This is a genomic window from Pantoea sp. GL120224-02, assembly GCF_900215395.1.
Classification (GTDB): Bacteria; Pseudomonadota; Gammaproteobacteria; order Enterobacterales; family Enterobacteriaceae; genus Pantoea; species Pantoea communis.
Genome location: NZ_OBEC01000014.1, coordinates 57,672 through 113,800 on the forward strand (window position 1 = coordinate 57,672; position 56,129 = coordinate 113,800).

The 56,129-nt window shown below is 54.9% G+C and carries 57 protein-coding genes and 1 other RNA gene (2 of these 58 cut by a window edge); 30 read left to right on the top strand and 28 right to left on the bottom strand.

The annotated features are described in order from the left end of the window. On the top strand, positions 1-384 hold the 3' portion of the coding sequence (gene fklB, locus CRO33_RS21350) for an FKBP-type peptidyl-prolyl cis-trans isomerase (protein ID WP_038644441.1). The gene continues 237 nt to the left of window position 1, outside the view; 384 of the gene's 621 nt are visible here — the last part of the coding sequence; the start codon falls outside the window, past its left edge; it ends in the stop codon at positions 382-384. Positions 385-442: 58 nt separating this feature from the next. On the opposite strand, the gene CRO33_RS21355 is transcribed toward fklB, so the two are convergent. Next, positions 443-2,389, bottom strand: a complete 1,947-nt coding sequence (locus tag CRO33_RS21355) for a bifunctional 2',3'-cyclic-nucleotide 2'-phosphodiesterase/3'-nucleotidase (RefSeq protein ID WP_097119497.1) — start codon at positions 2,387-2,389, stop codon at positions 443-445. Positions 2,390-2,682: 293 nt separating this feature from the next. Here CRO33_RS21355 and cysQ point away from each other — a divergent pair, with 293 nt between their 5' ends. Next, on the top strand, positions 2,683-3,429 hold the full coding sequence (gene cysQ / locus CRO33_RS21360; protein ID WP_097119498.1) for a 3'(2'),5'-bisphosphate nucleotidase CysQ: 747 nt from the start codon (positions 2,683-2,685) through the stop codon (positions 3,427-3,429). A 111-nt stretch (positions 3,430-3,540) separates the two neighbouring features. Here the strand turns inward: cysQ and CRO33_RS21365 are convergent, their stop codons facing one another. Next, on the bottom strand, positions 3,541-4,095 hold the full coding sequence (locus CRO33_RS21365; RefSeq protein ID WP_097119499.1) for a YtfJ family protein: 555 nt from the start codon (positions 4,093-4,095) through the stop codon (positions 3,541-3,543). A gap of 313 nt (positions 4,096-4,408) precedes the next feature. Here CRO33_RS21365 and CRO33_RS21370 point away from each other — a divergent pair, with 313 nt between their 5' ends. Then, complete coding sequence (locus tag CRO33_RS21370) at positions 4,409-4,615, top strand: DUF1107 domain-containing protein (protein WP_031280153.1); 207 nt, start codon at positions 4,409-4,411, stop codon at positions 4,613-4,615. An 87-nt stretch (positions 4,616-4,702) separates the two neighbouring features. Here the strand turns inward: CRO33_RS21370 and CRO33_RS21375 are convergent, their stop codons facing one another. Further along, entirely contained in the window at positions 4,703-6,040 is a 1,338-nt protein-coding gene (locus CRO33_RS21375; RefSeq protein WP_034829259.1) for a hemolysin family protein, read from the bottom strand. Between the two features lie 449 nt (positions 6,041-6,489). Between CRO33_RS21375 and tamA the strand changes: the two genes are divergently transcribed. From tamA to CRO33_RS21390, 3 genes are read left to right on the top strand one after another with little or no spacing between them, the layout of a single operon-like run. Then, a complete protein-coding gene (tamA, locus tag CRO33_RS21380) occupies positions 6,490-8,229 on the top strand; it encodes an autotransporter assembly complex protein TamA (protein WP_097119500.1) in 1,740 nt (579 codons plus the stop codon). Continuing rightward, positions 8,226-11,996, top strand: coding sequence for an autotransporter assembly complex protein TamB (gene tamB, locus CRO33_RS21385; protein ID WP_097119502.1), 3,771 nt, complete (start codon positions 8,226-8,228; stop codon positions 11,994-11,996). Before tamA ends, tamB begins: the two co-directional genes overlap by 4 nt. A gap of 2 nt (positions 11,997-11,998) precedes the next feature. Beyond that, entirely contained in the window at positions 11,999-12,352 is a 354-nt protein-coding gene (locus CRO33_RS21390) for a gamma-glutamylcyclotransferase family protein (RefSeq protein ID WP_034829253.1), read from the top strand. A gap of 54 nt (positions 12,353-12,406) precedes the next feature. Here CRO33_RS21390 and ppa read toward each other — a convergent pair whose 3' ends face one another. From ppa to CRO33_RS21405, 3 genes are all read right to left on the bottom strand, one after another. Continuing rightward, a complete protein-coding gene (ppa, locus tag CRO33_RS21395) occupies positions 12,407-12,937 on the bottom strand; it encodes an inorganic diphosphatase (RefSeq protein WP_034829250.1) in 531 nt (176 codons plus the stop codon). 100 nt (positions 12,938-13,037) lie between these two features. After that, positions 13,038-13,487: a DUF441 domain-containing protein gene (locus CRO33_RS21400; RefSeq protein ID WP_038644476.1), complete on the bottom strand. Its 450-nt coding sequence runs from the start codon at positions 13,485-13,487 to the stop codon at positions 13,038-13,040. Between the two features lie 71 nt (positions 13,488-13,558). After that, the gene (locus tag CRO33_RS21405; RefSeq protein WP_097119504.1) at positions 13,559-13,972 is read right to left on the bottom strand and encodes a lysozyme inhibitor LprI family protein; all 414 of its coding nucleotides are present in this window, start codon (positions 13,970-13,972) and stop codon (positions 13,559-13,561) included. 171 nt (positions 13,973-14,143) lie between these two features. Between CRO33_RS21405 and CRO33_RS21410 the strand changes: the two genes are divergently transcribed. After that, entirely contained in the window at positions 14,144-15,703 is a 1,560-nt protein-coding gene (locus CRO33_RS21410) for a methyl-accepting chemotaxis protein (protein ID WP_058959570.1), read from the top strand. A 17-nt stretch (positions 15,704-15,720) separates the two neighbouring features. Here the strand turns inward: CRO33_RS21410 and CRO33_RS21415 are convergent, their stop codons facing one another. Further along, on the bottom strand, positions 15,721-16,011 hold the full coding sequence (locus CRO33_RS21415) for a helix-turn-helix domain-containing protein (protein WP_097119505.1): 291 nt from the start codon (positions 16,009-16,011) through the stop codon (positions 15,721-15,723). Positions 16,012-16,103: 92 nt separating this feature from the next. On the opposite strand from CRO33_RS21415, the gene CRO33_RS21420 reads away from it, so the two are divergent. After that, positions 16,104-16,361, top strand: coding sequence for a helix-turn-helix domain-containing protein (locus CRO33_RS21420; protein ID WP_097119506.1), 258 nt, complete (start codon positions 16,104-16,106; stop codon positions 16,359-16,361). A gap of 51 nt (positions 16,362-16,412) precedes the next feature. Here CRO33_RS21420 and fbp read toward each other — a convergent pair whose 3' ends face one another. Continuing rightward, complete coding sequence (gene fbp / locus CRO33_RS21425; protein ID WP_034829242.1) at positions 16,413-17,417, bottom strand: class 1 fructose-bisphosphatase; 1,005 nt, start codon at positions 17,415-17,417, stop codon at positions 16,413-16,415. Positions 17,418-17,583: 166 nt separating this feature from the next. Here fbp and mpl point away from each other — a divergent pair, with 166 nt between their 5' ends. Continuing rightward, positions 17,584-18,939 carry a UDP-N-acetylmuramate:L-alanyl-gamma-D-glutamyl-meso-diaminopimelate ligase gene (mpl, locus tag CRO33_RS21430; RefSeq protein WP_045832883.1) on the top strand — a complete coding sequence of 452 codons (1,356 nt, stop codon included), beginning with the start codon at positions 17,584-17,586 and terminating at the stop codon, positions 18,937-18,939. 111 nt (positions 18,940-19,050) lie between these two features. Here the strand turns inward: mpl and yjgA are convergent, their stop codons facing one another. Continuing rightward, positions 19,051-19,599 carry a ribosome biogenesis factor YjgA gene (gene yjgA / locus CRO33_RS21435; protein WP_034829237.1) on the bottom strand — a complete coding sequence of 183 codons (549 nt, stop codon included), beginning with the start codon at positions 19,597-19,599 and terminating at the stop codon, positions 19,051-19,053. A gap of 116 nt (positions 19,600-19,715) precedes the next feature. Here yjgA and pmbA point away from each other — a divergent pair, with 116 nt between their 5' ends. The 11 genes from pmbA (at position 19,716) to CRO33_RS21490 (ending at position 29,436) form a co-directional block, all read left to right on the top strand. Next, positions 19,716-21,056, top strand: a complete 1,341-nt coding sequence (gene pmbA, locus CRO33_RS21440; RefSeq protein WP_097119507.1) for a metalloprotease PmbA — start codon at positions 19,716-19,718, stop codon at positions 21,054-21,056. Positions 21,057-21,250: 194 nt separating this feature from the next. Continuing rightward, complete coding sequence (cybC, locus tag CRO33_RS21445) at positions 21,251-21,637, top strand: cytochrome b562 (protein WP_038644492.1); 387 nt, start codon at positions 21,251-21,253, stop codon at positions 21,635-21,637. Positions 21,638-21,891: 254 nt separating this feature from the next. Beyond that, a complete protein-coding gene (locus tag CRO33_RS21450; RefSeq protein ID WP_034829231.1) occupies positions 21,892-22,230 on the top strand; it encodes a glycine dehydrogenase in 339 nt (112 codons plus the stop codon). 17 nt (positions 22,231-22,247) lie between these two features. Next, a complete protein-coding gene (locus CRO33_RS21455; protein ID WP_009087404.1) occupies positions 22,248-22,604 on the top strand; it encodes an SFCGS family glycine-rich protein in 357 nt (118 codons plus the stop codon). A gap of 2 nt (positions 22,605-22,606) precedes the next feature. After that, complete coding sequence (locus tag CRO33_RS21460) at positions 22,607-22,906, top strand: DUF4312 family protein (protein ID WP_097119508.1); 300 nt, start codon at positions 22,607-22,609, stop codon at positions 22,904-22,906. Positions 22,907-22,931: 25 nt separating this feature from the next. Next, complete coding sequence (locus CRO33_RS21465; protein WP_097119509.1) at positions 22,932-23,708, top strand: DUF4311 domain-containing protein; 777 nt, start codon at positions 22,932-22,934, stop codon at positions 23,706-23,708. Positions 23,709-23,720: 12 nt separating this feature from the next. Beyond that, a complete protein-coding gene (locus tag CRO33_RS21470; RefSeq protein ID WP_034829224.1) occupies positions 23,721-24,368 on the top strand; it encodes a DUF4310 family protein in 648 nt (215 codons plus the stop codon). A 160-nt stretch (positions 24,369-24,528) separates the two neighbouring features. Beyond that, entirely contained in the window at positions 24,529-25,662 is a 1,134-nt protein-coding gene (locus CRO33_RS21475; RefSeq protein WP_097119511.1) for an amidohydrolase/deacetylase family metallohydrolase, read from the top strand. Beyond that, positions 25,646-26,767, top strand: coding sequence for a DgaE family pyridoxal phosphate-dependent ammonia lyase (locus CRO33_RS21480; protein WP_097119512.1), 1,122 nt, complete (start codon positions 25,646-25,648; stop codon positions 26,765-26,767). The genes CRO33_RS21475 and CRO33_RS21480 overlap by 17 nt, the downstream gene beginning before the upstream one ends. Further along, the gene (dagF, locus tag CRO33_RS21485) at positions 26,764-27,501 is read left to right on the top strand and encodes a 2-dehydro-3-deoxy-phosphogluconate aldolase (protein ID WP_097119514.1); all 738 of its coding nucleotides are present in this window, start codon (positions 26,764-26,766) and stop codon (positions 27,499-27,501) included. Before CRO33_RS21480 ends, dagF begins: the two co-directional genes overlap by 4 nt. A gap of 24 nt (positions 27,502-27,525) precedes the next feature. Next, entirely contained in the window at positions 27,526-29,436 is a 1,911-nt protein-coding gene (locus CRO33_RS21490) for a BglG family transcription antiterminator (protein WP_097119515.1), read from the top strand. A gap of 127 nt (positions 29,437-29,563) precedes the next feature. On the opposite strand, the gene CRO33_RS21495 is transcribed toward CRO33_RS21490, so the two are convergent. Continuing rightward, positions 29,564-30,466, bottom strand: coding sequence for a LysR family transcriptional regulator (locus CRO33_RS21495; protein ID WP_038644506.1), 903 nt, complete (start codon positions 30,464-30,466; stop codon positions 29,564-29,566). Positions 30,467-30,595: 129 nt separating this feature from the next. On the opposite strand from CRO33_RS21495, the gene CRO33_RS21500 reads away from it, so the two are divergent. Next, positions 30,596-31,297, top strand: coding sequence for a pirin family protein (locus CRO33_RS21500; protein ID WP_097119517.1), 702 nt, complete (start codon positions 30,596-30,598; stop codon positions 31,295-31,297). A gap of 71 nt (positions 31,298-31,368) precedes the next feature. Here the strand turns inward: CRO33_RS21500 and dolP are convergent, their stop codons facing one another. From dolP to CRO33_RS21520, 4 genes are read right to left on the bottom strand one after another with little or no spacing between them, the layout of a single operon-like run. Beyond that, the gene (gene dolP, locus CRO33_RS21505; RefSeq protein ID WP_034829213.1) at positions 31,369-31,941 is read right to left on the bottom strand and encodes a division/outer membrane stress-associated lipid-binding lipoprotein; all 573 of its coding nucleotides are present in this window, start codon (positions 31,939-31,941) and stop codon (positions 31,369-31,371) included. 14 nt (positions 31,942-31,955) lie between these two features. Next, a complete protein-coding gene (gene diaA, locus CRO33_RS21510; RefSeq protein WP_034829211.1) occupies positions 31,956-32,543 on the bottom strand; it encodes a DnaA initiator-associating protein DiaA in 588 nt (195 codons plus the stop codon). A 14-nt stretch (positions 32,544-32,557) separates the two neighbouring features. Further along, a complete protein-coding gene (locus tag CRO33_RS21515) occupies positions 32,558-32,953 on the bottom strand; it encodes a YraN family protein (protein WP_097119518.1) in 396 nt (131 codons plus the stop codon). Then, a complete protein-coding gene (locus CRO33_RS21520; protein WP_097119519.1) occupies positions 32,911-34,986 on the bottom strand; it encodes a penicillin-binding protein activator in 2,076 nt (691 codons plus the stop codon). Before CRO33_RS21520 ends, CRO33_RS21515 begins: the two co-directional genes overlap by 43 nt. Positions 34,987-35,048: 62 nt before the next feature. Between CRO33_RS21520 and rsmI the strand changes: the two genes are divergently transcribed. The 4 genes from rsmI to mdtI all read left to right on the top strand — a co-directional run bounded on the left by rsmI (position 35,049) and on the right by mdtI (position 37,694). Continuing rightward, positions 35,049-35,912 carry a 16S rRNA (cytidine(1402)-2'-O)-methyltransferase gene (gene rsmI, locus CRO33_RS21525; protein WP_097119524.1) on the top strand — a complete coding sequence of 288 codons (864 nt, stop codon included), beginning with the start codon at positions 35,049-35,051 and terminating at the stop codon, positions 35,910-35,912. A gap of 33 nt (positions 35,913-35,945) precedes the next feature. Next, positions 35,946-36,322: RNase P RNA component class A (gene rnpB / locus CRO33_RS21530), an RNA gene on the top strand. 705 nt (positions 36,323-37,027) lie between these two features. Then, the gene (gene mdtJ / locus CRO33_RS21535; protein ID WP_034829204.1) at positions 37,028-37,378 is read left to right on the top strand and encodes a multidrug/spermidine efflux SMR transporter subunit MdtJ; all 351 of its coding nucleotides are present in this window, start codon (positions 37,028-37,030) and stop codon (positions 37,376-37,378) included. Next, positions 37,365-37,694 (top strand): multidrug/spermidine efflux SMR transporter subunit MdtI, encoded by a 330-nt coding sequence (gene mdtI, locus CRO33_RS21540; RefSeq protein ID WP_097119526.1) that lies wholly within the window; start codon positions 37,365-37,367, stop codon positions 37,692-37,694. Before mdtJ ends, mdtI begins: the two co-directional genes overlap by 14 nt. A 147-nt stretch (positions 37,695-37,841) precedes the next feature. Here the strand turns inward: mdtI and CRO33_RS21545 are convergent, their stop codons facing one another. The 10 genes from CRO33_RS21545 to CRO33_RS21590 form a co-directional block, all read right to left on the bottom strand. Then, on the bottom strand, positions 37,842-38,816 hold the full coding sequence (locus tag CRO33_RS21545) for a glutathione S-transferase family protein (RefSeq protein ID WP_097119528.1): 975 nt from the start codon (positions 38,814-38,816) through the stop codon (positions 37,842-37,844). Between the two features lie 80 nt (positions 38,817-38,896). Continuing rightward, positions 38,897-39,307, bottom strand: a complete 411-nt coding sequence (locus tag CRO33_RS21550) for a DoxX family protein (protein WP_034829198.1) — start codon at positions 39,305-39,307, stop codon at positions 38,897-38,899. Positions 39,308-39,513: 206 nt separating this feature from the next. After that, a complete protein-coding gene (locus CRO33_RS21555) occupies positions 39,514-39,798 on the bottom strand; it encodes a YqjK-like family protein (protein ID WP_038644523.1) in 285 nt (94 codons plus the stop codon). Further along, positions 39,795-40,190, bottom strand: coding sequence for a phage holin family protein (locus CRO33_RS21560; protein WP_045814842.1), 396 nt, complete (start codon positions 40,188-40,190; stop codon positions 39,795-39,797). Before CRO33_RS21560 ends, CRO33_RS21555 begins: the two co-directional genes overlap by 4 nt. A gap of 1 nt (position 40,191) precedes the next feature. Next, on the bottom strand, positions 40,192-40,497 hold the full coding sequence (locus tag CRO33_RS21565; protein ID WP_034829194.1) for a DUF883 family protein: 306 nt from the start codon (positions 40,495-40,497) through the stop codon (positions 40,192-40,194). A gap of 34 nt (positions 40,498-40,531) precedes the next feature. After that, positions 40,532-40,903, bottom strand: a complete 372-nt coding sequence (locus CRO33_RS21570; RefSeq protein ID WP_097119530.1) for a DUF1090 domain-containing protein — start codon at positions 40,901-40,903, stop codon at positions 40,532-40,534. Positions 40,904-41,075: 172 nt separating this feature from the next. After that, positions 41,076-41,444, bottom strand: a complete 369-nt coding sequence (mzrA, locus tag CRO33_RS21575; protein ID WP_097119531.1) for an EnvZ/OmpR regulon moderator MzrA — start codon at positions 41,442-41,444, stop codon at positions 41,076-41,078. Next, entirely contained in the window at positions 41,441-42,118 is a 678-nt protein-coding gene (locus CRO33_RS21580; RefSeq protein ID WP_034829190.1) for a DedA family protein, read from the bottom strand. The genes mzrA and CRO33_RS21580 overlap by 4 nt, the downstream gene beginning before the upstream one ends. A 321-nt stretch (positions 42,119-42,439) precedes the next feature. Continuing rightward, a complete protein-coding gene (gene exuR, locus CRO33_RS21585) occupies positions 42,440-43,213 on the bottom strand; it encodes a transcriptional regulator ExuR (RefSeq protein WP_034829188.1) in 774 nt (257 codons plus the stop codon). 95 nt (positions 43,214-43,308) lie between these two features. Continuing rightward, positions 43,309-44,610, bottom strand: a complete 1,302-nt coding sequence (locus tag CRO33_RS21590) for an MFS transporter (protein WP_097119559.1) — start codon at positions 44,608-44,610, stop codon at positions 43,309-43,311. 388 nt (positions 44,611-44,998) lie between these two features. On the opposite strand from CRO33_RS21590, the gene uxaC reads away from it, so the two are divergent. The 3 genes from uxaC to CRO33_RS21605 are packed head-to-tail and all read left to right on the top strand — an operon-like array spanning position 44,999 to position 49,360. Continuing rightward, positions 44,999-46,414, top strand: a complete 1,416-nt coding sequence (uxaC, locus tag CRO33_RS21595; protein ID WP_097119533.1) for a glucuronate isomerase — start codon at positions 44,999-45,001, stop codon at positions 46,412-46,414. A 2-nt stretch (positions 46,415-46,416) separates the two neighbouring features. Beyond that, the gene (locus tag CRO33_RS21600) at positions 46,417-47,865 is read left to right on the top strand and encodes a tagaturonate reductase (RefSeq protein WP_097119561.1); all 1,449 of its coding nucleotides are present in this window, start codon (positions 46,417-46,419) and stop codon (positions 47,863-47,865) included. Between the two features lie 4 nt (positions 47,866-47,869). Then, complete coding sequence (locus CRO33_RS21605) at positions 47,870-49,360, top strand: UxaA family hydrolase (protein ID WP_097119535.1); 1,491 nt, start codon at positions 47,870-47,872, stop codon at positions 49,358-49,360. 87 nt (positions 49,361-49,447) lie between these two features. Here CRO33_RS21605 and sstT read toward each other — a convergent pair whose 3' ends face one another. The 3 genes from sstT to CRO33_RS21620 form a co-directional block, all read right to left on the bottom strand. Then, on the bottom strand, positions 49,448-50,692 hold the full coding sequence (gene sstT, locus CRO33_RS21610; protein ID WP_058959524.1) for a serine/threonine transporter SstT: 1,245 nt from the start codon (positions 50,690-50,692) through the stop codon (positions 49,448-49,450). A gap of 228 nt (positions 50,693-50,920) precedes the next feature. Continuing rightward, positions 50,921-51,892 carry a TerC family protein gene (locus CRO33_RS21615; protein ID WP_097119537.1) on the bottom strand — a complete coding sequence of 324 codons (972 nt, stop codon included), beginning with the start codon at positions 51,890-51,892 and terminating at the stop codon, positions 50,921-50,923. Between the two features lie 263 nt (positions 51,893-52,155). Continuing rightward, the gene (locus CRO33_RS21620) at positions 52,156-53,136 is read right to left on the bottom strand and encodes a Gfo/Idh/MocA family protein (RefSeq protein ID WP_097119539.1); all 981 of its coding nucleotides are present in this window, start codon (positions 53,134-53,136) and stop codon (positions 52,156-52,158) included. Positions 53,137-53,275: 139 nt separating this feature from the next. On the opposite strand from CRO33_RS21620, the gene CRO33_RS21625 reads away from it, so the two are divergent. Next, the gene (locus tag CRO33_RS21625; RefSeq protein ID WP_097119541.1) at positions 53,276-54,955 is read left to right on the top strand and encodes a chloride channel protein; all 1,680 of its coding nucleotides are present in this window, start codon (positions 53,276-53,278) and stop codon (positions 54,953-54,955) included. On the opposite strand, the gene CRO33_RS21630 is transcribed toward CRO33_RS21625, so the two are convergent. Beyond that, the gene (locus CRO33_RS21630; protein ID WP_034830993.1) at positions 54,952-55,452 is read right to left on the bottom strand and encodes a M48 metallopeptidase family protein; all 501 of its coding nucleotides are present in this window, start codon (positions 55,450-55,452) and stop codon (positions 54,952-54,954) included. The genes CRO33_RS21625 and CRO33_RS21630 overlap by 4 nt on opposite strands. 81 nt (positions 55,453-55,533) lie before the next feature. Here CRO33_RS21630 and rlmG point away from each other — a divergent pair, with 81 nt between their 5' ends. Further along, positions 55,534-56,129 carry the 5' portion of a 23S rRNA (guanine(1835)-N(2))-methyltransferase RlmG gene (rlmG, locus tag CRO33_RS21635; RefSeq protein WP_038644545.1) on the top strand. The gene runs 523 nt beyond the window's last position, so the window shows 596 of its 1,119 coding nt (coding positions 1-596); its start codon is at positions 55,534-55,536; the stop codon falls past the right edge of the window.

Here is a 56,129-nt window from a genome sequence, read left to right on the forward strand (position 1 = left end):
ATGGCGGCTGAAGGCCATAAATTCCTGGAGCAGAATGCGCAGCGTGAAGGCGTGAGCAGCACGGAATCTGGTCTGCAGTTCAGCGTAATCGCTCAAGGTGATGGCCCGATTCCATCACGTCAGGATCGTGTCCGTGTACACTACACAGGCAAACTGATCGACGGTACGGTATTTGATAGCTCAGTGGCACGTGGCGAACCGGCTGAATTCCCGGTAAGCGGCGTGATCGCGGGCTGGATTGAAGCGCTGACCCTGATGCCAGTGGGTTCTAAGTGGGAATTAGTGATTCCACAAAACCTTGCCTACGGCGAACGCGGTGCTGGCGCATCCATCCCGCCATTCAGCACCCTGGTATTCGAAGTCGAGCTGCTGGAAATTCTGTAATCTGAATTTTTCGTAGTGGATGGCCAGTCGTGAATGACTGGCCATTTTTTTGCCAATCTTACTGCTTCTGCAAATCTACCTGCCAAATCGCAAAACCGATCTCGTCACTGCCCACGGCTTTCATCGGATAATCAGCGTACTTCTCAATAAACTGCGTGGCTTTCTCGCCCGGTGCGGTTTCGAAGCGAATATCCAGCGGCGTATCACTGTGAATCGGCGCTAAACGCCAGTTATGATCGGCCTGCGGTTTCACTTCGCCGTGTACTTTGGTTTCGCTGCTGATATAAGCCGCGACCACTGAACGGTTCTCATCTGGTGAAGCAAACGCCACGTATTTATCGCCGGTGCCGGCAAACTTCCCGCCGTAAGCACGATAGTTGTTAGTGGCGACGAGGAATTCCGCATTAGGGTCGATGGGCTTACCCTGCCATATCAGATCCTTAATGCGTGAAGCGTCTTTGTTAATCAACGTACATTCGCCGTCATAGCGTGCAGGCTGCGTCACATCGATTTGGTAATCGACGCCATCAATCACGTCGAAGTTGTAGGTGCGGAAATCCCAGTTAATCAGTGCCTGCGGTTTACTGCTGTGCGGATCGATCTGATTAAACTGCGCGGCTGAGCATTCCAGCCACTCTCTCACCTGTGCACCGGTGACTTTCATCACCACCAGGGTATTCGGATAAAGATACAGGTCGGCGGCATTGCGGAAGGTCAGTTCACCTTTCTCTACTTCGGTATAGCTGGCGGGATCGTTTTTACGCCCACCGGCTTTAAACGGTGCGGCAGCCGAAAGCACTGGCAAGCGGCCGAGATCGGGATCGCCCTGAATAAAGTGCTCAACATAGGCGCGCTGGGCATTATTCACGATCTGCACAGTGGGATCGTCCTGCACCAGCGACAGATAGCTGTACATTACATCGGCGGATTTACCGATAGGCTTAGCAACAAACTCACGCGTGGCACGGTGATCCTGCTCCAGCACTTTCACCAGACCGCTGTCTTCTGCGGCCAGTGATTTTTTAGCAACCGGATCGTAAATGGGCCGCGCTTCAGCCTTGCCCTGCATGACCTGCCACTTGCCGCCTTCGTTATTCAGCACCAAATCGACCACGCCGAGATGATCGCCCCACATGCCGGGCATCACTGCCGGAACACCGTTCAGCGTGCCTTGAGCAATGTCAGCGCCTTTAATGGCTGCGAACTCTTTGCTGGGGAACACCGCATGCGCGTGACCAAACATAATGGCGTTAATCCCTGGCACCTGGCTGAGGTAGTAGACGGAATTCTCTGCCATGGCGTGATAAGGCTCACTGCTTAAACCTGAGTGCGGAATGGCGATGATTATTTCAGCACCTTTTGCGCGCATTTCCGGCACATAGCGCTTCGCTGTTTCCGTGATGTCATCAACGCGCACTTTGCCCTGCAGATTGTTGCGATCCCACACCATAATCTGTGGTGGAACGAAGCCGATGTAGCCAATTTTTAAGCGATGCGGGTTACCGCTGCGGTCGGTAACGGTGGTTTCTTTGATGAGATAGGGGTTAAACAGCGGTTTTCCGCTTTTTTCATCGATAATGTTGGCATTCACATAGGGAAAGCGTGCCCCGGCAATCGCTTTCTGCAGATAGGGTAAGCCGTAATTGAATTCGTGATTGCCTAAGTTGCCTACTGCGTAATCCAGCGTGTTCATCGCTTTATATACCGGATGCACATCGCCTTTTTTCAGCCCCTTAGCGGCCATGTAATCGCCCAGCGGGCTGCCCTGAATGATGTCGCCGTTATCGACCAGCACACTGTTTTTTGCTTCTGCGCGTGCCTGTTGAATCAGCGTGGCGGTGCGCACCAGGCCAAATTTCTCAGTTGGTGTGTCTTTGTAGTAATCGAAATCCATCATATTACTGTGTAGATCGGTGGTTTCCAGAATGCGCAGATCCACTGTAGCGGCTTGCACCGTGGCCGCCGTCACACACAGCGCCAGTAACGACATGCTCGCTTTGAACATGATTTGCTCCTTGTCTGATCTAATGGGCCTCTCAAAATAATGTAAAACAATGACGAATTATCATTTCAATTTGTGATGTGTCTCAGACTTTCACGCATCAGCAGGCTTCGCTGTCCGCTAAAAAGGGATTCAGTATCACGCCATAGCCGCCAACCTTGAACTATGGTATTGATAATCATATAGATTGCCGTTTCAGACAGTTCAGCCGCAAAGCATGGGAACACAACTGCTAAAATGTGTAGAGGTGAGCTGTTGATGTCTGACAGGCAGAATCAGCGGAAAAGAGGTGAAGAATGTTAGATAAAATTAGCCAATTGGCGCGTGAAGCAGGCGATGCGATTATGCATGTCTATGCGGGTGAGCAGCCGATGGATGTGACGCGCAAGTCAGATGATTCGCCGGTCACGGCTGCCGATCTCGCGGCGCACAAAGTCATCGTGGAAGGGTTGGCCGCGCTCTCCCCAGAAGTGCCGGTGTTATCAGAGGAAGATCCGCCGAGCTGGGCGGTGCGTCAGAACTGGAAAAAATATTGGCTGGTGGATCCGCTGGATGGCACCAAAGAGTTCATCAAGCGCAACGGTGAATTCACCGTCAATATTGCCCTGATTGAAAACGGCAAACCGGTGTTAGGTGTGGTCTATGCGCCCGCGTTGGGTGTGATGTATTCGGCCGCTGATGGCAAAGCCTGGAAAGAAGAGGGCGACCATAAAACGCAGATTCAGGTGCGCGAGGCGCGTCCACTGCTGGTGGTTGTCAGCCGTTCGCATGCAGATAAAGATGAAGAGCTGAAAGAGTATCTGACGCAGTTAGGCGAACATCAAACCACGGCAATTGGCTCTTCACTGAAATTCTGTCTGGTGGCGGAAGGTAAAGCGCAGCTCTATCCGCGTTTTGGGCCAACCAACATTTGGGATACCGGAGCAGGTCACGCGGTGGCGATTGCGGCGGGAGCCCACGTGCATGACTGGCAGGGTAAAACTCTCGACTACACACCACGCGAATCCTTCCTGAATCCGGGTTTCCGCGTCTCGCTGTTTTAGTTCCTGACGCGCACTTTGCGAAAGAAGCCTGTGTTTTCGCTATTCATTCCGGGATGAATATAGAACACAAGCCGGGCAACACAGGGTCGCCATTAATGGCGACCTCCGTTTTTACTGCAACAGCTCACGGATGAGTTTCATCGCCTGCTGCACTTCATCCTGCGTAAGTGCACCCTCTTTGGCATATCGCACATGCCCGGTCTTATCCAGTACCACAATTGCCGAACCCCCTTTCTCCAACTGCCAGACCTTACGCACGTTGCCGTTGCTGTCGACGATAAATTGCGACCACGGATATTGCTGCTTGTTGCTCTCAATACTGCTGCGCACAAACATCCCCGTGCCGGGAATCGCATCGTCGGTGTTCACAATGGTGGTAGTCTGGTAACGGTCATGCGGGAATTTCGCCGCTTTGATCGCCTCAATCAGCGCGGCATTCTGTTCTTTGGCCGAAGAACGCCCGGCAATATGTAAGATGACACGCACTTTTCCACTCAGCTGCGCGCTACTCCACGGTTGGTAGCTAAACTTATCTTGTTGATAAAGCAGTTCGCCTCTGTCGCTCACGCCCACTGGCGGAACACGATCGCCGATCTTAAAAGCATGGGCTGAGACAAGGCTGGGAACCAGCAGTGCCAGGGCTAACACAGAGTGTGCCAAACGCATGGTGATACTCCTTAGTGATCCGACCAGTTATTCATGTTTTTGCAATATTAGGTGTGGATGATGCGCCTGTCGCGATGAGTTAACAGCTTTGCAACCCACGCCACAATTCCTTAATGAGTGAAGGTTTATACTGGGTTTTGTGAACGGCATAACAGAGTGTTCTGTAATAATGTGTCAATTCAGTAAAAAATTCACCTTTTCGGAACATACGTAACGATTGGTGTTCTATAGTTATGCCTCATTTGCGCTTCATGGGTTCGTACCGGATTTGGCAACGACGAAGCGTAGTACATCTGTTCAGGAGTTAGACAGTATGAAAATCTTCCAGCGCTATAATCCGCTGCAAATTGCGAAATACGTAAAAACGCTTTTTAAAGGAAGGTTGTATATCAAGGATGTTGGCGCGTTTGAGTTCGATAAAGGCAAAGTGATGTTGCCCCGCGTCAAAGATAAACAGCACCTTAGCGTGATGTCCGAGATCAACCGCCAGGTACTGCGTTTGCAAGCCGAGTACAACTAAGCAGTAAAAAAGAAAGGGCGCCATGCAATCAGGCGCCCTCAGTAGCGGCGCGAGAAATCGCGCCTTGTTTTTTTCTGCCGCCCGGTACTACGGCGACTCCAGCTCATCAGTGGCGCTCTTCGTCACACTCAGCACCGGTGGACGATCGTCAATACGCGTCACCAGCAGCTGATCGATGCGATAACTGTCGATATCTACCACTTCAAACTTGTAACCTGAGAACTTGACGAAATCGGTGCGTTTCGGGATTTTGCGCAGCATGTACATCATAAAACCACCAATGGTTTCATAGTTGCCGGACTGTGGGAAATCATCGATATCCAGCACGCGCATCACGTCATCAATCGGTGTGCCGCCTTCAACCAGCCATGAGTTCTCATCACGTGCCACAATCTGCTCTTCCTGACCCTGGCCGACCAAATCACCCATCAGCGTGGTCATCACGTCGTTGAGGGTAATGATCCCCACCACCAGCGCGTATTCGTTCATGATTACCGCGAAGTCTTCGCCAGCAGTTTTAAAGCTTTCCAGCGCTTCAGAGAGCGTTAATGTGTCCGGCACAATCAGCGCAGAGCGAATCTGCACGCCGCTGCTCAGGGTCAGGCTCTGATTGCCCAGCACGCGCAGCAGCAGCTCTTTGGAATCGACATAACCGACGATATGATCGATGTCGCCATCACATACCAGAAATTTTGAGTGCGGATGCTGGGCGATTTTGGTTTTGAGGCTGTTTTCATCTTCGTGCAGATCAAACCACACCACGTTCTCGCGTGACGTCATCGAAGACGGGACGGTACGCGATTCCAGCTCAAAGACGTTTTCGATCAGTTCGTGTTCCTGTTTACGCAGCACCCCAGCCAGAGCACCGGCTTCCACCACCGCGTAAATATCGTCGGAGGTGATGTCGTCTTTACGCACCATCGGCAGCTTGAAGATGCGGAAAAACACGTTGGCCAGCCCGTTAAACAGCCACACCAGCGGACGCATCACAAGCAAGCAGAAGCGCATCGGGTTGATGATGCGCAGCGCCACCGCTTCCGGCGCGATCATCCCCACACGCTTCGGCGTTAAATCGGCAAACAAAATAAACAGGCTGGTGACCACGGTAAAGGAACAGATAAAGCTGAGCTGATCGGCCAGTTCAGGGGCCATAAAGCGGCTAAATAAACTGCTGAAGGCGGGGGAAAACGCGGCATCGCCGACAATACCACCGAGGATGGCCACGGCATTGAGGCCAATCTGCACCACGGTGAAGAACATGCCAGGCTGTTCCTGCATTTTCAGCACGCGCTGCGCATTGATGTTGCCTTCATCGGCCAGCAGTTTAAGTTTGATCTTACGGGCAGCCGCCAGCGAGATCTCAGAAAGAGAAAAGAATGAACTGATCACAATCAGTAAAAGAATGACAAGTAAGCTATCGAGCATAAAAGATCCGTTGGGTTAATCACTTGTCATTTTTGGCCTGGGCAGCGCAGGAGAACATCCAGTATTCGCCTGTCATACAGGGCTATCCGTGCCAAAAATGTCTGCGCCATTTCGACAAGGAACGTTAACGTCGGGGCAGAAAGGAAAGCAGGTCATGCCTGCTGGGTGCTGATTATAGCAGCAGCGCTTATGCCGCCGCCAGAGGCGCGCACAAGGAGGTCGGAATAATCCGAGTGCGCTCCCCTCAGTCGCAGAAGTGCGGCTTCGGTGTTGTATCGCTCCCCCCATTTACCGACAATAGGAAATGATTTGGCTTAGTGACCATTTTTCCTCAGCCATCCGCCAAAAAGAGCGGCTATGCTGATGGGTAAGCGAGTGGTGGTGATAGCCTCCGATGAGAAATAACGCCCCTGCGGAATAAGGGGCAGGCATTATTAACAGGAGTAAGCGTGCCGCGATTGCATATTTATTGTTTGGCCAGCCTGTTGCTTGCTGCACCTGCCGTTGAGGCAGCGAAAGTGCGCTTGCAGCTGGAAGGGCTAACCGGGGATTTACAGAAGAACGTCAGGGCGCGCTTGTCCACCATTGGAACTGACGAAGTGTCGAGTGATGGGCGCTTCCAGGCGCGTGTCTCGCAGGCGATTAAAGAAGGCTTGCGGGCACTCGGTTATTACGAACCCGAAATCGATTTCGAATCACGTCCCGCGCCGCCGCAGGGCGGTCGACCGGTGCTGATCGCCCACGTTAAGCCGGGCGAACCGGTGAAAATCGGTGGCAGCCACATCGTGGTCGAAGGTGCGGCGAAAAACGATGATGACTATAAAGCCTGGGTGAAGCAGGGCACGCCGAAAATCGGCACCCAGCTCAATCACGGCGAATACGACAAATTTAAAAATGGCTTCTCCAGCCTGGCACTGCGTAATGGTTACTTCGACGGTGACTTTAAGCAAAGCCAGCTTGGCGTTTCGGTCGAAAGACGCGAAGCATTCTGGGATATCGATTACGACAGTGGCCCGCGCTACCGTTTTGGCGATGTCAGCTTCCAGGGCTCGCAAATCAACGAAGCCTATCTGCGGAATCTTGTGCCGTTCAAAAAGGGCGACCCTTACAGCTCGCGCGATTTAGCGGAATTAAACCGCCGCTTGTCAGCCACGGGCTGGTTTAACTCGGTGGTCGTTGCCCCGGAATTCGACAAAGGTCGTCAGACCAAAGTGCTGCGGCTGAATGCCGCCGTTTCGCCACGCGTTGAAAACACCATCGAAGCCGGTGTCGGCTATTCCACCGATGTCGGCCCGCGCCTGAAAGGCACGTGGAAAAAGCCGTGGATCAACAGCAGCGGTCATAGCCTCACTGCCAGCTCCTATATTTCCGCACCTGAACAACAGCTCGATCTCAGCTATAAAGTGCCCTTGCTGAAAAGCCCGTTGGAGCAGTATTACACCTTCTCCGGTGGTTTGAAGCGTACCGATCTCAACGACACCAAAGCCGATACCACCACGCTGGGCGTGTCGCGTAACTGGGACAGCAGCTCCGGCTGGCAGCGCGCGGTTAACCTGAAGTGGAGTCTTGATCACTTCACCCAAGGCAGTGTCACCAACACCACCATGCTGCTCTATCCGGGCGTGAGCCTGAGCCGCACGCGTTCACGCGGTGGCTTGATGCCGACCTGGGGCGATTCGCAGCGTTATTCCGTCGATGTCTCCGATACCACCTGGGGATCGGATGTCGACTTCCTGATCCTGCAGGCGCAAAACGTCTGGATCCGTATGCTGGGCGAGAAAAATCGCTTTGTGGTACGCGGTAACCTGGGCTGGATCGAGACCAACGACTTCGACAAAGTTCCGCCGGATCTGCGCTTCTTCGCCGGGGGCGACCGCAGTATTCGCGGCTATAAATACAAAGATGTCTCGCCACGCGACAGTGACGGCAAGCTGACCGGTGCCTCCAAAATGGCCACCGGCTCGCTGGAGTATCAATACAACGTGACCGGCAAGTGGTGGGGCGCGGTGTTTGTCGATTCCGGTGAAGCGGTAAACGACATCAAACAGAGTGATTTTAAAACCGGTGCTGGTATTGGCGTGCGCTGGGCTTCTCCGGTCGGGCCAATCAAATTTGATATCGCACGGCCGATTGGCGATGACAAGGAACATGGTTTGCAATTCTATGTAGGACTGGGGCCTGAACTATGAAGCTGTGGAAAAAGGTCCTGATTGGATTCGGTATTTTTTTGGTGGTGCTGTTTGGCAGTGTGGCATTTCTGATTGGCACCACACCCGGATTGCATCTGGTGCTGAAAGGTGCCGATCGCTGGGTGCCCGGTTTATCGATCAACAAAGTCGAAGGTGGCTGGCGCGATCTGACGCTGAGTGGTGTGAAGTATGAGATGCCGGGCGTCAGCGTGGATGCTGGACGCTTCCATTTGGCGCTCAACCTGAACTGCCTGCTGCACTCGTCGGTGTGCGTGAATGACATCGGCTTGCAGGATGTCAGCGTGGTGGTCGACAGCAAGAAAATGGCCCCGGCCGCTGCACCACCGCCGCAGGAAGAGAGCGGTAGCACCAACCTGACCACGCCGTATCCGATAACGCTCAGCAAGGTCGGGCTGCACAACATCAACGTCAAAGTGGATGACACATCCATCTCGCTGCTGGACTTCACCACCGGCCTCAACTGGCAGGGTCGCGCGCTGACGTTAACCCCAACGCATATTCAAAGCCTGCTGATAGCGCTGCCGAAGGCGGCGAAAGTGGTTGATGAGCAAGTGGTGCAGCCGAAAGTGCAACAGCCGCAGCCGGATGAGAAACCCTTGGGTGAAACGCTGCAAGAGATGTTTGCCAAACCGCTGTTACCCGAACTGCCTGACTTCCAGCTGCCGCTGGATATTACCGTTCAGGAGCTGCTCGGCGAACAGCTGCGCCTGACCGGCGATAGCGATGTGTCGATTACCCGTCTGTTGCTGAAAGCCAAAACCGCTGACCGCCATCTTCAGTTAGAAACCTTTGACATCGATTCACCGCAAGGGCAGGTGAATGCCAGCGGTGATGCGCAGCTGGCGGATAACTGGCCAGTGAATTTCGCGCTCAGCGGATCGTTAAATCTCGATCCGATCAAGGGCGAGAAGATCAAAATGAACCTCAGCGGGGCGATGCGTGAAGAGTTGAAACTGGGACTGAATCTCTCGGGCCCGGTGCGCGCACAGTTGGATGCCGCAGCACAACCGGCGGTGGCGGGTCTGCCACTGTCATTGAAGCTCACCAGCCCGGAGTTGCGCTGGCCGCTCACCGGCCCGGTGCAGTATCAGGCGGATAACCTCGATTATCAGTTCAAAGGCAAAGCCACTGATTATGTGATGTCACTGCGCACCGCTGTGAAAGGCGAAGCCGTGCCGCCGGCGACCATTGCGCTTGATGGCAAAGGCAACGTGCAGCAGTTCAGTCTGGACAAGCTGCGCGTGGCGGCACTGCAGGGTAACGTTGATTTAACCGCGCTGGTGGACTGGAGCAAAGCCATCAGCTGGCGCAGCGAACTGACGCTATCCGGCATCAACACCGCCAAACAGTACCCGGACTGGCCTGCCAAACTCGACGGCAAAATCGCCACGCGTGGCAGCCTGTACGGCGGAAGCTGGCAGCTGAGCGTGCCGCAGCTGGAGCTGAAAGGGAACGTGAAGCAGAACGCCGTCAGCGCCAATGGCTCACTCACCGGCAACAGCTATAACCAGTGGAAAATCCCGGGCATTAATATCGCGCTGGGCCGCAACCATCTGGACGTGAAAGGTGAACTGGGCGACACGCTCAACCTGGATGCCAATATCGATGCACCGCACCTGGATAACGCACTGCCGGGACTCGGCGGCGTGGCGAAAGGCACGGTAAAAGCACGCGGCACCTTGCAGGCACCGCAGCTGCTGGCCGATCTCACTGCAACCGGCTTGCGCTGGCAGCAACTGCAGATTCGTCGTGTGGCGCTGGAAGGAGATGTGAAATCCAGCGATCAGATCGCCGGTAAGCTGCAGCTGCGCGTTGAGCAACTGCAACAGGACGCGCTGAAGATCAATCTGTTGACGCTGAATGCGGACGGCAACGAGAAGCAGCATCAGCTCAAACTGAACGTCCAGGGCGAGCCGGTCTCCGGCCAGTTGGCGCTCAACGGCAGCTTTGATCGCAAAACTGAACGCTGGCAGGGCAATCTCAACAACACCCACTTTGATACCCCGGTGGGCGAATGGCGTCTGACGCGTGCGATGGCGATTGATTACCTCAACACTAAGCAGACCGCCTCTATCGGGCCACACTGCTGGCAGAACCCGAACGCGCAGCTGTGCGTACCCGAGCCGATTGAAGCCGGGGCCAGCGGTCACGCCCATGTGGTGCTGAACCGCTTTGATCTGGCGATGATCAAACCGTTCCTCACCGATGCCACCAAACTGAACGGTGTGTTCAGTGGGGATGCGCGTGTGAACTGGACCGCCGACGGCGCGCTGCCAACCGGTACGGTCTCGCTGAAAGGTAACGGCGTGAAAGTCGAACAAGACGTGCAGGGCAACACGCTGCCGATCGCCTTTGACACGCTTAACCTGAATGCCGCGATGCGCAACGGTCGTGCCCAACTCGATTGGCTGATTCACATCGTCAACAACGGCCAGCTGAGCGGTAATGTGCAGATTGCCGATCCGCAAACCCGTCGCCAGCTGTCAGGTAATATTGGTATCAGCAATCTGTCGCTGGCGATGTTCAATCCGGCGTTGATGCAGGGTGAAAAGATTAAAGGCAACCTCAACAGCAACTTGCGTCTGGGCGGCACACTGCAACAGCCGCAGGTGTTTGGCCAGTTGGGGTTGAGCGATGTCAACGTGCAGGCCAGCTTTATGCCGGTCACACTCACCTCCGCCAATCTGAACATGGTGTTCAATGGCATGAGTTCGACGCTTAACGGCCTGTTACAGACGACGCAGGGCAACCTCAATCTGGGCGGCAATGCCGACTGGAGCCAGCTGGATAACTGGCGTGCGCGCATCACCGCGCAGGGCAACCGTATTCGTGTCACCGTGCCACCGATGGTGCGTATGGATGTCTCGCCAGACCTGGTGTTTGAAGCCACGCCAGCCGCGTTTAATCTGGATGGCAAAGTGGATATTCCGTGGGCGCGCATCACGGTGCAGGAAGTGCCGGAAAGCGCCACTGGCGTCTCCTCGGATGAGGTGATGCTGGATAAAGATCTCAAGCCGATTCAACCGAAGACCGCCGCCATTCCGATCAACAGCAACCTGGTGATCCATGTCGGTAACGATGTGCGGCTGTCAGCCTTTGGTCTAAAAGCCAAGCTGAATGGCGATCTTAAACTGGTGCAGGATAAAACCGGTCTGGGCTTAAACGGACAGATCAATATTCCTGATGGCCGCTTCCACGCTTACGGGCAGGATCTGATTGTGCGTAAAGGCGAGTTGCAGTTTGCCGGGCCGCCAGATCAGCCGTACGTTAACCTTGAAGCGATACGTAACCCGGAAGCCACCGAAGATGATGTCACCGCCGGTATTCGCGTCACCGGCCTGGCCGATGAGCCGAAAGTCGAGGTGTTCTCTGACCCCGCCATGTCGCAGCAGGAAGCGCTTTCTTACTTATTACGCGGTCAGGGACTCAGCAGTGATGGCGACAGTAATGCATTAACTTCAGCACTTGTGGGGTTAGGGGTTGCACAAAGTGGTCAGGTTATGGGTAAAATCGGCGAGACATTCGGCGTCAGTAACCTCGCGCTTGATACCACCGGTGTAGGCGACAGCCAGCAGGTGCAGGTGAGCGGTTATGTACTGCCGGGTCTACAAGTAAAATACGGTGTTGGCATATTTGATTCACTGGCGACGTTAACCTTGCGTTACCGCCTGATGCCCAAACTCTATTTGGAAGCCGTGTCCGGTCTCGATCAGGCACTGGATTTGCTCTATCAGTTTGAGTTTTAGCAATGCGAATAATTGTCTACGGCAGTTTACGGCGCAAACAGGGAAACAGTCACTGGATGACGAATGCGCAATGGCTCGGCGACCATCAGATTGAAGGGTTTGCGCTCTACAATCTGGGTCACTATCCGGGCGTCGTTGAAGATGAGGGAACCGTCTTCTGCGAAGTGTATCGCATCGACGCCAGCACGCTTGGCGAACTCGATGCCTTGCGCACCAAGAATGGCGAATACAAACGCCAACTCATCCAGACGCCTTACGGCAGTGCCTGGCTGTATGTCTATCAGCGTTCGATTGCGGGTCGCACCCGCATTGCGAGCGGTGACTGGCTAAAGCGCGACGACGCACCCGAGGCATAAATAAAAACACCGTCCATTGGACGGTGTTTTTTTATGCTTGCGAGGCAGAGAAGATTATTTCTTCTGTGCGCGCTCGTAAGAAGAGATGATTTCAGCTTTGGCCGCTTCAGCGTTGTCCCAGCCGTCAACTTTTACCCATTTGCCTTTTTCCAGATCTTTGTAGTGCTCGAAGAAGTGGGTGATCTGCGCTTTCAGCAGTTCTGGCAGGTCGTTCACATCTTTGATGTGATCGTATTCTTTGCTCAGTTTGGTGTGCGGAACCGCAACCAGTTTGGCATCTTCGCCAGACTCGTCGGTCATTTTCAGCACGCCAACTGGACGGCAGCGAATCACTGAGCCCGGCACCAGCGGATACGGGGTTGGTACCAGCACGTCAACCGGATCACCATCCAGAGACAGGGTGTGGTTGATGTAACCGTAGTTGCACGGATAGAACATGGCGGTAGACATGAAACGGTCTACAAACAGGGCGCCAGACTCTTTGTCCACTTCATATTTGATCGGATCGGCATTCGCTGGGATCTCGATAACGACATAGATATCTTCTGGCAGTTCTTTACCTGCAGGCACCTGGTTCAAACTCATCTGGCTTTCCTTCATTGGTCGTATGTTGAGTGACGGCTATTATAGCCAACTGACTCTGAAAGTATGCCCCCTTTTTGGCGTTTCGGAATGCTCCAACGGCCTACTTCGCGGTGACAAACAGCGAGACAATCCCTGCAGCAATCAGTGGTCCGACCGGCACACCACGGAAAAACGCCACGCCAATCACGGTGCCGATTAACAATCCACCAATCACTGATGGCTGCACGCTCATAAAACTGACGCCGCGCCCGCCCAGCCAGGCAACAAACACCCCGACAATGATCGCCACGATCGATTGCCAGTTAGCAAATGACTTCAGCAAGGATGAAGCGGGCAACGTCCCACTTGCCAGTGGCGCCATCACTGCGACAGTTAGAATAATAATGCCGATCTGAATGCCCTGTTTTTCCACATACGGGAAGAACTGAGACAGCGGTGTCAGCTTGATGGCGAGCAGGATCAGAATGGAAATGGTAACGGCACTGTTATGAACGAAATAGCTCAGGACGGCGAGGCAGACCAGAATGATGGTAGAGGCATAAGCAGCCATGTTTTCTCCCTGAAGATGGATGGATGCGCAGGTCAGTGCCTGCGCTGACGTTTTTTTAACGCCACCATTTATCAACAATCATCGGGATTGGCGCAACTGCCTTTGTTCATTGATTGCAACATTAAAGCCTGATTCCGCACCAGATTAACGCCCTGAGCCCCGATGGAAAGGGCTGCCATGCTGCCCTGGCGACTCATAAAATAGCTGCGGCTGGCCTCCATCCAGCTATCGCGATAGGCCAGCCACGCGCGTTGGGCAGCACGTAATTTGTCTTTAGGTTCGCCAGTTAATTTTTTCATCATCTGGTTGTACTGCATATTCATCTCTTTATCCCAGGCCTTATTGGCGCTGCCGTAGCACTGGGACATGCCCGCGGTGCTGGATTCCTTGTCCAGACACTGCTGTAGCTGCTGGTCGAGCGGATGCGTCTGCGCCATAACCATACTACTGGCGAACAGACAGGCAATCGGGAGCCACTTTTTCATCATTTCATTCCTTCATTTTTGCGCAGCGGACTTCAGAAAAGCTGAAGGGTAAGCGAACGTCGGCAGATTGACCATCAACATTGGATAAAGTTTCTGCGACCAGCTGCCGATAATCTCTCCGTTTTAGGGCCAGTGGAGTTCTGCCTTTTCATACACACGGGAATGATCATGATCAGACAACTATCAATACGTACCGCTTTACTTGCGTTGTTGGCCATCATGACGGTGATGCTGTTAGCCGTCAGCGCCATGGGCATCTATGCCATTAATGCTGGAAATCAATCTCTGGATGCGCTGAACCGCATTCAGGGGATTGAACTCAACAAGCTCTACCAAAGCCGTTCAGATTTAATGCGCGCCCGCGCCAATGCGGCGCTGGCCGTTCGTAAGATCGAAATTGGTCTGTTGGATGACGGCGCCAAAGTCACGCAGCAGGCGCAAGCCGCAGTGGACAGTTCTCACCAGTTCCTCAAAGCATTTGTCGATGCAGGCACCGTAACAGCGCATGGTAAAACTCTGGCCGATGCGATTGTGGCGACCTACAACGTCTACGATAAAGAAGGCATCACGCCCATGATGGATGCCTTAAAAAAACAGTATACCGATGAGTACTATCAGGTGCTGGAAGGCAAACAATCACAGCTGGCAGCAAACTATTCGAAGGCGGTGAATGATTTCAGTATTTACGCCGATGAAGTCTCTGCGGCACGCCTCAAGCAGGCGGCTGACAACGAAGTCCGGATGAAGGTGATGATTGGCGTGGTGATGGTACTGACACTGCTGCTGATCGTACTGGCCTGGCAGTTGTTGCGTCGCTCGCTGCTGCGTCCTTTGGACAACGCAATCCTACATCTGGAACAGATTGCGGCGGGCGATCTCTCGCAGCCTTTACCTGCCGCAGGCAAAAATGAAATTGGTCGCCTGAATCAGGCCCTTTCCGATATGCAGCTGGCGCTGCGTGATTCGGTGAGTCAGGTGCGTGAAGCCAGCATGCAGATTGATGTGGGCAGCCGTGAACTGGCGGCGGGCACTGTGCATCTGTCGCAGCGCACCGAAGAGTCCGCTGCTTCGCTGGAGCAAACGGCCGCCAGCATGGAGCAGCTGACCGCCACCGTCCGTCTTAACGCCAGTAACGCTCAGCAGGCCAATCAATTGGCCAGCAATGTGTCGACCAGCGCCGATCGTGGCGCAGAGGTGGTGGGTTACGTGATGGAGAAGATGCAGGAGATCACCCAAAGCTCTAACCGCATCGGCGACATCCTCAGCGTGATTGATGGTATCGCCTTCCAGACCAATATCCTCGCGCTGAACGCCTCGGTGGAAGCCGCGCGTGCTGGCGAGCAGGGCCGTGGCTTCGCCGTGGTCGCCAACGAAGTGCGTACGCTGGCTGGCCGTAGTGCGACCGCCGCTAAAGAGATTCGTGAGTTGATCAGCGAATCACAAACGCGTGTTAAAGAGGGCAGCGACATGGCGACACGCGCCGGTGAAACCATGGATGAAATCTCCAGCGAAGTGATGCGTGTCACCTCACTGATGAAAGAGATCTCGATTGCTTCAGAAGAGCAGAGCCGTGGGATTGAGCAGGTGAATCAGGCGGTGACGCAAATGGATGAAGCCGCGCAGCAAAACGCCGCGCTGGTGGAAGAAGCCAGTGCCGCCACGCAGTCGCTGGAAGCGCAGTCACAGCAGTTGCAGGAATCAATGGCGCAGTTCCGCGTGGTCGCCGCGTAAAAACAGGTGCAACGTGCTTATGGCGCGTTGCTACTTATCTCTTCAGCAAAGCGCAGGATCATGTCTGCTAATTGGTCATCTTCTGCCAGAAAATAGGCGGCGGGGATCTCCAGCGCTTTCGCCAGCAGTTGCAGCGTCAGTAAATCGGGCTGATGCACACCGACTTCATAACGATTGATGCGCGCACTGGCGGAAAACTCTTCAATGCCAGCGGCAATCCCTAACCCTTTTTGCGAAAAACCCTTCACCAGACGCACCTGTTTCAGGCGTCTACAGAAGGTTTTTTGCAGGGAAGAGGTCGGTTTCATGCCTACGAGAATCGTAGATTTGCTGCTTGTCAGATACTACGAGTAACGTAGTATCGTTATGGCAACCTATAACGAGAACTAAGGAGAGTGACGTGGGTGAAAGCAAGCAGGACTGGCATCAGGCCGATATTATAGCCGCCTTACGCAAGAGAGGGACTTCATTAGCCGCCGTATCACGTGAAGCGGGGTTGTGTTCGACCACTTTGGGCAATGCCTTAATCCGACCCTGGCCCAAGGGCGAATGGCTGATTGCCGAAGCGATTGGCATCGCACCGGATGAAATCTGGCCCAGCCGCTACTACTCCGCGCAGGGTGAATTGATTGATCGGCAAGCAAAGCGACGAAAATAACCCAATAAAAAGCCCGCTCATTATTGGCGGGCTTTTTCAAATCACATCAGCTTATTCGTGGCTGTCCGGGAACTCACGCATAAAGCGCTCAACGTCATCCACCATCGCATCGTTACCGCAGAAGAACGGGCAACGCTGGTGCAGGGTTTCAGGCTGGATGTCGAGGATACGGTTGGCACCATCGCTGGCTTTACCACCGGCTTGTTCCGCCAGGAATGCCATCGGGTTGCACTCATACAGCAGACGCAGCTTACCTTTCGGGTGGCTGGCGGTGCTTGGATAGAGGTAAATACCGCCTTTCAGCAGGTTACGGTGGAAGTCTGCCACCAGTGAACCGATGTAGCGCGAGGTGTATGGGCGCTTGGTGGCGATATCCTCTTCCTGACAGAACTTCAGGTATTTCTTCACGCCCTGCGGGAAGCGAATGTAGTTACCTTCGTTGATGGAGTAGGTGTAGCCTTTCTCCGGGAAGGTCATGCGCTCATGGCTCAGACAGAACACGCCCAGTGACGGATCGTATGTAAACGCATGCACGCCCACACCGGTGGTGTAAACCATCATGGTGGAAGAACCGTAAACCACGTAACCGGCCGCAACCTGCTTGTTGCCCGGCTGCATAAAGTCAGCTTCGGTGATCGGCGTACCCGGCTCACTGATGCGGTGGTAGATGGAGAAGATGGTGCCGACGGAAACGTTCACGTCGATGTTGGAAGAGCCGTCCAGCGGATCCATCAACACCACGTATTTACCGTCTTCTGAGCCTTCAAAGATGACGAACTCATCTTCTTCTTCGGAAGCGATACCGGCAACCACACCACGCGCTTTCAGGGCAGCTTTCAGTTTTTCATTCGCGAAGAGGTCCAGCTTCATCTGCTGTTCGCCCTGCACGTTTTCCACGCCGCTGGCACCGAGGATATCCACCAGACCCGCTTTGTTGATGTCGCGGTGGATAATCTTGGCTCCGAGCTTAATGGAGGAAATCAGCGCCGTCAGTTCACCTGTGGCGTGTGGAAAGTCGTGTTGCTTCTCGACGATGAATTCGCCTAACGTTTTCATAACACATTCCCTGAATCTACGATGGAGTGGCAGCAGCTTTAACACGCTACCAACGTATGAGCGCAGTTTAGCCGATTGAACTTTAAAAACCATAGTCCTAATCCGTTTCTTCCCACTCTGCTCGGGGTTACACTGTGCGCCGAACTTTTGAGTAATGGATCTCTTTATGCGTATTCACATCCTTGGGATTTGTGGCACTTTCATGGGCGGACTGGCAATGCTGGCCCGTTCGCTAGGGCATGAAGTGACCGGCTCTGACGCCAATGTCTACCCGCCGATGAGCACCTTGCTGGAACAGCAAGGCATTGAATTGACAGAAGGTTATGATGCCAGTCAGCTCGATCCGCAGCCGGATCTGGTGATCATTGGCAACGCCATGACGCGCGGCAATCCGTGTGTGGAAGCGGTACTGGAACGTAACATTCCTTACCTCTCTGGCCCGCAGTGGCTGCATGATTTCGTGCTGCGTGACCGTTGGGTACTGGCCGTGGCCGGAACCCATGGCAAAACCACTACCGCAGGCATGGCAGCGTGGATTCTGGAGGCCTGTGGCCTTGAACCGGGCTTTATCATTGGTGGAGTGCCAGGAAACTTCGAGGTTTCGGCAAAATTAGGAAAAAGTCCATTCTTCGTGATTGAGGCGGATGAATACGACAGCGCGTTCTTCGACAAGCGTTCCAAATTTGTCCATTACTGCCCGCGCACGCTGATCCTTAACAATCTCGAATTCGATCACGCCGATATCTTTGATGACTTGCGCGCGATTCAGAAGCAGTTCCACCATCTGATTCGCATCGTGCCGGGCCAGGGCAAAATCCTGCTGCCGGAGCACGATAACAATCTTAAGCAAGTGATGGCGATGGGCTGCTGGAGCGAGCAGGAAACCGTCGGCGACAACGGCCACTGGCAGGCGAAAAAACTGACGCCGGACTCTTCGCACTGGGAGATCTGGCTGGACGGCGAGAAAGTCGGTGAAGTGAACTGGGCGCTGGTCGGCGAGCACAACATGCACAATGGCCTGATGGCGATTGCGGCCGCGCGTCACGTCGGGGTGAAACCGGTGGATGCCGGTGAAGCGTTGAGCAGCTTTATCAATGCGCGCCGTCGTCTTGAGCTGCGTGGTGAAGTGAATGCCATCAAAGTGTATGACGATTTTGCCCATCACCCCACCGCGATTCTGGCCACGCTGGCGGCGCTGCGCAGCAAAGTCGGTGGTACCGCGCGTATTCTGGCGGTACTGGAGCCGCGATCCAACACCATGAAGATGGGCGTGAGCAAAAACGAGCTGGCCCCGTCTCTGGGTCGCGCCGATAACGTGTTCCTGTTCCAGCCGCACCACATTCCATGGCAGGTGTCTGATGTCGCGGAAGCCTGCATCCAGCCGGCGAAGTGGAGCGCGGATATCGATACGCTGGTGGAAATGGTGGCAAAAGAAGCCCAGCCAGGTGATTCCATTCTGGTGATGAGTAACGGCGGGTTTGGTGGCATTCACCAGAAACTGCTGGAGAGATTGGGACGTTGATGGCGTGGCGACCCTTTAATCGGGGTTGCCACTGGGTTTGATGACGCTCTGTTATTTGCCCAAACTAAAAAGGGTCGCCCACTGGCGACCCTTTTTATGCACGCGGCAAACTTACGCCTCTGCCAGCTCGCGCAGATACTGGAAGATCTGACGGGTGGCTTTCGGTGGTTTGTTAGCGGCTTTCTCTTTCTGCGCATTACGGATCATGGTACGCAGCTGCTGGCGATCGGCCTGCGGATAGAGGTTAATCACTTCTGCGATCGCATCATCGCCTTTCTCGATCATGCGATCGCGCAGTTGCTCGAGTTTATGGAACAGCGCAACCTGTTGGTTATGGCGGTTCTTCAGCTTATCCAGTGCCTGACGAATCGGATCTTCATCGCGCGCGCGCAACATCTTACCGATCAGCTGCAACTGGCGGCGACGGCCTTCCTTTTTAATACGCTGTGCCAGCTCAATGGCGGCACGCAGATCATCGTCGAGTGGAATTTTGTCGAGGGAGTTTTTCCCCAGATCAACTAACTCGGCGCCCAGGCGTTTCAGCTCTTCGGCGTCGCGTTTAATTTCGCTTTTGCTGACCCAGATAATCTCTTCGTCTTCATCTTCTTCGTTTTGATTATCTGGCACATCGTCGAGCCAGTCATCGGGCTGCTTGGTCATCTCTTGGCTCCCTAAAAAAAAGAGGCTAATCCTACCAGTTTATCGGGCGACTGCGAAATTGTTCTCTGAGTCTGATAGACTCAATAAATTCATACTTAAGATTAGACGGCAGGTCGATGAACGTATCTACTCAGGTTGCAGAACAACGTAAAGTGTTAGAACAGGCTGTCGCGCAGGCGCTGGAACTGGCGAAAGCCAGCACCGATGGAGCAGAAGTCGCGGTGACCAAAACCACCGGCATCGGCGTCAGTACCCGCTATGGCGAAGTGGAAAACGTCGAATTCAACAGCGATGGTGCACTTGGCATCACCGTCTATCATCAGAACCGCAAAGGCAGTGCTTCTTCAACCGACCTCAGCCCGGATGCCATCAAACGTACCGTGCAGGCGGCGATCGACATTGCGCGTTATACCTCGGTTGATCCTTTTGGTGCCCCGGCCGATCCCGATCTGCTGGCATTTGAAGCGCCGGATCTCGATCTTTACCATCCGTGGGAGATCGATGCCGATCGCGCTATCGAATGGGCTGCACAGGCCGAACAGGCGTCGCTGCAGGCTGACAAGCGCATTACCAATACCGAAGGCGGCAGCTTCAACAGCCACGTCGGCATCAAAGTGTTCGGTAACAGCCACGGCATGTTGCAGAGCTACTGCTCCAGCCGCCATTCGCTCTCCAGCTGTGTGATTGCCGAGCAGGATGGCAACATGGAGCGCGATTACGCCTACACCATCGGCCGTTCCATTAACGATCTGCAAACTGCGGATTGGGTGGGACAAGAGTGCGCACGTCGCGTGTTGTCACGCCTGGCGCCGCGCAAACTGCCAACCATGAAAGCGCCGGTGATCTTCGCGCCGGAAGTGGCGACGGGTCTGTTTGGCCATCTGGTCGGCATGATCAGCGGCGGTAGCGTCTATCGCAAAGCGACCTTCCTGCTGGATTCACTCGGCAAACAGATTTTGCCTGAGTGGCTGACGATTGAAGAGAAGCCGCACCTGCTGAAAGGCCTGGCGTCTACGCCGTTCGACAGCGAAGGTGTCCGCACTCAGGCGCGTGACATCATCAAAAATGGCGTGCTGCAAAACTGGCTGCTGACCAGCTATTCGGCACGTAAGCTTGGCTTGCAGAGCACCGGTCATGCGGGCGGCATTCACAACTGGCGCATTGCGGGGCAGGGGCATAGCTTTGAAGATATGCTGAAGCAGATGGGCCGTGGTTTAGTGGTTACCGAAATGATGGGCTCCAGTGTCAGCGCCATGACCGGTGATTACTCACGCGGTGCATCAGGCTTCTGGGTTGAAAACGGTGAAATCCAATATCCTGTGAGCGAGATCACAATTGCGGGCAACCTCAAGGATATGTGGCTCAATATGGTAACGCTCGGTAACGACATTGAAACGCGCAGCAATATACAATGCGGTTCGGTGCTGCTGCCGGAGATGAAAATCGCCGGACAATAAAGACATCGCTTCATGAAAGCAGCCCGCAAGGCTGCTTTTTTTTTAGCCCGACAATGATACCCCTTAATAATTCGCGTGACAGAAAGGCGGCAAGTGAATGAATCCTCAGGACATTACATCAGTAAGTGACTAAGGTGAGTGAGCGTAGCCAACGTGTCTGGAACCTGAAATATGACGGGAAATAAGGAATATTTATGCGTAAGCATGTGATTGCAATGTTGTCTCTCTCGCTGTTGTTCTCCTCGGCTAGCGTATTCGCCGCTGACCTGAAGAGTGATATGGATACCCTGAAAGATGGCCTGAGCGTGGTGAAGAAAACCTCTGATGCTCAGGAAATGCAAACCGCGCTCGGCAAGATGCGCCAGGCGGCGGAGGATGCTAAAAAATCCACGCCGGAAAAACTGGAAGGTCAGGCTGCCGATAGCGCCCAGATTAAGGATTATCACGCCGGTCTCGATTCTCTGATTGCGCAGATTGATGTCGTTGATCAGTTGGCGAAAGCCAACAAGCTCGACGAAGCCAAAACTGAAGCGAAGAAGTTGGAAGATATTCGTAACGCCAACCATAAGAAATTCCGCTGATAACCCGGCCAGCCCTGTGGCTGGCCTTATCTCCTCTCGCATTCCCTCCGTTTAAACGCATCGATTTCCGGCATAACCCGCATTTTTGTGACCTGTTTCGCACACTTCATGCGTAGTGCGATCTGGCGCACACACGCCCGTGGGATTTCCACTTTGAGGTGGAAAAGATGCGTCTCCACAGCCTGAAGCGGAAAGCGTAATTTCTTTCTAACGCGAATTATCTCTAATTATCCGCAGTAAACAGGAGTAGCAAGGTGAGGAGTGAAGCTGTCCCGCTGAAACCGAGTACGCCAGAAGCCATTCAGGCGTTGGCGGATAACACGTTGAAGCAGATTGCGGCGATCTACGCCGCGCACCACATCGAAGCCAATGCCGTGCAGCAGCAAATGCTGGCCTCGCATGTACGGGCGATGGCAGCGCGTTCCCTCACGGGAGAAGCCTTGCCGGAAGTGGAAGCCGAACTGTTTGAAGATATCTCGCCAGAAACCATGGCGCTGGCACAGCAGGTGGTCGATCTGTTTGGCAATCTGCCCAAAGAAGAAGCCTGGTTGTTATCGGTGCATATCGAAGTGGCGAAATCCAACGAAGCATAAATCGAGAGGAATTGAACATGGTAACAGTCGTGATTGGTGATCGTCTGGGTAAAGGTCAGAAAGTCGCAGCCGGTATTGAGAAAGCAGGCGGCCGTGCCGTGGTGGTGCCGGGCGTCGCAGCGGATATGAAGCTGGGCGATGTGATGAAAGCGGAAAACGCCGATTTCGGCATCTCCTTCTGCGGCAGCGGCGGCGCGGGTGCCATCACTGCACAGAACAAATATGGCTACAAAGCCAAACACGGTATGCGTTCGATTGATGAAGGCGTGACCGCCATCAACGAAGGCGCCACCGTACTGGGCTTTGGCTTTATGGATAAAGAAGAGCTGGGTGAACGTCTGGTGCAGGCCTGGAATAAAAAACACGGCAGCTAAGCATGAAACAGCAATACGAGACGCAGATAACGGTGCAGGGCAAAGGCGACAGCAAAGCGAAAGCCTTTTCCGATGCACTGAGCAAGGTGCAGCAGCAAGTGCTGCGCACCAGCCAAAAGATTCTGTTGCGCATTGAACCCATAGATGTGCGGGTGCTGCGCGCGCAGGAGAGCGTACGCACAGAGAAGTTCTTGTTCTTCTTTCTGGCGCGCGAACGACGGAATTACAGCGTCGAGCTGGAGATTACCGTCAGCGTCACCGTGATCGACACCGACAAGGTGGATTTCATCGCGACGAAATAAAAACGACAACAAAGGGTACAACAACATGTTTTTAATCATTTTGTTTAAGTCGTTGATCATTGGTGGATTGGTTGGCGTTGGAGTAGGAGCGGGCGCAGCGCGCATGTTCCACGCACCGACCACCCAGGGTATGGGCGCGTTTCGTACCTTGGGTGAACTCAATTCCTGTGAAGGCGATCCTGCATCGCACTTTTCCTTTGGTCTTGGCTTCTTCTTTAACGCCTGGGCATCGTCTGTGGCGGCAGGCTCCTTCACACAGGACGTTGACCACCGCATTCTGCCCAACTGGGGCGCGGCTGCGTTGATGGTGAAAAATCGTAACGTCGCGGAAACCCTGCACAACCCGAAACGCATGGCGATTGCCTGCGGCATCATCGGCATGATCGTGGTGGCGTTCCTTAACAGTACCGCTTCTGCGGTGCCTGCAGCGTTGCAGGTTACGGCGGTTAAAGTACTGGTGCCGGCGGCCAACCTGTTGGTCAACACCGTGATGCCGGTGATCTTCTGGCTGGCAGCGATTGATGCCGGTAAGAAATCCGGTTTCTGGGCGACCATCTTTGGTGGTCTGGCGCAGTTGATCATGGGCAATGCCGTACCGGGTCTGGTGCTGGGTATCCTGATTGGTAAAGGCGTGGAAGAGAGCGGCTGGAACAAAGTCACCAAAGTGATGATGTTCGCGATTGTGCTGCTGTTCGCTCTGAGTGGCTTCTTCCGTGGCTTCGACATGAAACTGCTGCAATCCTTCCAGCTGGGTGTCCCAGGCTGGCTGGACATGATTCACAACAGCCTGAGCGGCAAATAAGGAGCCTCGAGCATGAACGAGACTGAAAACAAAGGGTTCTGGTATGCCGACTGGTCGTTCCCGATCTTTGTTGGCCTGCTGTCCGCCGGGGTGTTTGCCGGTACGCACATGTACTACCTGTACGGCATCGGTGCATTTAACGAAGTGGCGTTTGTTTCGATGCTGCGTTCCGGCATGGAAACCGGCGTGTATGGCGCCGTGGCGGCGTTTGGTGCCAGCTTCCTGTTTGCCCGCATCATCGAGGGTTCGCTGGTCGGGATTCTGGATATCGGCGGTGCGATTCAAACCGGTGTCGGGCTGGGTGTTCCGGCCTTGCTGCTCGGTGCAGGTATTGTGTTCCCGGTGGCGAACTTTGCCGCATCACTGGCAACGGGTCTGGTGGTGGGTTTAGCGATCGGTTATCTGATTATCCTGGCGCGTAAGTTCACCATCAATCAGAGCGATTCCACCTACGGTGCGGACGTGATGATGGGCGCAGGTAATGCATCGGGTCGCTTCCTTGGGCCGTTGATCATCCTGTCTGCGATGGCCGCGTCGATTCCGATTGGCATCGGTTCGCTGGTGGGTGCGTTGTTGTTTTATCTGTGGAACAAACCGATCACCGGTGGCGCGATTTTAGGTGCCATGGCGTTAGGCGCAATGTTCCCGGTTTCGCTGTAAAGCTGTTTCCGATTTAACGGTCGCCCTTCACGGCGACCCTACGATTGAACAGTGCATTCTGTGTGGAGGCGCATTGATGACCCCACACAGATGTGATGCAAATTCCGTAGGGTGCGTATTGATGCGCACCGGGCTGAATGCAGGTTGTTAAGGAGTAAATATGTTTGATCTGATTCTGCGCCGCGCGCGTTTGTGCGACGAACAGCTGGTGGATATCGCCATCCAGCACGGCAAGATTGCTGCGGTCGGCGATGTCAACGGTTCAGCTCAGCAGGAGCGCGATTTAGAGGGGCGCTATTACGTCAGCGCCGGCTGGATCGACAGCCACGTGCACTGCTATCCCAAATCCCCGATTTATCACGATGAAGCCGATGCGATTGGGATGGCGCAGGGCGTCACTACCGTGATTGATGCAGGCAGCACCGGCGCGGATCATATCGACGATTTCTATCAGCTCACCCGTTCCGCCACCACCGAAGTGCGCGCGCTGATCAACATTTCACGTACCGGCATCATCACCCAGAATGAGCTGACCGATATGACGCAGATCGACGGTGATGCGGTGGTGCAGGCGGTGAAACGTCGCCCGGACTTTATCGTGGGATTAAAAGCGCGCATGAGCAGCAGCGTGGTGGGTGAAAATGGCATTCAGCCGCTGATTCGCGCCAAAGCCATTCAACAGGCGGCGGGAAATCTGCCGCTGATGGTGCACATCGGCAACAACCCGCCGGTGCTGGAAGAGATCGCCGATTTGCTCACCTCCGGTGACATCATCACTCACTGCTTCAACGGCAAACCCAACCGCATTCTGTCGCCGCAGGGCGAACTGAAAGCCGCGGTGAAAAATGCCATCGCGCGCGGCGTGAAGCTGGATATCGGTCACGGCAGCGCCAGCTTCAGCTTTGAAGTGGCCCGTCAGGCCATCGCGCAGGGTATTCTGCCCGACACCATTAGCTCGGACATTTACTGTCGCAACCGCATCAACGGCCCGGTACACAGCCTGGCGCATGTGATGTCGAAATTCTTCAGCATTGGCATGACGCTGCCGCAGGTTATCGACTGCGTCACCGGTAATGCCGCGGCTGGCCTGCGCTTAGCGGGCAAAGGGCGCTTAACCGAAGGTTATGACGCCGACCTGACCATTTTTACCGTCAAAGAGGAAGCCCGCCCGTTCGTTGATGCTGAAGGCGAACGGGTTTTGGGTGAGCAACATTTGCTGCCGCTGGCCGTGGTTATCGCGGGTAAGTGGCATCTGACTGATGAAGGGAAAGCTAATCATGTCTTCGATTTATGAAAAATATGACCTGAAACAGGTCATCAATGCCTCCGGTCGTATGACCATTCTTGGTGTTTCAACGCCTTCTGCCGATGTGGTCGAGACCGTCAGCTACGGTTTGAATCACTATTTCGAGATCAAAGATCTGGTCAATAAAACTGGCGCGTATATCGCTAAACTGCTGGATGTCGAGAGCGCGGTGGTGGTCTCCTGCGCCTCTGCGGGCATCGCACAGAGCGTGGCGGCGGTGATCGTTAAAGATAACGACTGGCTGCTGGACAACCTGCATGCCGCGCCGCTGACCGTGCCGCACGATATCGTGGTGCCGAAAGGCCATAACGTGAACTTCGGTGCGCCGGTGGGTGCGATGGTGGCGCTGGGCGGCGGACGTCTGGTGGAAGCCGGCTACAGCAACGAATGTTCGCCAGAACAGCTGGCTGCGGCCATCACGCCAACCACGGCGGCGCTGCTTTACATCAAATCACACCACTGCGTGCAGAAGAGCCACCTGAGTGTGGAGCAGGCGGCGGTAGTCGCGCGTAAACACGGTATCCCGTTAATCGTGGATGCGGCGGCAGAAGAAGATCTGCAGTGCTACTACCAGATGGGCGCGGACCTGGTGATCTACAGCGGTGCCAAGGCGATTGAAGGGCCGACCAGCGGTCTGGTGATTGGCCGCACCCAGTACGTTGAGTGGGTAAAACGTCAAAGTAACGGTATTGGCCGCGCGATGAAAGTCGGTAAAGAGGGCATTCTTGGTCTGACGCAGGCGATTGAAAACTATCTGGTGCAGCCGAAAACCACCGGCGCTGAGATGGTAGCCAACATGACGCCGTTTATCGATAACCTCAACACAATCAATGGTGTGTCTGCACGCGTGGTATGGGATGCGGCGGGCCGCGATATCGCCCGTGCCGAGATCAAGTTCGATGAAGCTGTCACTCAATGGCCAACCGGTGAGCTGGTGCAGGCACTGAAAACCGGCGACATCGCCATCTACTTCCGTGGCTACAAAGCCAACGAAGGCATTATCGAAGCGGATGTGCGCAGCGTCAGCACCGATCAGCTGCATATTATCTTTAGCCGTATCCAGGCGTTACTCAGTGGAGGAAAACGCGCATGAGTCTGAACCCGAATTTCTATCAGGGCCGTCTGTGCCTCAACGTGCTGGCCGGTTCTAAGCAGAACGCCAAAGAGATCTGGCAGGCCGCAGAAGGCCACGTGCTGGTGGGCGTCTTATCAAAAAATTACGCGAGCAATGAAGAAGCGATTGCCGATATGCGTGAGTACGCGGCACTGATCGACAACGCGCTGTCCGTCGGACTGGGCGCGGGCGATCCGAATCAGTCGGCGATGGTGAGTGAGATCTCAGCGGTGCTGCAACCGCAGCACGTGAACCAGGTGTTTACCGGTGTGGCGACCAGCCGCGCGCTGCTCGGGCAGCATCACACCGTGGTCAACGGTTTGATTTCACCAACCGGCACGCCGGGCCTGGTGAAAATTTCCACCGGACCGCGCAGCTCGCAACTGGAAGATGCGATTGTGCCGATCGACAGCGCTATCGCCATGCTGCAGGACATGGGGGGCAGTTCGGTGAAATACTTCCCGATGGGCGGCTTAAAAGCGGTGAATGAGTACCGTGCCGTTGCTGAAGCCTGTGCGCGTCACGACTTCTGGCTGGAACCGACCGGCGGCATCGATCTCAATAACTTCGAAGCCATTGTGCAGATTGCACTCGATGCGGGCGTCAGCAAAGTGATTCCACACGTCTATAGTTCGATCATCGACAGTGCCACTGGCGACACGCGCATTGACGATGTGCGTCAGCTTCTGGCAACGTGCAAGAAACTGCTGTAACAAACGAGTCACAGGTGAAGCTCCGTGAGATTTCCCAATCAGCGTCTGGCCCAACTTTTCGCTGCGCTGCAAAATGAAACGCTGCCACAGGATGAACTGGCGCGCCGCTTTTCAGTTTCAACGCGCACGGTGCGCACCGATATCACCGCGCTGAATGCGCTGCTGGAGCAGCACGGCGCACAGTTCGTACTGGCGCGCGGCGCGGGATATCAGCTGAAGATCGACGATGTGGCGCTTTTTGACCGTCTGCAGGAAGAGAGCGCCGCGCCGCTGCGCGTGCCGCGCACTTCTCAGGATCGCGTACGCTATTTGCTCACGCGTTTTCTCACCGCCGCCTATTCACTCAAGCTTGAAGACCTGTCGGAAGAGTGGTTTGTCAGCCGTGCCACCCTGCAAAGCGACATGGCGGAGGTGCGGGAATGGCTTGGCCGCTATCATCTGAATATCGAAACCAAGCCGCATTACGGCATGAAGTTGTTCGGCAGCGAAGCGGCGATCCGCACCTGCCTGACGGATTTGCTGTGGCAAATTGATCAGGAGATGCCCGACAGCCCGCTGTTGACGGTGGAAGCGCTGCACAGCGGCATCCTGGCACAGCTGGAACCGCTGTTGCAGCACTGCTTTAATCAGTATGCGATTCGCCTGAGCGATGAGGGCGAGCGCTATCTGCAAATTTACTGTGCGGTGGCGGTGCGACGCATCAGCGAAGGTTTCCCGCTCAACGATCCCGGCGCAGAAGATGTCGGTGATGAGGTGCGCGAAGCCGCGCATCATCTGGTGAATCTGATGCAGCCGCTGGTCGGCAAACCGATCTCGCAGGCGGAAGAGAACTGGCTGCGCGTCAATATCGCCGCCCGGCAGATTCAGGCGCTGTCGCCCAGCACCATTAATGCTGATGACGCCGATGCGTTAGTCGATTACCTGCTGAACTACATCAACACCCATTACAACTACCGCTTGCAGCAGGATGAGCAGTTGCGGGCCGATCTGCTCACCCATATCAAAACTATGATTACCCGGGTGCGCTACCAGATTCACATCCCCAACCCGCTGCTGAGTAACATCAAACAGCACTATCCGATGGCGTATGACGTGACGCTGGCGGCGGTCACCAGCTGGGGAAAGTACACGCCGTACAGCATCAGCGAGAACGAAATCGGTTTTCTGGTGCTGCACATCGGTGTCGGGCTAGAGCGGCATTACGATGTCGGCTATCAACGCCATCCGCAGGTGCTGCTGGTGTGCGACAGCGGCAACTCCACACTGCGCATGATTGAAGCGCTGCTGCTGCGTAAATACCCGCAGTTGGTGGTCACGGCGCGTTTGTCGCAGCGTGATTACGAGATGCGCGAACACATTGACGAAGATTTCGTGATTTCCACCGTGCGTTTGAGTGAGAAGAATAAACCGATTGCGGTGATGTCGCCGTTCCCGACCGAGTTCCAGCTGGAGCAGTTGGGTAAGCTGGTGCTGGTGGATCGCACACGGCCTTACATGCTGGAAAAATACTTCGATGCACAGCACTTTATGGTGCTGGATAAGCCGATGACGCAATCCGCGCTGTTCCGCGTGTTGTGCGATCAGCTGGAGTCAGAAGGCTGTGTGGATGCTGACTTTTATCCCTCCGTCGAAGAGCGAGAAGCGATTGTCAGCACCCTGCTCGGCGAAGGCATTGCGCTGCCACACTCACTGGGATTGCTGGCGAAGAAAACCGTGGTGTATACCGTGCTGGCGCCGCATGGCGTGAGCTGGGGTGATGAAACCGCTTCGGTGATTTTCCTGCTGGCGATCAGTAAAAGCGAATACGAAGAGGCGATGGCGATTTACGATCTGTTCGTCACCTTCCTGCGGGAGAGGGCGATGACCCGATTGCGCGATTGCGCGGATTTCGTCAGCTTTAAAGCGGTGGCGATCGATTGTCTGAGCCGGATGTGATGGTAAACCAGGGTCGGATGAAGCCAGCACTACAACGTCCGGCACGCATCCCGGCTCATGATGTTTGCGATGAATATCCCGCTACACTGTTGGGATAGAGTCAGTATTTATGCCGGCCTGGTCTTAATCAGCTACGCTGCTTCGCCAGCAACCGCGGGATTTCACGCAGGCACCACGCTTTGGCTTCACCCATGCTATCGCGACGCCATGCCATAATGATATCCACCTCACGGGTGTATTCGGCACTCACCACACGCAGACGGCCTTCGGCGATATCCTGTTCCACCATCGGATAAGGCATGGTGGCGACACCCAATCCTGCCAGCAGCGCTCGGCGTTTATCGTCCATGCTACTCACCGTCAGGCGTTGCTGTTTATCCAGCAGCTGCACCGTTAACACCGGGCGTTCGCGCGCGGTATCCGCCACCGCGATGCCGCGATACTTCACGCGCGTCACTTCAGACAGCGGCTCGGCTTCCTGATGAATCGGGTGATCCGGACTGGCCACGTAGACGCTCATAATGCTGTAGAGCTTACGGGTGTTGATCTCGGTTGATGCACGGAAATGCATATCAGGCGCTATCACGATGTCCGCGCGGCCCTGTTCAAGACGCTCCCAGGCACCGGCCAGCACTTCCGTCACCAGCGAAATCTGCGTGTTGGCTTTCTCAGCCAGCTTTTCAACGACAGGAAACAGCAGATTGGTGGGGATCAGTGCTTCGGCCACAATGGTTAGATGGGTTTCCCAACCGCGAGCCAGCGCTTCGGCATCGGTGGTGAGTTTATCGGCCGCTTCCAGCAGCACGCGCCCACGCTCCAGTAGCATACGCCCGACATTGGTGAACTTGGTGCGATGGCCGGAGCGGTCAAACAGCACCACGTCCAGCTCTTCTTCCAGTTTCTGCATGGTATAGCTCAATGCAGAGGGAACGCGGCCCAGTTCATCGGCTGCCGCAGCAAAGCTACCACGACGGTCGATAGCATCCATCACACGTAAAGCTTCGAGGGTTAACGCGCGGTCTTTTGCCATGCCGGTTCTCTGTCAGTAAATTTGAATATGCCAGGCAGATTAACTGGCTAACAATCCGGCGTCCAGCCTTTTACCATTAACGTATAAAGCCTGTGGTCGAATCTCACCGCAGTGCGTCGGAGGTAAATCATGATGACAACCCGCTGCGCGTCAGCATGTGGCCAGGCCGATTTCGGTTGGTTGCAGGCGCGATACAGCTTCTCTTTTGGCCACTATTTTGACCCGAAATTAATGGGCTACGCCTCATTGCGTGTGCTTAATCAGGAAGTGCTGGCACCCGGTGCGGCGTTCCAGCCACGCAGCTGTCCGCAGGTGGATGTGCTGAACCTGGTGTTGCAGGGCGAAGCAGAATACCGCGACAGCGAAGGTAACCACCTGGTCGCGCGGGAAGGCGAGGCCATGCTGCTGTCGGCACGTCAGGGTGTGAACTACAGCGAAATCAACATCAGCAAAGATCACCCGCTAACACGCATGCAGCTGTGGCTGGCGGCCTGCCCGGATCGAGAGAATCCGCTGCTGCAGAAAATCGCTGTGCCGCAGCAGACCCGTTTCTTGCTGGCCTCGCCAGACGGCGTGGATGGCAGCCTGCAACTGCGTCAGCAAGTTTGGGTCCATCAGGTGATACTCGCACCCGGTGAGCAGCATATGGTGAAACTGAACGGCCCTCGTGCCTATCTGCAATCTATCCACGGTTCGTTGGATCTGCAGGCAAGTAGCGCCAATCAGGAGTTACTGAGCTGCGGTGACGGCGCGTTCTTGAGTGAAGAACAGCAGATTACGTTGCAGGCGAAAACGCCGCTACGTGCTCTCGTCATCGATTTACCGGCATAAAAAAAGGCAGCCCGCTGAGGCTGCCCTTGTCTGTGGTCGGGGCGCAGCTGACTGCGCCCGTCAGATGCAGATTACTTCAGGATGGTGAACGCGGTCGTTACGTGTTTCACACCGCTTACACGACTGGCCACATCGGCCGCCGCAGTGGCTTCCTGTTGTGTCACCAGACCGAGCAGGAACACTTCACCGTTTTCCGTGGTCACTTTCACGTTCGATGATTTCACCTGATCGCTACCCAGCAGCTGTGAGCGGATTTTGGTGGTGATCCAGGTATCGGATGATGAGGTTCCGAGGCTCACTTTTTGGCCAGTGCGGATTTCGTTATACACCTCGGTGGCACCATCCACGCCCATGGCAATCTGCTTGGCGCGGCTCGCCAAATCAGCCGATGGCGATTGACCGGTCAGCAGCACTTTGCCCTGATAAGCGGTGACCACGACGCGCGCCTGGTTTTTGATTTGTTCATCTTTAGCCAGTGCGTTACTGACACGCAGTTCCAGCGTACCATCATCCACTTGCGTACCGACGGTGCGCGGGTCCGTTGCGGTTTTGGTCGCCACAGCGGCGCCGCCTGCCACAACGGCAACACAGCCTTGCAGCATCATGGCGGTTAAAAGAATGGCGACAGCGTTCAATGCTTTCATTTGAGCTCCTTCAGTCATTCCTGGTGTGGGAACAAAGTGTTATCAATCAAATCACACAGGCAGTTCAGCGTCAGCATATGCATCTCCTGAATGCGTGCGCTGCGATGTGACGGAATGCGAATTTCCACATCGTGCGGACCCAACAGGCCAGCCAGCTCACCGCCATCATGGCCGGTCAACGCGACGATAGTCATATCGCGAGTCACCGCAGCTTCAACCGCTTTAACAATATCGCGGGTGTTGCCACGGGTTGAAATAGCCAGCAGCACATCACCGGCCTGACCAAGCGCGCGAACCTGCTTGGCATAAACTTCATCGTGGAGACGATCGTTGCCGATCGCCGTCAGCATGACATTGTCGGCGCTCAGTGCCAGCGCAGGCAGGCTCGGGCGCTCGGTCTCAAAACGGTTAATCATACTGGCGGCAAAATGCTGAGCATTGGCCGATGAAGCACCGTTACCACAACTCAGGATTTTGTTACCGTTCAGCAGCGACTGCACCAGCGTCATAGCGGCGCGAGAAATCGCATCCGGCAGTGCCTCCGCAGCGGCGATTTGAGTCTGAATACTTTCGGTAAAACACGCTTTAATTCTGTCCTGCACAAGACCACCTGGTTCTATCCATCGGCATTAAAGGCATCGGGCAGCCATTCCAGCTCACGCCCGGTAATGGCAATGATGTCAAAACGGCAATTCACCGTATCAAAACTGCCGCCGCGTGCCAGCAACCACCATGCAGCGGTACGCAGCAGCTTTTGTTGTTTCTGGCGCGTCACGCTGGCGGCGGCACCGCCGTAGCGCGCATCGCGTCGATAGCGCACTTCGACAAACACCCAGCAATCGGCGTCTCGCATAATGAGATCAATTTCCCCACTGCGGCAACGCACGTTGCTGGCAACCCATCGCAGCCCGGCGCGCTCCAGATAGCCACGCGCCTGCTGCTCCTGCTCAGCGCCAATGCGCTGGCGGTTTACTGCACTGGAACGATTTGTCCCTGACGATACTGGTTCCATGCCAACTTCCTGTTGATCACGCAATCCGTGTCGGCGCTCAGTTTGCCAGTGTTGCCATCAATGGCAAAACCAGGCACCTGGCGCATCTGGTTAAAGTGATTCGCCAGCGTCCAGGCATCAATGCCCATCGCGTAGAGGCGAACCAGCGAATAATCGTTGTTAAACGACTTCGCCGCCTGCTGCATCAGACCCGTATTGTTACCGGAGAGCAGCGGAATATCACTGAACTGCAGGCCATCCATTTCCAGACGGAAGTCTGGACCGGCACCCGCCTGCGCACTGCGTGAGCTTGCATACAGTGCGATGTTGTTGCGGCTGCTGGTGCGCATTGCAATCATCGGCTTGATCAGTTGCAGCTCGTCCTGGCTGGCCACGATGTACACTGCATCCACACTGCCGCCGCTGGCATCGGTCGTTGGCGCTGGCGGGGTGGTTTGCGGCGCTGGAATGGTCAGGCCCGCAACAGCCACGGCGGCAGACTGCGGCTGTTCAACCGTCAGCGGCGTGCCACTCAATGCGATACCCGCTCCGCTATTAATACCTTGTTTCAGCTCAGAAACGCCACCGAAACGCTGTTGCAGTACGGTGGAACCGCCAAGTTTCTGCCACTCCTGTGCGAACGCCTTGCTGACGCGATCGCCATAGCTGCTACGCGGTACCAGCAGTAATGGCTGGCGTTTGCCTTGCTCGTAGATATGGTGCGCGGCATCGCGCGCTTCGTCTTCAGGAGAAAGCGCAAAATAACAAATATTCGGATGGTTCTGGATCTGTTCTGGCTCGTTCAGCGCCAGCACGTTGAGTGGCGTCTGGCTGTTCACCACCGATTCCACGTCGTTTTTCAGCAGTGGACCCACCACGATAGTCGCGCCATCCTGCTGCGCCTGCTGCATCACCTGGGCAATCGGCTGGCTGCTGGTGTCATAAACTTTAACCTGAGCGTTGCTGTCCGGCTGAGCCGCCGTAGTCGCCGGTTGTGCTGCGGGCTGCGGCTGTTCGGTCTGTGGCGGCATATTACCTGCCATGGCCGGGCTGACAACTGCGTTAGCGGCAGCGTTAGCATCGGCAGGCTGTTGTGCGTTCGCGTCGCCAGGCTGTTGTGCTGACGGCTGGCCATTGGCATCGGTTGCCGCAGTAGCAGCAGGGGCGGGTTGCGGGGCTGGTGCAGTTAACACGCCATTTTTGGCATCGTTAAAACCTTTCTGAATCGCATTGGCAAAAACCTGTGCCTGGCCATTCAGCGGCAGCAGTAGCGCGATGGTGCTGGTCGAGGCTTTGGTGAAGTTTTGCACCTGGCTAAGCTGAGTTGGTAATGTTTTCGCACCCGGGTTTTGCGGATAACGTGTCTGCCAGTCTTTGATCGCCGCTTTCAGCATCTGCGGATCCTGGCTGTTGGTATGCCAGGTGTTGAGCAGATCCAGCCAGCCTTGCAGGGTGTTCTCATTGGCGTTAATCACCAGGCTGTTCAGCTGATCCTGCGTCATTTGCGTCAGAGCTTGCCAGGTGGCGTCAATATTGCTCTGGTGGTCGGCGCCTTGCAGCAACGGCTCCTGAGCAATATAGGCGCGTAAGAGCGCGAGTGAAGGGCGATTTTGCGCCGCAGCGATTTGCAGTGCGTAGTAGCGCACCTGCTGATCCTGAGACAGGCCATCAGTCTTCACCTGACCCAGCGTCTGCTGAGCGCCGCCGAAATCCTGCTGACCAATCTGCATCTGCGCGCGCAGTAATTGCAGCTCCTGCTGCTGCACTGCAGAGAGTTGCTGTGGCAGTTGCGAGATCTGATCGTTAGCCTGCGGATACTTTCCTTCCTTCAACAGGGCACGGATGGCAAGTAATTGCCAGTCGGTCTTGCTATCATCGCTGCTTTGCTGCACCTGCTGCAGATAATAGTCAGACCGGCCAGTAGCAGGCCCCTGAATATTGACGTTGGAGGTTTGCTGCGGTCCCTGGCCGCTACAGGCGGCTAAAATCAGTCCAGCGAGAAGAACAGGTACAAAGCGTCCTGCTTTATGACGTACGACTTTTGAAGGAAGCATACTGTATCCAGTGATGTTTTTTTCTAGATGCTCAATATTAAATCGGCAATTCGGATGAAACAATGAAACAACTCGATCGGGCAGAGATTTCTGCCAGCACGCTCTATATCGTTCCTACCCCGATCGGTAACCTGGGTGATATCACGCAGCGTGCGCTGACGGTGCTTGCGAGCGTCGATCTGGTCGCAGCGGAAGATACACGTCATACCGGGCTGTTGCTACAACATTTCGCCATCAATGCGCGACTGTTCGCACTTCACGACCACAACGAACAACAGAAAGCAGAAGTGTTGTTAGCCAAGCTGCAAGAAGGCCAGAGCATAGCGCTGGTCTCTGATGCGGGCACGCCGTTAATCAACGATCCGGGCTATCATCTGGTGCGTTGCTGCCGTGAAGCAGGTGTGCGCGTGGTTCCGTTGCCGGGTGCCTGCGCGGCGATTACAGCATTAAGCGCGGCGGGGTTACCGTCAGATCGTTTCTGTTACGAAGGATTTCTGCCCGCCAAGAGCAAAGGCCGCTGCGATGTGCTGCGCTCCCTTGAGAATGAGCCACGTACCCTCATTTTTTATGAATCTACTCACCGTTTGATCGATAGCCTGCAAGATATGGTGAGCGTATGGGGTGCCGATCGCTATGTGGTGCTGGCGCGTGAAATCACCAAAACCTGGGAAACCATCCAGGGCGCGCCGGTGGGCGAACTGCTGGCCTGGGTACTGGAAGACGAAAACCGTCGCAAAGGCGAGATGGTGCTGATTGTTGAAGGGCACAAGGCCGATGAAGAAGCGCTGCCTGCCGAAGCGTTGCGAACCCTGGCGTTGCTGCAAACTGAGCTGCCGCTGAAAAAAGCCGCTGCGTTAACGGCGGAAATTCATGGCGTTAAGAAGAACGCCCTGTATAAGTACGCGCTGGAGCAGCAAGAGGCGTGACAAACGCGGGCGGATCGCCTATTATCCCGCGCCGAAGCTGACCAGACAGTCGCCGCTTTGTCGTCGTCCCTTTCGGGGGAGACGGGCAGAGGGGAGGAAAGTCCGGGCTCCATAGGGCAGGGTGCCAGGTAACGCCTGGGGGGCGCAAGCCTACGACCAGTGCAACAGAGAGCAAACCGCCGATGGCCCAGTAATGGGATCAGGTAAGGGTGAAAGGGTGCGGTAAGAGCGCACCGCGCGGCTGGCAACAGTTCGTGGCACGGTAAACTCCACCCGGAGCAAGGCCAAATAGGGGTTCACAAGGTACGGCCCGTACTGAACCCGGGTAGGCTGCTTGAGCCAGTGAGCGATTGCTGGCCTAGATGAATGACTGTCCACGACAGAACCCGGCTTATCGGTCAGTTTCGACTTTTTCATGTGAAAACCCCGCTCCGGCGGGGTTTTTGCTATCTGGCGTACGGCGCAAGATGAATGACTGTCCACTCCACTCTTTATGAAAAGAACGCGGCTTATCAGTCAGTTTCGACTTTTTCATGTGAAAACCCCGCTTCGGCGGGGTTTTTGCTATCTGGCGTACGGCGGCAAGATGAATGACTGTCCACTCCACTCTCTATGAAAAGAACGCGGCTTATCGGTCAGTTTCGACTTTTTCATGTGAAAAACCCGCCTCGGCGGATTTTTTGCTATCTGGCGTACGGCGGCAAGATGAATGACTGTCCACTCCACTCTCTATGAAAAGAACGCGGCATAACAATAATTAAAATAAATTCTCGTTCGCAGAGAATAAAAAATGCCAAAGCGTAAAGAAATGAAAATCCCGCATAACAAAATAAACCTTATGCCAGAATAGGCGCGTGTTTCACTACCGAGGACAATTATTCATCCACATCGACGAAAAGCAACAACGTGGATAAGTTGTAAAATTATGGACAAAATATTCGCCCCAATGATGGCTATTTCTACTGACCTTCCTGCACTCTTCCACTGCTCGATCTGCGACCAGCACTGGCGCTTCGCGCTTTAGCGCCACACTCTCCTTATTTAAAAATATTCTTAAAATTTCACATGCGTTTATTTCGCGTGATAGTTCTTTATTTCTCTTAAGGAGAGAAAGTATGCGCTATTGGCTTTTATTGGTTTTAGCTATCCTGGCTGAAATAACCGGCACGCTCTCTATGAAATGGGCCAGCGTCAATGACGACAACGCGGGTTTTATTTTTATGCTGGTGATGATTGCGCTCTCTTATATTTTCCTGTCTTTCGCCGTAAAACGTATCGCTTTAGGCGTGGCCTATGCGATGTGGGAAGGTATCGGCATTCTGTTTATCACCCTGTTCAGCGTCACGCTGTTCGATGAACCCTTATCGCTGATGAAGGTGGCGGGCTTAATCACGCTGGTGGCGGGAATTGCGCTAATCAAATCTGGCACGCTGACACGCAAGGAGCTGCAACATGGCCACGTTTAATGCGGCGCACGTTACCTGGCTTGCACTGGCGATTGGGCTGGAGATCGTCGCGAATATCTTTCTCAAATACTCCGATGGTTTCCGCCGTGTCATTTACGGCCTGCTCTCACTGGTCGCGGTGCTGGGGGCATTCAGTGCGTTGTCACAAGCGGTGAAAGGGATCGATCTCTCAGTGGCTTATGCACTGTGGGGTGGTTTTGGTCTGGTGGCAACGGTAGCGGCTGGTTGGGTACTGTTTGGTCAACGTCTGAATCGCATCGGCTGGTTAGGGGTGGGATTGCTGATTGCGGGGATGGTGCTGATTAAGTTTGCTTAAAAGGGGGCACATCGGCCTGACACTTAGCGGCTAACGCGCATGAAGAAATGGAGTGTCAGGCGGTTCACCTCGTATTCCACCTTTTAAAACCTGCACAACACACTCCTTAAAAAAGGAGTGTGTTGAACGCAATGATCCCCACTAACCTCAACCGCGGCCGTGTGGCTCATCCCAGTCAAACGCCGGGCCCAGCGAAATTACGCCGCTCGGGTTGATGGTCTTGTGGCTACAGTAATAGTGATGGCGAATATGCGGCAGATTCACTGTATCGGCGATGCCCGGCATCTGGTAGATATCACGCAGAAAGCCGCTCAAATTGCGGTAATCACTGATGCGGTGACGGTCGCACTTGAAATGCGTGACATACACCGGGTCGAAGCGGACTAAGGTGGTCCATAAACGCAAATCCGCTTCCGTCAGGCGATCGCCAGCCAGATAGCGATGCTGGCCGAGGATCTGCTCAAGTCGCGCCAGCGAATGGAACAGCGCGGTGACTGATTCATCATAGGCCGCCTGCGAGGTCGCGAATCCGCTCTTATACACGCCATTGTTCACCGTGTCGTAAATCCAACCGTTCAGCTCATCGATCTTATCGCGCAACGTCGGCGGATAATAATCTCCGGCGCGGGCACCTTGTGCATCGAAGGCCGTGTTGAGCATACGGATGATATCAGCCGATTCATTGCTGACGATGGTGTGCTGAGTTTTATCCCACAGCACCGGAACGGTCACGCGGCCTGTATATTGCGGGTCGGCGTGCAGGTAGAGCTGATAGAGGAATTCGTTTTGATACAGAGAGTCGCCGGTTGCGTCCGGGAAATCGTCGTCGAAGGTCCAGCCGTTTTCCAGCATCAATGGATGCACCACTGAGACGGAAATCATCTCTTCCAGCCCTTTAAGCTGGCGCATCAGCAGCGTGCGGTGTGCCCACGGACAGGCAAGAGAAACATAAAGATGATAGCGATCGCGCTCGGCAGCGAAACCCGCCTTGCCGGTGGGGCCAGCACTGCCATCTGCGGTGATCCAGTTGCGCCAGACTGCTTCTGTGCGTTTGAAGCGGCCACCGGTTGACTTCGTATCGTACCAGGTGTCATGCCATACACCGTCAATCAGTTGTCCCATAAGCCCTCCATAAAGAAAAAGGGCGGGGAAAATCCCCGCCCCTGCAAATCAGTATATGTGTTCTGGCAGCGCTTGTGTGCTTAGCGTGCGGCTGCTGGTGCGAAACGAGCACGAATCAGACGGTCGATGCTGTATGCACCCGGACCTACCAGACCCAGCACCAGGAAACCACCGGCGATGGACAGGTTTTTCATGAACATCAGCTGGTTAACGCCTTCAGCAAAGTTGCTGTGGAACAGGAACGCAGTCAGCAGAGTGAAGCCCGCAGTGAACAGTGCGGTGAAACGCGTCAGGAAACCGAACAGAATTGCCAGACCGCCGCCGAACTCCAGCAGAATAACCAGCGGCAATAAGAAGCCCGGGACGCCCATCGCCTGCATGTATTGCGCGGTACCGGCATAACCGGTGATTTTGCCCCAGCCCGCAGTGATGAACAGAATGGTCATTAATACACGTGCCAGCAGCAGGCCTGAGTCTTCGAATTTTTTCATCATTTACTCCAACAAGAATTAAGAAGCAGGTTGTTGGCCTGCAAGGTTTTGATCCCGCTGAATCGCAGGTCGCAATTCGTTGGGCTGATGGAGGTAGATGATAGTCGCAGGTTGCAACAGTTGTAAGCGAGTTAAACTGTCAATGTTGTTCAGGGATTTTGATAAAGAAAAACCGGATTTTTTATATCCGGTTTCAAATGAAGACGTTAGCGAGGTTCGAGCGTGGATTTGATCATGCGCCAGGTACTCCAAAGCCCAAAACCGCGTTTTGCCCAACGCAAAATACGGTTAGGACTGCGGATTGACCAGATAGCCAGTGCGCTGCTGCCAATCGCCAGATAGCGGCGTAAGCTGAGAAACGTTAGCCAGCCGCGATCGTAGTGAGCGGTGCCATCCAGCCAGTCACGGCGTGCAGCACTGAGATCCAATCGCTGCTGCTGAACCTGATTCAACAGTTCATGAATGCGTGCTTCACGTTCACGACGGCTCATGAGCGATGCTCCTCCAGCAAGCTACGATCGGTTTCCAGCTCCTTGCGGGTATGACGCAGCAACGTTGACTGGCGTGACTTATATAGCGTCCACACACCAAAGATCAACGCCAGCGCAAACAGTACGGCGGTAGTAATGGCAATCGCCATCAGCCGATACTGCGCATCTACCGCCCAGATGATCAGCACCATCAGGCTCATTAAACCAAAAGCGGTAAACAGCATCGTCAGTCCAACCATCATCAGCATTTGAATCAGATTGGCTTTCTCCTCCTCTAGCTCAACAATCGCCAGACGGACGCGCGTTTCCACCATACTCACTAAGGTAGTGACGACGCGCTGACCGATGTTGAAGACCCCTTTGCCTGGGCCGTGGCTCTGACTATCGCTCATATCAACGACGTGAGATCAGGATGCCGATCAGTACACCGACAGCTGCACCGATGCCTACGCCGTGCCACGGATTATCGCGCACATACTCGTCGGCCTTCTCTGCCGCTTCACGCGTGGATTGCGCGATGCGCTCACCGGAATCGCCCAGGCGCTCACGCGAACTTTCAATCGCGCCGCGCGCTTTGCTGCGCAGTTTGTCCAGCTCGGTTTTCGATTTATCCGCCGAGCTGCTCAGTACTTCTTCCAGGGTGTCAGCAAGGTTTTTCAGTTCCGCACGCAGATGTTCAGATGTGGTGTCTTTAGACATGAAGTTCTCCATTACATCATTTATTTAAGTCCGATTAGTAAGGCTCAGCTTCAAGCTTTTTCAGCTCGTGCTGTGCCTCTTCCAGCTTACGTTCGCGCTTCTCAATCTTATCTTTGTCGCCATCCTGACGCTCTTCCTTCAACTCACGCTCACGTTCCGCAATTTTGTGTTTTTGCTCTGCAATGCGTTCGCTGTGGGCTGACTTCAGTCTTTCATCAGTACAATTCGCACGTACTTCAGTGAGCGCGCGCTCCAGCCCGGTCACACGGCGCTGGTTATCGTGCTGTTTAGCCATGTCGATTTCACGCTGAATATCGTGTTCTTTCTGCTGACACAGCGTTTCAGCTGCCATCAGAGATCCCGAGAGAGAGAACAGAATAGCACCCAGCAGTAATTGATGTTTCATCAGGTTTTACCTTCCATTGTTGATGACCTGCCGCAAACCGGGCAGGAGAAGCGTCCCAGCTTGTCTTAACTCGCGCTACCTTTAAGCATAGACAGCAGACGAAAAAATTCAACGAAGACGCGGGGATAGCGAGGATTGATTCACCGTCTGGCTTGTCATCAGACGGTGGAAATCAGCTATAAGTTGGGCGGTTACTGTCAGGTACTTGCTGCGAAGCCTGCGGTCCGCTTGCAACGACAAAGCCCTGTGGTAGCAAGCGTTTCAGCACTTTTTGGGCGGCAAGGCTTTGTTCTTCATTTTCGAAATGAATCAGCAGCGCATCGCCCGCAGGTGTAATGCTTTTGATACGCACACCTTGCGCACTCAGCTGCTGATACAGATAAAAGCCATCCGGCAAATTGGTGCCATTGTGTGCGACGCGAATCTGTACCACGGTATCGTGCTGCAACATCGAAGGTACAAAGATCACCGCCAGCAGCGCCAGCGCAGCGCCAAGTGCCCAGGGCACGAAGCGCCTTGCGAATCCACGGAATCTGATCATGGCTGTGAATTCCCGTTGCGTGAAGACTGACGTTTACGCCACAGCACCACCAGAGAGCCCACCAGACCAATCACCAGCAATACCAGCGGTAACAGCATCAGGCAGAACATCAGTTCATCTTCATAGCGGCGGAAAATCGGCGTTTTACCCAGCGCGAAGCCCAGTACCGTCAGAATCAGCACCCACAGGAAGCCGCTCATCCAGTTGAAGAACTGAAAGCGTGCATTACTCAGGCCAGAAAGCCCCGCTATGGTCGGCAGCAGGGTGCGCACAAAGGCAATGAACCGACCGATCAGCAAGGCCGAAAGACCATGGCGATGGAATAAGCTGTGCGCGCGTTGATGATATTGCGCCGGAAGGTGCGAGAGCCACTTCTGTACCGTTGGCGTATTCCCTAGCCATCGGCCCTGAATGTAACTTACCCAACAGCCCAGACTGGCGCCGGTGGTCAAAATCAGGATGGTCAGCGGGAAACCCATGGTGCCTTTGGCAATCAAAACACCGACTAAAATCAATAGACTATCGCCGGGCAGAAACGCGGCGGGTAGCAGGCCATTCTCGAGAAACAGGATCAAGAACAGCACGCCATAAATGGCCCAAACCAGTGTCGGGTCGGAGAGCATTTCGTAATCCTGCTGCCACAAGGCATGCAGCAATGCTTTCAAAATATCCATCAATCATTCCTGAACATCATTGTTAAACGTGCCCGTAAGGGGCTGAGGCGCAGGCTGGCTTGGTTATACATTTTTGGTATGCAGCCGTTGCGGGATTTCCGGATCCATCCAGAATTGATTGTTAAATCAGCGACTTTTTAAAGCCCTGTCGCAAAGGGTAAGAAAAGGGCGATAACTGTAACAAAAATCACGCAGGTCAGACAGTGTAAAGTGGCGCTCGCACAGGAGTTTTACCTTTTGACGCAGATGCTCAAAAGGAGCTTTACATGAGCTGACACTATTGCAGATTAACTGACTTATTCGCCTGGAAATGCAGCAGAATCAATAAGAATTGTCATTACCTTCCGGCAGGATGACAGGATTTTCCGCAAACATGTAACGGTCGACATTAAATTCAAAATCGTCGGCGGTGGCGTTAAACAGCATCTGTTTAGTATTTTCCAGGTGCTGCCACATTGCCAGCTTACTGGCGGCGGGATCTTTGCGCATGAGTGCTTTCAGAATCTGGTCATGATCGTCGCACCAGCTGGTGATGTTGCGCGCATCAATATGTTCGTGCAGCTTGAGCCAATAAGGGTTGTGCAGGCGATGCAACCACATCTTCTCGACAATCGCGGCGAGCGCGCTGTTTTGCGTGGATTGCGCGATGCGGACGTGGAAATGCATATCCCATTCTGAATCACGTGAATGGTCTTCCTGGCGGGCTTTTTCCTGAATCGCCATCAACGCCATGATGTCCTGACGCGTGACCTGGGTGGCGGCAAACTCGGCCACGTTACTTTCAATTAGCTGGCGCGCCTGTAACAGCTCAAAGGGGCCGAAGCTGGCAAATTCCAGCTGGCTGGGGGTGGTCTCGCGGTTTTGCTGTTGATTGCTGATGACGTGGATGCCTGAGCCTTTACGTACTTCAACATACCCTTCCACTTCCAGCATAATGATGGCTTCGCGAACCACAGTGCGGCTGACTTCCATCTCTTCAGCGATCAGGCGTTCAGCAGGCAGCTTATCGCCCACGCGATAATCATCCGCCTCGATACGACGTTTGAGTTCACTGGCGAGTTGTTGGTAAAGACGACGGGATTCGTTCAGATCCATTGCGCGGTTCGCTGTGGCAGGGAAGGATGAGTTGTTATACCACTTTGACCGGGTGGAGGAAATGGGCTGACGTGCGCCAGCCCAAAGCGTGGAGATTAAGTGCGAGCTGTTGCCGGTTGTGCCACGTGCTGAACGTCCAGCTCCGATACCGGCTGATTTTTCAGCACGGTCCAGATTACACAGGCACCGAGCAGGTCAAATACTGCCAGCGCGGCAAACAGCGGACTGAAGCCCAGCGTATCAGCCAATGCACCCACCACCAGCGCAAACAGGGTGCTGGCTGTCCACGCGGCCATGCCGGTCAGGCCATTTGCCGTGGCCACTTCATTACGGCCAAACACATCCGAGGAGAGGGTGATCAATGCACCGGACAGTGCCTGATGGGCGAAGCCACCGACGCACAGCAAACCAATCGCTACGTAAGGGCTGGTAAACAAACCAATGGTGCCCGGTGCAATCATCAGCACCGCGCCCATGGTGACCACCAGTTTGCGCGACACAATCAGGTTCACGCCAAACCAGCGCTGGAACAGCGGTGGCAGGTAACCACCGACGATACAGCCGAGGTCGGCAAACAGCATCGGCATCCAGGCGAACATGGCGATCTCTTTCAGGTTGAAGCCGTAGACCTTAAACATAAACAGCGGGATCCACGCGTTAAAGGTGCCCCATGCCGGTTCCGCGAGGAAACGTGGCAGGGCAATACCCCAGAACTGACGATTACGCAGAATCTGACGGGCTGACATTTTGCTGTTATTGCCGGTCTGATGCTGTACTTCCTGACCGGAAATAATGTAGTGACGCTCTTCATCGCTGAGCTTGGTTTGCTGTTTAGGATGTTTATAAAATATTAACCAGCACAACGCCCACGCCATGCTCAGCACGCCAGTAATGATAAAGGCCAGCTGCCAGCTGTGCGCCAGAATCGCCCATACCACCAGCGGTGGCGCCAGCATCGCACCAATCGATGAACCAACGTTGAAGTAGCCTACCGCGACGGAACGCTCTTTGGCCGGGAACCATTCGCTACTGGCTTTCAGGCCTGCAGGAATCATCGCCGCTTCGGCCGCGCCCACCGCGCCACGTGCTAGCGCAAAACCGCCCCAGCTGCCTGCCATGGCGGTGGCAGCACAGAAGATCGCCCAGAGGATGGCAAACACCGCGTAGCCAATTTTGGTGCCCAGCAAATCCAGCACATAACCTGCCACAGGTTGCATCACGGTGTAGCACGCCGAATAGGCGGCGACGATATAGGAATATTGTTGAGTGGTAATACCCAGCTGCGTTTCCAGCGTCGGCGCGGCCACGGCAATGGTATTACGTGTCAGGTAACCGAGTATGGTGCCCACTGTCACCAGCCCAATCATGTACCAGCGTAGCCCTTTGATCTTACGCATCATTAACCTCTTCCAGTCTGTCGTAACACTTGCCATTAAAGGTAGGGGAGTACTTGAGCACTCCCGCTGGCGGCGTTGACGAATCAGACCTGCCGCCTTGTTGTTATGAGATGTGCCATGAGGTTCGGCATCAACGAGGCGAGAGATTAACTTGTTATACAACTTTAAAAGTTGAATGCCATCACAAAAACCCTGCATGTGCTGTGTGATCCGCTAAACAGGCGTTATAACAGCAAGTTAGTGCAATGTGGCTGACTATTTTGTCCATATATCCACAGGGAAACTGTCATTATTGTGAGGTCTATCGCAAACAATTTTGCCGATCGTCAAAATTGGTATGATAACTTTGAATCAGAAGCCAATTGGCCCCAAACATGAGGAAGCAGGTATGTCGCGTTTTATGAGTGAGGATTTTCTACTCGATAGCGAGTTCGCCCGTCGTCTGTACCATGACTACGCCAAAGACCAGCCGATTTTCGACTATCACTGCCATTTACCGCCGCAGCAGATTGCCGAAAATTACCGCTTCACCAATCTCTATGACATTTGGCTGAAAGGCGATCATTACAAATGGCGAGCGATGCGTGCTAATGGCGTACCCGAAGCGCTGTGCACCGGCGACGCCAGCGATCGCGAGAAATTCAACGCCTGGGCACGCACGGTGCCGCACACTATTGGCAATCCGCTGTATCACTGGACGCACCTTGAGCTGCGCCGTCCGTTTGGCATTACCGATGTATTGCTGAATGAGCAGAGCGCGGATCGCATCTGGCAGCAGTGCAATGAGCTGCTGGCGCAGGATGCCTTTAGCGCACGCGGCATCATGCAGCAGATGAAGGTGAAAATGGTCGGTACCACTGACGATCCACTTGACGATCTGCAACACCATCGCACGCTGTCGGACGATGCCAGCTTTAGCGTTAAAGTGCTGCCAAGCTGGCGTCCGGATAAAGCTTTCAACATTGAGCTGGATACCTTCCTGCCGTGGATTCAGCGCCTGGAACAGGTCGCCGATGTCAGCGTGCAACGTTTTGATGATCTGCGCCGCGCGTTGAGCCTGCGTCTCGATCATTTTGCCGCACACGGCTGTAAAATCTCCGACCATGCGCTGGACGTAGTGCTGTTTGCCGAGGCCGATGAAAGCACGCTGGATAGTATCCTGGCGCGTCGCCTGCAAGGTGCTGCACCGACGCAAGAAGAAGTGGCGCAGTTCAAAACAGCGGTGCTGGTGTGGCTTGGCAGCGAATATGCGCGTCGCGGCTGGGCGCAGCAATATCACATTGGCGCGCTGCGTAATGCTAATCGTCGGCAGTTCGATATTCTCGGCCCGGATGTAGGCTTTGACTCCATCAATGACGCGCCGATGGCGATCCCGCTGGGCCGTTTACTGGATGCGCAGAACCGCAACAATGCACTGCCGAAAACCATTCTTTACTGCGTTAACCCACGCGACAACGAAGTGCTGGCGACCATGGCGGGCAATTTCCAGGGCGAAGGTGAACCCGGCAAGATGCAGTTTGGTTCCGCATGGTGGTTTAACGATCAGCTTGATGGCATGCATCGTCAGATGACGCAGCTGGCGCAAATCGGCCTGTTGAGTCGCTTCGTCGGCATGCTCACCGACAGCCGCAGTTTCCTCTCCTACACCCGCCACGAATACTTCCGTCGCCTGCTGTGCCAGATGATCGGCAATTGGGTTGAACGCGGGGAAGCGCCAGCCGACGAAGCGCTGTTGGGGCAGATGGTGCAAAACATCTGCTTTAACAATGCGCGCGATTACTTCGGCATTGAGTTGGGAGCCTGATGATGCAGCGGCTAAACCGTCACGATTTCCCCGGCGCAAGCTATAGCGAGCGCGTGATCCAGTTTGGGGAAGGCAACTTCCTGCGGGCGTTTATTGACTGGCAGCTCGACTGGCTCAATGAGCATCAGGGCACCGATGCGGGCGTGGTGGTGGTGCGGCCGCGCAATCGCGTGGTGGAAGACTCACTGAATCAGCAGGACGGTTTGTACACCACGCTGATCCGTGGATTGAACACGCAGGGCGAGCAGGTAAGTGAAACCCGCCTAATCCGCAGCCTCAATCGCGAGATCCAGCCCTATCAGCAGTTTGAGGGTTTTCTCGCACTGGCCCGTGCGCCGCAGATGCGCTTTGTGTTCTCTAATACCACCGAAGCAGGCATTGCCTTTGTTGAGCAGGATCGGCTGGAGGATGCGCCAGCCTCTTCCTTCCCAGGCAAGTTGACACAACTGCTGTGGGCGCGCTTCCGCCACTTTGGCGGTGCGGCAGAGAAAGGCTGGTTGATCGTGCCGTGCGAGTTAATCGATCACAACGGCGATGCACTGCGTGATCTGGTGCTGCGCTATATCAAGCACTGGCAGCTGCCGCCGGAATTTGCCCGCTGGGTGCTGGATCATTGTGCGTTCTATAACACGCTGGTGGATCGCATCGTTACTGGCTATCCAGCCGATGGCACCAATATCGCTGCACAACTGGGTTACGAAGATCGCTATCTGGTGGCTGGCGAAGTTTATTACCAGTTTGTGATTCAGGGGCCCGATGCGCTGGCGCAAGAACTGAAACTCGCCGCGCTGGCGCCGGAAGTGAAGTTCGTCGATGACATCACGCCCTACAAAGCGCAGAAGGTGGCGATCCTCAACGGTGCGCACACCGCGATGGTGCCGGTGGCGTTTCAGGCCGGACTGGAGAGCGTCGGCGAGGCGATGGATGACGCCGCCATTGCGAACTATGTTAATGCGCTGCTGCGTGAGGAAGTGATTCCGACGCTGGATCTGCCGCGCGATGAACTGCACGCCTTTGCCGATGCAGTACAGCGTCGCTTCCGCAATCCGTTTATCCGCCATGCGCTGCTTTCGATTGCACTCAACGGCATGACCAAATTCCGTACCCGTTTGCTGCCACAGCTGTTGTTGTCTCAGCAGCAAACCGGCCAATGGCCACCGCGCCTGACCTTCGCCTTTGCCGCGCTACTAGCGTTTTATCGCGGCAAGCAGGGCGACCAGCAGTGGACTTTACAAGACGACGACCACTGGTTGCAGCAGTTCGCGGAGCTGTGGCCAGCGGTAAACCAGGACACATTGACCCCGGAACAGCTGGTGCAGGCGGTACTCAGCAACCGCTCACACTGGGGCGAAGATCTCACTCAGCGGCCCGGATTAGTGGCCGCAGTCAGCCAACACCTGCAAAACATCGTTGTCCACGGGATGCGGACGGCGCTGGTACAACTGAGATAACGCTATGCAAGATGCGATAAGAATCCATTCGCGCGACAACGTGGCGGTAGCGCTGCGCGATTTACCTGCCGATACCAAAGTCGAGATTGATCGCCAGTTCATTACCTTGCAGCAAGAGGTTGGGCGCGGTCACAAATTCGCGCTGACGCCGCTGGCAACGGATGCGCTGGTAATCAAATACGGCTTGCCGATTGCCCATGCCACGCGCCCGATCGCCATTGGCGAAATCATTCACTCCAGCAACGCCCGCACCAATCTGAGCGATGTGGATGAGTACGACTACCAGCCGGAGTTTCTCGATATCCCCGCTCAGGCCGGCGATCGCGAGGTGCAGATTTACCGCCGCGCCAGTGGTGAAGTCGGTATTCGTAATGAGCTGTGGATTCTGCCAACGGTGGGCTGTGTGAACGGCATCGCCCGGCAGATTCTGTCGCGCTTCCTCAAGGAGACCAACGAGGCAGAAGGGATCGATGGGGTGCACCTGTTCAGCCACCCGTTTGGCTGTTCTCAGCTCGGTCAGGATCATGAAAACACCCGCACCATGCTGCAAAACATGGTACGCCATCCCAATGCTGGTGCGGTGCTGGTGATTGGTCTGGGCTGTGAGAACAATCAGGTGGATGTGTTCCGCGAAACGCTGGGCGGCTTCGACAGTGACCGCGTGCACTTTATGGAGTGTCAGAAGCAGGACGACGAAGTCGAAGCGGGGTTGGAGCAGCTACATGCGCTGTACAATGTGATGCGTGGCGATCAGCGCCAGCCGGGTAAGCTCAGCGAACTGAAGTTCGGACTGGAGTGCGGCGGTTCTGACGGTTTCTCTGGCATCACCGCCAACCCGATGCTGGGCTGCTTCTCCGATCAAATGATCGCTAACGGCGGCACTACAGTGCTGACCGAAGTGCCGGAAATGTTTGGTGCAGAGCGCATTTTGATGAGCCGCTGCCGTGACGAAGCTACCTTCGATAAAACCGTGGCGATGATCAACGACTTCAAGCGTTACTTTATCGACCATCAGCAGCCGATCTATGAGAACCCATCGCCGGGTAACAAGGCGGGCGGTATCACCACGCTGGAGGAGAAATCCCTTGGCTGCACGCAGAAAGCCGGGCAGAGCCAGGTGGTGGATGTACTGAAATATGGCGAGCGTCTGGTCACGCCTGGCCTCAATCTGCTGAGCGCGCCAGGAAACGATGCGGTGGCCACCAGCGCGCTGGCGGGCGCAGGTTGTCATATGGTGTTGTTCACCACCGGACGCGGCACGCCCTATGGCGGATTCGTGCCTACCGTGAAGATTGCCACCAACTCGCAGCTGGCAGAGAAGAAGCCGCACTGGATCGATTTTAATGCCGGGCGTTTGATTGAGGGCATGAGCATGCCGGAGATGCTGGAGGATTTCGTCGATATGATTGTGGCGATTGCCAACGGTCAACCGGCGCGTAACGAAGCCAATGATTTCCGCGAGTTAGCGATATTTAAGAGCGGTGTCACGCTGTAAACATCAGGTGCGATCGATGTGCATCTGACATCAATCACACCTGCTTATCTTAAGGGCGGCATGAATGCCGCCCTGTGCAATGCCAATTTATTCTGCTTCAGACACCGTGCGCGGTTCGCGCTCGGCTTCCGCCTGGCACACCGCTGCCGTAAACAGAATGTCGGTTGAAGAGTTCAGCGCCGTCTCGGCGGAATCCTGCAATACGCTGATGATAAAGCCGATGGCCACTACCTGCATCGCCAGGTCATTCGGAATCCCGAACATGTTACAGGCGACCGGAATCAACAGCAGCGAACCGCCGGCCACACCCGAGGCGCCACAGGCACAAATCGAGGCCACAAAACTCAGCAGGATTGCCGTCGGCACATCCACGGAAATGCCCAGCGTGTGTACCGCCGCCAGTGTCAGCACCGTGATGGTGGTCGACGCGCCCGCCATACTGATCGTCGCGCCAAGCGGAATAGACACAGAATAAGTATCTTCATCAAGATTCAGGCGTTTGGCGATCGCCATATTTACTGGAATATTTGCGGCAGAGCTGCGGGTAAAGAAGGCGGTCACGCCACTTTCACGGATGCAGGTAAACACCAGCGGATAAGGGTTACGACGAATTTTTTGGAACACCAGAATCGGATTCACCACCAATGCCATGATGGCCATGCATCCCAGCAGCAGCGCCAGCAGCGTTGCGTACTCCTCAAGTGCACCAAAGCCGGTTGAGGCCAGAATCGAGGCCACCAGACCAAAAATCCCCAGCGGCGCACAGCGAATCACGCAACGCACCACCCACGTCGCCGCATGCGAAGCATCGGTAAGAAACGCCTTGCTGCTTGGGCTGGCATGGCGGAAGGCCAGACCGAGGCCGATGGCCCACACCAGAATGCCGATATAGTTGGCGTTGAGTAACGCGTCAATCGGGTTAGCCACCATGCTCATCAACAGACCGTGCAGCACTTCGGTAATGCCAGACGGCGGTGAAATTTCGGTTGCGCCCACGTTCATTGACAGAGTTTGCGGGAACAGATGGCTCAAGGTGACTGCGACCACAGCGGCAAAGAAGGTGCTCAACAGATAGAGCATGATGATGGGACGGATGTTGGTTTTCTGCCCTTGTTGATGATTAGCAATCGAAGAAATCACCAAAACCAACACCAGCAGCGGGGCCACCGCCTTCAGGGCGCGAACGAACAGTTCACCCAGCAGACCTACGGCCAGAGCGGCATCACGTGAGAACCACGCCAGCGCTACGCCGGCAATCAGGCCAATCATGATTTGTTTTACCAGGCTTCCTGCGAACAGCGCGCCCAGACGTCCAATAAAGTTATTTAGCATAGTTCGGTCTTTTTATAGCGGTATGAGTGTTGTGCGCGGTTGCTCCGCGCCAAACGGTTTGCCCGGCGGAGTATAAGGAAAAGTCCTGGTGAGGGAAGAGATAATTCTGGACGTGCGGCGCAGATCGGTTTTTTGATCTGCTGACGATGTGAAATGTGACAGAGCTATGAAAGGTGAAATTTGCAGCTGGCGAAACAAAGCAGGGGCGATTACCGCCCCTGCAGAAGATTATGATGAGATGCGTTTCTGGTCGTTTCTGTGGTTAACCCAGGCGTTAATCAGCAGGGTACCGCCCAGAATCACGCCCACCACCGACAGTGAGATGCCCACCGGGATATGGTAGAACTCGACGATCAGCATCTTGATACCGATAAACACCAGCACAATCGCCAGGCCATATTTCAGCATCGAGAAGCGCTCAGCCACGTTCGCCAGCAGGAAGTACATGGCGCGCAGACCGAGAATCGCGAAAAGGTTCGAGGTCAGGACGATAAAGGGATCGGTCGTCACTGCGAAGATCGCCGGAATACTATCAACCGCGAAAATCACATCGCTTAGCTCCACCATGATCAGCACCAGCAGTAGCGGGGTGGCAAACAGCACGCCATTTTTGCGGGTGAAGAACTTCTCGCCTTCGAGATTATCCGTCATGCGCAGATGTTTACGCAGCCAGCGCACCACCGGTTTGTCGCCCACTGCCGCGTCATCGCCTTCTTTGGCAAACGCCATTTTCAGGCCGGTGAACAGCAGGAAAGCGCCGAACACGTAGAGGATCCAGCTGAACTGCGTCACCAGATAGCTGCCGGCGAAGATCATGATGGTACGCAATACGATCGCGCCCAGCACGCCATACACCAGCACGCGGCGTTGCAGGTTTGCCGGAATAGCGAAGTAGCTGAACAGCATCAGCCAGACGAAGACGTTATCCACCGCCAGTGCTTTTTCCAGCACGTAGCCGGTAAGGAAGGCAAGGGTTTGTGCGGTCGCCACTTCTCGGCCGGCGGTGCCATCGAGGTACCACCAGAAAGCGGCGCTGAACAGCAGGGAAACGGAGATCCACACCAGCGACCAAACGGCGGCCTGCTTAAATGACATGGTTTGTGCGCCGCGACGTCCCTGTAAGAAGAGATCGATCGCCAGCATGATGAGCACAACAACAGCGAAGCTGCCCCAGAGTAACGGTGTGCCTACAGTATGCATAGTTGTAATCCTGTCCGGAAAATAAAAAAGCGGCTAAGTCAGAAGACGTTAGCCGCTTTGATCAAGCTGCAAGCAAACCTCGCCTTCCGGCAAGGTCTCACTTACAACTCAGAATAGATTCCGGGTTGCCTGACGACCGGATGCGTTTAGCATCGTAATGACGATCAATCAGCTTACAAGTTACTCCCCTTTGCAGCGGTCAAGATACGTCCAACCGCGCAAGGATTCAATGGGGAGTTTGAAATATTCTGCAATATTTACACTTAAGCCTGGTCTGCCGGGAACACCACGCCAGTCTGGCGGCGGATTTCCGTCAGCAGTTTTGCTGTGATGCGCGAGGCTTCCAGTGCCGGATGCTCGACCTGGCGCTGCTCAACCCGTTGGGCAAAGGCCTCGGCTTCATACAGCATGGTGTTGATATGCTGCGGTTGCGTCAGATTCTGGCTCTCGCCACCGCGTGGGATAAAGCGTAACTGCTGGCATTCCGAGATTTTCTCAATCACCAGTGAGCCGGCTTCGCCCTGAATTTCGCTCGGAATCAGTGAATCGCTCACCTTGGAGTGCAGCAGCGTGACATCAAAATCGCCGTAGCTCAGCACCACCACACCGTGCGCATCAACGCCACTCTCCAGCAGCGAAGCCTGCGCTTTCACCTGCTGCGGTTCGCCCCACAATGTGACGGCAGCGGCCAGGCAGTAAAAGCCAATGTCCATAATCGAACCGTTCGACCAGCGCGGATTAAAAGTATTGGGATTTTCGCCGTCGATATAACGCTGATAGCGTGAGGAGTACTGGCAGTAGTTAATCAACGCTTTACGCAGCTTGCCAAGTTGCGGCAGGGTGTTCTGCAGTTGCAGGAAGGTCGGCAGGCTGGCGGTTTTAAATGCTTCAAACAGCACTACCTGATGCTGGCGCGCGCAGGCGATCATCGCCTCGGCCTCACGCAGATTCGATGCCATCGGCTTTTCGCAAATCACATGTTTGCCGTGCGACATAAACAACATCGCTTGCTCAGCGTGTAACGCATTCGGGCTGGCGATATATACCGCATCGATTTCCGGGCTGTCCGCCAAATCGTCGAGGGAAGTGAAGGTAAGTTTGCAGGGATAGTCAGCGATAAAGGCATCCGCCTGTGACTGCTGGCGCGAATAGACACCGCTTAACTTCATTTTGCCGGTCTCATGCGCGGCGTCGATAAACTGGCGGGTTATCCAGTTGGTTCCCACAATGGCAAAACGAATCACGGCTTTGTACTCCTGCAACAGTAAAGCGGCAGAGTAGCATGTTCAGCGGATCGTTCGTCAGACGAAATTTGATCATGCGATCCGCATTCCAATATGATGATGCGGCACATTTTTTTAACCAGCTAGCGGGGACGCGCGGGTGAGTGGAAGTAAACATGCATTGAACTGGACCACACTGCTGATTGCTATCCCCGTGGGATTCGTCGCGTCGCTGGTGACCTTAGCATTTCGCGGCGTCATTGATTTGATTAACCGCCTGCTGTTTAACAGCGATAGCGAAATCACCGTGGCGATGCATGTCTGGCCATGGATCTTCTGGCCGCTGCTGGTGGGCGCGGGCGGTGTGCTGGCGGGGTTCTTCCTGCGCTATGCGGTGGCGATTGAGAAACAGGAAACGGTTAAAACCGACTATCTCGAAGTGATCAACGCGCGCCTGGATGCGGTGCCGACCAAAACCTCGCTGTTTCGTGCACTCTCCTCGATTGCCAGTATCGGCAGCGGTGCTTCGATTGGTAAAGAGGGGCCGATGGTGCAGCTCTCCGCGCTGAGTGGCAGCCTGATGGGCCGCTGGTTCCCGCAGATGCGTAACAGCGATATTGTGGCGATGGCGGCAGCGGCAGGGCTCTCTTCGGTGTACCACGCGCCGCTGGCCTCAGCGATATTTGTCGCTGAAATTGCCTTTGGTATCTCGGCGCTGCAGCGGCTGATCCCGCTGATTGTCGCCTCGGCGGTGGCGGTGATGACCATGTGGTCACTTGGCTTTCGCAGTGCGCTCTATCCGCTCTCCGAAGCCTTGTTCCAGATGGATATCAGCAGTTTGTTGATGACCATTCTGATTGGCGTGGTGGCCGGTTTTGCCGGTTGGTTGCTGATAAAGTTGATTGCCCGCAGCAAAACGCTATTTGGTCGTATTAAATCATTGCCAGCACGTCTGGGGCTTGGTGGCTTAGCGGTGGGCTTTCTGGCGCTTATATCCACCGATATTCTGGGCAACGGCTACGAAGTGATCGTGAAGATTATCGATGGTCACTATGTGCTGGCTGGATTGATTGGCCTGCTGGTGCTCAAAACCCTGGCCACCACGCTGTCGGTGGGATCGAACGCGGTGGGCGGTCTGTTTACCCCTTCGCTACTGATTGGTGCGCTGCTCGGCGTGGCGCTGGCGCAGATGGGCGTGGCACTTCATCTGCCGGTTGGCGATAGCCTGCTTTACGCGGCGATTGGTATGGCGGCGGTATTAGCGGCCGTGAGTCAGGCGCCGTTAATGGCGATGCTGATGGTGCTGGAGATGACGCTCAACAGCAGCCTGTTATTCCCGATCATGATCGCCTCGGTGCTGGCTTCCATGGTGGTGTATCGGCTGCAATCGGCCAGCACCTACCCGGTGGTGAGCAACCACTTTAGCCGCTCAGAAGCCAAATTCGATTTCGATAATATGCGCGTAGATCAGCTGATCATTCCTGGTGCGGCGCTCCAGCCGGAAGAGTCTGTGGGGCAGGCGCTGGCAGTCAGTTCGCTGAAGCGCGAACGCTATGTGTATGTGATCAACAGTGCGGGGCAATTCCTGGGGGTAGTATCAATCCATGATATCTCGCGCAAGGTGCTGTCACAGGAGATCACCCTCGATTCACCGGTCAGCAGCGTGATGGACGATAACTTCCCGTGCATTTATCAGAACCAGAGTATGCGTGAAGGCTGGGAGGCCTTTGCTCGCGTGACGCTGGAGCGTTTACCGGTGCTCAACAATCCACAAGAGCGCCGCTTTATGGGTGCCTTGACCAAAACCAGTTTGATTCAGAAGGCGCAGGAGTTTCTTTAAGCCGCGTTACCGCGCATCGCCTGATCCGTCATCCACAGGCGCGCATCGAACTCCAGCTGGTGGTAATCCGGTTCCATATGGCAGCAGAGTTGGTAGAACGCTTTGTCGTGATCCTTCTCTTTCAGGTGCGCCAGTTCGTGCACCACGATCATGCGCAGGAACGGTTCCGGTGCCAGACGGAAGAAGGTGGAGATACGAATCTCGGCTTTGGCTTTCAGGTTGCCGCCCTGCACACGCGAGATGGCGGTGTGCAGGCCAAGCGCATGTTTCATCACCTTGATTTTGTTATCCCAGATCACTTTGCTCACTGGCGGCGCGCTGCGCATATAACGATTTTTCATTGCCTGGGTGTAATCATACAGCGCACGGTCACTGACAATATTGTGCGTGTCAGGATAGCGTTCCTGCAAAAAGCTGCCCAATCGCTGATTATCAATCAGCAACTGCACCTGTTCGAGGATGTTTTCAGGATAACCCTGCAGATAGATTAATGACATTGGGATTCCCGACGAAAGACAGTATACTGCGCCCCCTTTTTAGGGCGAAAATCGCGCAAAGTGTACCACGCCGGAGATTCCATGAGCCAACTTGAACTGACCAATCGCACGCTGACCTTGCAGCGCTTCCCGCCGATGCGTGAAGAAAGCCCGTTACAGGCGTGGGATTCCGCCGATGAATATCTGTTGCAGCAAGAACTGCCAGAAGGACCGGTGCTGGTGTTCAACGACAGCTTTGGTGCGCTGACCTGCGGACTGAACGGCCGTGAAGTGTGGCACGTCAGCGACTCGCTGCTGAGCGAGCAGGCGGCGAAACAGAACCTGCGTCTTAATGAGATGGACGAAGATCAAGTGCACTTTATCGATAGCCTGGCGCCGCTACCTGCTGCGCCTGCTGTCGTACTGATTAAAATCCCGAAAGCGCTGGCTCTGCTGGAGCACCAACTGCGCGCGCTGCGTAAAGTGGTGACGCCAGACACGCTGATTCTCGGCGCGGCCAAAGCCAAAGACATCCACAACTCTACGCAGCAGCTGTTCGATCGCATCCTGGGTGAGAGCAAAACTTCGCTGGCGTGGAAAAAATCTCGTCTGATCTACTGCACATACAGTGCACCTCAGCTGCCGGAGGTGTCAGAGACCACGGTGTGGCCGCTGGACGATTCCTCTTACCAGATTCA

Excerpts from the sequence above, each read along its gene's own strand:
- dagF (WP_097119514.1), top strand. The coding sequence starts at position 26,764 with ATGAGTCTGAACCCGAATTTCTATCAGGGCCGTCTGTGCCTCAACGTG.
- uxaC (WP_097119533.1), top strand. The coding sequence starts at position 44,999 with ATGTCGCGTTTTATGAGTGAGGATTTTCTACTCGATAGCGAGTTCGCC.
- CRO33_RS21405 (WP_097119504.1), bottom strand. The coding sequence starts at position 13,972 with ATGAAAAAGTGGCTCCCGATTGCCTGTCTGTTCGCCAGTAGTATGGTT.
- CRO33_RS21370 (WP_031280153.1), top strand. The coding sequence starts at position 4,409 with ATGAAAATCTTCCAGCGCTATAATCCGCTGCAAATTGCGAAATACGTA.
- CRO33_RS21465 (WP_097119509.1), top strand. The coding sequence starts at position 22,932 with ATGTTTTTAATCATTTTGTTTAAGTCGTTGATCATTGGTGGATTGGTT.
- CRO33_RS21615 (WP_097119537.1), bottom strand. The coding sequence starts at position 51,892 with ATGCATACTGTAGGCACACCGTTACTCTGGGGCAGCTTCGCTGTTGTT.
- CRO33_RS21460 (WP_097119508.1), top strand. The coding sequence starts at position 22,607 with ATGAAACAGCAATACGAGACGCAGATAACGGTGCAGGGCAAAGGCGAC.
- yjgA (WP_034829237.1), bottom strand. The coding sequence starts at position 19,599 with ATGACCAAGCAGCCCGATGACTGGCTCGACGATGTGCCAGATAATCAA.
- CRO33_RS21455 (WP_009087404.1), top strand. The coding sequence starts at position 22,248 with ATGGTAACAGTCGTGATTGGTGATCGTCTGGGTAAAGGTCAGAAAGTC.
- CRO33_RS21415 (WP_097119505.1), bottom strand. The coding sequence starts at position 16,011 with ATGAAACCGACCTCTTCCCTGCAAAAAACCTTCTGTAGACGCCTGAAA.
- CRO33_RS21515 (WP_097119518.1), bottom strand. The coding sequence starts at position 32,953 with ATGGAACCAGTATCGTCAGGGACAAATCGTTCCAGTGCAGTAAACCGC.
- pmbA (WP_097119507.1), top strand. The coding sequence starts at position 19,716 with ATGAACGTATCTACTCAGGTTGCAGAACAACGTAAAGTGTTAGAACAG.
- CRO33_RS21355 (WP_097119497.1), bottom strand. The coding sequence starts at position 2,389 with ATGTTCAAAGCGAGCATGTCGTTACTGGCGCTGTGTGTGACGGCGGCC.
- CRO33_RS21565 (WP_034829194.1), bottom strand. The coding sequence starts at position 40,497 with ATGTCTAAAGACACCACATCTGAACATCTGCGTGCGGAACTGAAAAAC.
- CRO33_RS21630 (WP_034830993.1), bottom strand. The coding sequence starts at position 55,452 with ATGTCATTAATCTATCTGCAGGGTTATCCTGAAAACATCCTCGAACAG.
- CRO33_RS21375 (WP_034829259.1), bottom strand. The coding sequence starts at position 6,040 with ATGCTCGATAGCTTACTTGTCATTCTTTTACTGATTGTGATCAGTTCA.
- CRO33_RS21590 (WP_097119559.1), bottom strand. The coding sequence starts at position 44,610 with ATGCGTAAGATCAAAGGGCTACGCTGGTACATGATTGGGCTGGTGACA.
- mzrA (WP_097119531.1), bottom strand. The coding sequence starts at position 41,444 with ATGATCAGATTCCGTGGATTCGCAAGGCGCTTCGTGCCCTGGGCACTT.
- CRO33_RS21605 (WP_097119535.1), top strand. The coding sequence starts at position 47,870 with ATGCAAGATGCGATAAGAATCCATTCGCGCGACAACGTGGCGGTAGCG.
- CRO33_RS21600 (WP_097119561.1), top strand. The coding sequence starts at position 46,417 with ATGCAGCGGCTAAACCGTCACGATTTCCCCGGCGCAAGCTATAGCGAG.
- CRO33_RS21400 (WP_038644476.1), bottom strand. The coding sequence starts at position 13,487 with ATGGCTGCTTATGCCTCTACCATCATTCTGGTCTGCCTCGCCGTCCTG.
- CRO33_RS21580 (WP_034829190.1), bottom strand. The coding sequence starts at position 42,118 with ATGGATATTTTGAAAGCATTGCTGCATGCCTTGTGGCAGCAGGATTAC.
- tamB (WP_097119502.1), top strand. The coding sequence starts at position 8,226 with ATGAAGCTGTGGAAAAAGGTCCTGATTGGATTCGGTATTTTTTTGGTG.
- CRO33_RS21470 (WP_034829224.1), top strand. The coding sequence starts at position 23,721 with ATGAACGAGACTGAAAACAAAGGGTTCTGGTATGCCGACTGGTCGTTC.
- CRO33_RS21545 (WP_097119528.1), bottom strand. The coding sequence starts at position 38,816 with ATGGGACAACTGATTGACGGTGTATGGCATGACACCTGGTACGATACG.
- mdtJ (WP_034829204.1), top strand. The coding sequence starts at position 37,028 with ATGCGCTATTGGCTTTTATTGGTTTTAGCTATCCTGGCTGAAATAACC.
- CRO33_RS21560 (WP_045814842.1), bottom strand. The coding sequence starts at position 40,190 with ATGAGCGATAGTCAGAGCCACGGCCCAGGCAAAGGGGTCTTCAACATC.
- cybC (WP_038644492.1), top strand. The coding sequence starts at position 21,251 with ATGCGTAAGCATGTGATTGCAATGTTGTCTCTCTCGCTGTTGTTCTCC.
- ppa (WP_034829250.1), bottom strand. The coding sequence starts at position 12,937 with ATGAGTTTGAACCAGGTGCCTGCAGGTAAAGAACTGCCAGAAGATATC.
- CRO33_RS21365 (WP_097119499.1), bottom strand. The coding sequence starts at position 4,095 with ATGCGTTTGGCACACTCTGTGTTAGCCCTGGCACTGCTGGTTCCCAGC.
- mpl (WP_045832883.1), top strand. The coding sequence starts at position 17,584 with ATGCGTATTCACATCCTTGGGATTTGTGGCACTTTCATGGGCGGACTG.
- fbp (WP_034829242.1), bottom strand. The coding sequence starts at position 17,417 with ATGAAAACGTTAGGCGAATTCATCGTCGAGAAGCAACACGACTTTCCA.
- mdtI (WP_097119526.1), top strand. The coding sequence starts at position 37,365 with ATGGCCACGTTTAATGCGGCGCACGTTACCTGGCTTGCACTGGCGATT.
- CRO33_RS21550 (WP_034829198.1), bottom strand. The coding sequence starts at position 39,307 with ATGAAAAAATTCGAAGACTCAGGCCTGCTGCTGGCACGTGTATTAATG.
- exuR (WP_034829188.1), bottom strand. The coding sequence starts at position 43,213 with ATGGATCTGAACGAATCCCGTCGTCTTTACCAACAACTCGCCAGTGAA.
- CRO33_RS21520 (WP_097119519.1), bottom strand. The coding sequence starts at position 34,986 with ATGCTTCCTTCAAAAGTCGTACGTCATAAAGCAGGACGCTTTGTACCT.
- CRO33_RS21480 (WP_097119512.1), top strand. The coding sequence starts at position 25,646 with ATGTCTTCGATTTATGAAAAATATGACCTGAAACAGGTCATCAATGCC.
- dolP (WP_034829213.1), bottom strand. The coding sequence starts at position 31,941 with ATGAAAGCATTGAACGCTGTCGCCATTCTTTTAACCGCCATGATGCTG.
- CRO33_RS21390 (WP_034829253.1), top strand. The coding sequence starts at position 11,999 with ATGCGAATAATTGTCTACGGCAGTTTACGGCGCAAACAGGGAAACAGT.
- sstT (WP_058959524.1), bottom strand. The coding sequence starts at position 50,692 with ATGCTAAATAACTTTATTGGACGTCTGGGCGCGCTGTTCGCAGGAAGC.
- CRO33_RS21570 (WP_097119530.1), bottom strand. The coding sequence starts at position 40,903 with ATGAAACATCAATTACTGCTGGGTGCTATTCTGTTCTCTCTCTCGGGA.
- CRO33_RS21555 (WP_038644523.1), bottom strand. The coding sequence starts at position 39,798 with ATGAGCCGTCGTGAACGTGAAGCACGCATTCATGAACTGTTGAATCAG.
- CRO33_RS21495 (WP_038644506.1), bottom strand. The coding sequence starts at position 30,466 with ATGGCAAAAGACCGCGCGTTAACCCTCGAAGCTTTACGTGTGATGGAT.
- CRO33_RS21500 (WP_097119517.1), top strand. The coding sequence starts at position 30,596 with ATGATGACAACCCGCTGCGCGTCAGCATGTGGCCAGGCCGATTTCGGT.
- CRO33_RS21475 (WP_097119511.1), top strand. The coding sequence starts at position 24,529 with ATGTTTGATCTGATTCTGCGCCGCGCGCGTTTGTGCGACGAACAGCTG.
- rsmI (WP_097119524.1), top strand. The coding sequence starts at position 35,049 with ATGAAACAACTCGATCGGGCAGAGATTTCTGCCAGCACGCTCTATATC.
- cysQ (WP_097119498.1), top strand. The coding sequence starts at position 2,683 with ATGTTAGATAAAATTAGCCAATTGGCGCGTGAAGCAGGCGATGCGATT.